The organism is Agreia bicolorata (assembly GCF_000938265.1).
GTDB lineage: Bacteria > Actinomycetota > Actinomycetes > Actinomycetales > Microbacteriaceae > Agreia > Agreia bicolorata.
Genome location: NZ_JYFC01000006.1, coordinates 55,351 through 111,594 on the forward strand (window position 1 = coordinate 55,351; position 56,244 = coordinate 111,594).

Annotated in this window: 57 protein-coding genes (1 of these 57 only partly in view); 29 read left to right on the forward strand and 28 right to left on the reverse strand. The window is 65.9% G+C overall.

Annotated features, from left to right (window positions below):
• The first annotated feature begins 21 nt into the window (after window positions 1–21).
• On the forward strand, window positions 22–684 hold the full coding sequence (locus TZ00_RS13420) for a hypothetical protein (protein ID WP_052521573.1): 663 nt from the start codon (window positions 22–24) through the stop codon (window positions 682–684).
• An 80-nt stretch (window positions 685–764) separates the two neighbouring features.
• On the opposite strand, the gene TZ00_RS13425 is transcribed toward TZ00_RS13420, so the two are convergent.
• The 5 genes from TZ00_RS13425 to TZ00_RS19985 form a co-directional block, all read right to left on the reverse strand.
• Window positions 765–3,425: an ExeM/NucH family extracellular endonuclease gene (locus TZ00_RS13425; protein ID WP_084606151.1), complete on the reverse strand. Its 2,661-nt coding sequence runs from the start codon at window positions 3,423–3,425 to the stop codon at window positions 765–767.
• A gap of 158 nt (window positions 3,426–3,583) precedes the next feature.
• The gene (locus TZ00_RS13430) at window positions 3,584–3,913 is read right to left on the reverse strand and encodes a DUF7882 family protein (RefSeq protein ID WP_044442452.1); all 330 of its coding nucleotides are present in this window, start codon (window positions 3,911–3,913) and stop codon (window positions 3,584–3,586) included.
• A 396-nt stretch (window positions 3,914–4,309) separates the two neighbouring features.
• On the reverse strand, window positions 4,310–4,996 hold the full coding sequence (locus TZ00_RS13440; protein WP_161793774.1) for a copper resistance CopC family protein: 687 nt from the start codon (window positions 4,994–4,996) through the stop codon (window positions 4,310–4,312).
• Between the two features lie 37 nt (window positions 4,997–5,033).
• Window positions 5,034–5,771, reverse strand: a complete 738-nt coding sequence (locus tag TZ00_RS19765) for a YcnI family copper-binding membrane protein (RefSeq protein ID WP_044442456.1) — start codon at window positions 5,769–5,771, stop codon at window positions 5,034–5,036.
• 142 nt (window positions 5,772–5,913) lie between these two features.
• Window positions 5,914–6,531 (reverse strand): hypothetical protein, encoded by a 618-nt coding sequence (locus TZ00_RS19985; protein ID WP_052521576.1) that lies wholly within the window; start codon window positions 6,529–6,531, stop codon window positions 5,914–5,916.
• A gap of 109 nt (window positions 6,532–6,640) precedes the next feature.
• Here TZ00_RS19985 and TZ00_RS19005 point away from each other — a divergent pair, with 109 nt between their 5' ends.
• Window positions 6,641–7,816: a proline-rich domain-containing protein gene (locus TZ00_RS19005; protein ID WP_152631204.1), complete on the forward strand. Its 1,176-nt coding sequence runs from the start codon at window positions 6,641–6,643 to the stop codon at window positions 7,814–7,816.
• A 257-nt stretch (window positions 7,817–8,073) separates the two neighbouring features.
• Here the strand turns inward: TZ00_RS19005 and TZ00_RS13460 are convergent, their stop codons facing one another.
• The 9 genes from TZ00_RS13460 to TZ00_RS13495 form a co-directional block, all read right to left on the reverse strand.
• Window positions 8,074–9,483, reverse strand: a complete 1,410-nt coding sequence (locus TZ00_RS13460; protein ID WP_044442457.1) for a cryptochrome/photolyase family protein — start codon at window positions 9,481–9,483, stop codon at window positions 8,074–8,076.
• Window positions 9,480–9,923 (reverse strand): MarR family winged helix-turn-helix transcriptional regulator, encoded by a 444-nt coding sequence (locus tag TZ00_RS13465; RefSeq protein WP_044442459.1) that lies wholly within the window; start codon window positions 9,921–9,923, stop codon window positions 9,480–9,482. The genes TZ00_RS13460 and TZ00_RS13465 overlap by 4 nt, the downstream gene beginning before the upstream one ends.
• A 440-nt stretch (window positions 9,924–10,363) precedes the next feature.
• On the reverse strand, window positions 10,364–11,200 hold the full coding sequence (locus TZ00_RS13470; protein WP_044442461.1) for a hypothetical protein: 837 nt from the start codon (window positions 11,198–11,200) through the stop codon (window positions 10,364–10,366).
• A gap of 657 nt (window positions 11,201–11,857) precedes the next feature.
• Window positions 11,858–12,154, reverse strand: a complete 297-nt coding sequence (locus TZ00_RS13475) for a hypothetical protein (RefSeq protein ID WP_044442462.1) — start codon at window positions 12,152–12,154, stop codon at window positions 11,858–11,860.
• A gap of 73 nt (window positions 12,155–12,227) precedes the next feature.
• Window positions 12,228–13,607 carry an NAD-dependent succinate-semialdehyde dehydrogenase gene (locus TZ00_RS13480; protein WP_044442463.1) on the reverse strand — a complete coding sequence of 460 codons (1,380 nt, stop codon included), beginning with the start codon at window positions 13,605–13,607 and terminating at the stop codon, window positions 12,228–12,230.
• Window positions 13,608–13,713: 106 nt separating this feature from the next.
• Window positions 13,714–14,196 (reverse strand): amidase family protein, encoded by a 483-nt coding sequence (locus TZ00_RS19770; RefSeq protein ID WP_052521578.1) that lies wholly within the window; start codon window positions 14,194–14,196, stop codon window positions 13,714–13,716.
• Window positions 14,156–14,845 (reverse strand): amidase, encoded by a 690-nt coding sequence (locus tag TZ00_RS19775; protein ID WP_052521579.1) that lies wholly within the window; start codon window positions 14,843–14,845, stop codon window positions 14,156–14,158. The genes TZ00_RS19770 and TZ00_RS19775 overlap by 41 nt, the downstream gene beginning before the upstream one ends.
• A 42-nt stretch (window positions 14,846–14,887) precedes the next feature.
• On the reverse strand, window positions 14,888–15,991 hold the full coding sequence (locus TZ00_RS13490) for a FecCD family ABC transporter permease (RefSeq protein ID WP_044442465.1): 1,104 nt from the start codon (window positions 15,989–15,991) through the stop codon (window positions 14,888–14,890).
• Entirely contained in the window at window positions 15,988–16,992 is a 1,005-nt protein-coding gene (locus tag TZ00_RS13495) for a FecCD family ABC transporter permease (RefSeq protein ID WP_052521580.1), read from the reverse strand. The genes TZ00_RS13490 and TZ00_RS13495 overlap by 4 nt, the downstream gene beginning before the upstream one ends.
• A 50-nt stretch (window positions 16,993–17,042) precedes the next feature.
• Between TZ00_RS13495 and TZ00_RS13500 the strand changes: the two genes are divergently transcribed.
• The 6 genes from TZ00_RS13500 (at window position 17,043) to TZ00_RS13525 (ending at window position 24,862) form a co-directional block, all read left to right on the forward strand.
• Window positions 17,043–18,059 (forward strand): ABC transporter substrate-binding protein, encoded by a 1,017-nt coding sequence (locus TZ00_RS13500; protein ID WP_238579691.1) that lies wholly within the window; start codon window positions 17,043–17,045, stop codon window positions 18,057–18,059.
• 180 nt (window positions 18,060–18,239) lie between these two features.
• Complete coding sequence (locus TZ00_RS13505; RefSeq protein WP_044442740.1) at window positions 18,240–19,661, forward strand: FAD-binding oxidoreductase; 1,422 nt, start codon at window positions 18,240–18,242, stop codon at window positions 19,659–19,661.
• Between the two features lie 41 nt (window positions 19,662–19,702).
• Window positions 19,703–21,349 (forward strand): ABC transporter substrate-binding protein, encoded by a 1,647-nt coding sequence (locus TZ00_RS13510; protein WP_044442469.1) that lies wholly within the window; start codon window positions 19,703–19,705, stop codon window positions 21,347–21,349.
• Window positions 21,346–22,332 (forward strand): ABC transporter permease, encoded by a 987-nt coding sequence (locus TZ00_RS13515; protein WP_044442470.1) that lies wholly within the window; start codon window positions 21,346–21,348, stop codon window positions 22,330–22,332. The genes TZ00_RS13510 and TZ00_RS13515 overlap by 4 nt, the downstream gene beginning before the upstream one ends.
• A complete protein-coding gene (locus TZ00_RS13520) occupies window positions 22,329–23,180 on the forward strand; it encodes an ABC transporter permease (protein ID WP_044442472.1) in 852 nt (283 codons plus the stop codon). The genes TZ00_RS13515 and TZ00_RS13520 overlap by 4 nt, the downstream gene beginning before the upstream one ends.
• Window positions 23,177–24,862, forward strand: a complete 1,686-nt coding sequence (locus TZ00_RS13525; protein WP_052521581.1) for a dipeptide ABC transporter ATP-binding protein — start codon at window positions 23,177–23,179, stop codon at window positions 24,860–24,862. Before TZ00_RS13520 ends, TZ00_RS13525 begins: the two co-directional genes overlap by 4 nt.
• On the opposite strand, the gene TZ00_RS13530 is transcribed toward TZ00_RS13525, so the two are convergent.
• The 4 genes from TZ00_RS13530 to upp all read right to left on the reverse strand — a co-directional run bounded on the left by TZ00_RS13530 (window position 24,853) and on the right by upp (window position 28,317).
• The gene (locus TZ00_RS13530) at window positions 24,853–25,413 is read right to left on the reverse strand and encodes an SRPBCC family protein (protein WP_052521582.1); all 561 of its coding nucleotides are present in this window, start codon (window positions 25,411–25,413) and stop codon (window positions 24,853–24,855) included. The two genes, TZ00_RS13525 and TZ00_RS13530, sit on opposite strands and share 10 nt — an antisense overlap.
• On the reverse strand, window positions 25,410–26,516 hold the full coding sequence (locus TZ00_RS13535) for a carboxylate-amine ligase (protein WP_044442474.1): 1,107 nt from the start codon (window positions 26,514–26,516) through the stop codon (window positions 25,410–25,412). The genes TZ00_RS13530 and TZ00_RS13535 overlap by 4 nt, the downstream gene beginning before the upstream one ends.
• A gap of 63 nt (window positions 26,517–26,579) precedes the next feature.
• On the reverse strand, window positions 26,580–27,284 hold the full coding sequence (locus tag TZ00_RS13540; protein ID WP_044442475.1) for a winged helix-turn-helix domain-containing protein: 705 nt from the start codon (window positions 27,282–27,284) through the stop codon (window positions 26,580–26,582).
• A gap of 400 nt (window positions 27,285–27,684) precedes the next feature.
• Window positions 27,685–28,317, reverse strand: coding sequence for a uracil phosphoribosyltransferase (gene upp / locus TZ00_RS13545; protein WP_044442477.1), 633 nt, complete (start codon window positions 28,315–28,317; stop codon window positions 27,685–27,687).
• Window positions 28,318–28,407: 90 nt separating this feature from the next.
• On the opposite strand from upp, the gene TZ00_RS13550 reads away from it, so the two are divergent.
• The gene (locus TZ00_RS13550; RefSeq protein ID WP_084606153.1) at window positions 28,408–28,839 is read left to right on the forward strand and encodes a nucleoside deaminase; all 432 of its coding nucleotides are present in this window, start codon (window positions 28,408–28,410) and stop codon (window positions 28,837–28,839) included.
• A 100-nt stretch (window positions 28,840–28,939) separates the two neighbouring features.
• Here the strand turns inward: TZ00_RS13550 and TZ00_RS13555 are convergent, their stop codons facing one another.
• Window positions 28,940–29,692, reverse strand: a complete 753-nt coding sequence (locus tag TZ00_RS13555; RefSeq protein WP_044442479.1) for a glutamine amidotransferase-related protein — start codon at window positions 29,690–29,692, stop codon at window positions 28,940–28,942.
• A complete protein-coding gene (locus TZ00_RS13560) occupies window positions 29,685–30,644 on the reverse strand; it encodes a cation diffusion facilitator family transporter (RefSeq protein ID WP_044442481.1) in 960 nt (319 codons plus the stop codon). Before TZ00_RS13560 ends, TZ00_RS13555 begins: the two co-directional genes overlap by 8 nt.
• 73 nt (window positions 30,645–30,717) lie before the next feature.
• On the opposite strand from TZ00_RS13560, the gene proC reads away from it, so the two are divergent.
• The 3 genes from proC (at window position 30,718) to TZ00_RS13575 (ending at window position 33,103) form a co-directional block, all read left to right on the forward strand.
• On the forward strand, window positions 30,718–31,566 hold the full coding sequence (gene proC, locus TZ00_RS13565; protein WP_084606110.1) for a pyrroline-5-carboxylate reductase: 849 nt from the start codon (window positions 30,718–30,720) through the stop codon (window positions 31,564–31,566).
• Between the two features lie 103 nt (window positions 31,567–31,669).
• On the forward strand, window positions 31,670–32,242 hold the full coding sequence (locus TZ00_RS13570) for a cysteine hydrolase family protein (protein ID WP_044442482.1): 573 nt from the start codon (window positions 31,670–31,672) through the stop codon (window positions 32,240–32,242).
• A gap of 129 nt (window positions 32,243–32,371) precedes the next feature.
• Window positions 32,372–33,103: an SGNH/GDSL hydrolase family protein gene (locus tag TZ00_RS13575; RefSeq protein ID WP_044442484.1), complete on the forward strand. Its 732-nt coding sequence runs from the start codon at window positions 32,372–32,374 to the stop codon at window positions 33,101–33,103.
• A 107-nt stretch (window positions 33,104–33,210) separates the two neighbouring features.
• On the opposite strand, the gene TZ00_RS13580 is transcribed toward TZ00_RS13575, so the two are convergent.
• Together TZ00_RS13580 and TZ00_RS13585 are read right to left on the reverse strand one after the other, a co-directional pair.
• Window positions 33,211–33,879 (reverse strand): potassium channel family protein, encoded by a 669-nt coding sequence (locus TZ00_RS13580; protein ID WP_044442486.1) that lies wholly within the window; start codon window positions 33,877–33,879, stop codon window positions 33,211–33,213.
• The gene (locus TZ00_RS13585; protein WP_044442746.1) at window positions 33,872–35,314 is read right to left on the reverse strand and encodes a TrkH family potassium uptake protein; all 1,443 of its coding nucleotides are present in this window, start codon (window positions 35,312–35,314) and stop codon (window positions 33,872–33,874) included. The genes TZ00_RS13580 and TZ00_RS13585 overlap by 8 nt, the downstream gene beginning before the upstream one ends.
• Window positions 35,315–35,456: 142 nt before the next feature.
• Between TZ00_RS13585 and TZ00_RS13590 the strand changes: the two genes are divergently transcribed.
• Complete coding sequence (locus tag TZ00_RS13590) at window positions 35,457–35,957, forward strand: ArsR/SmtB family transcription factor (protein ID WP_044442488.1); 501 nt, start codon at window positions 35,457–35,459, stop codon at window positions 35,955–35,957.
• Between the two features lie 128 nt (window positions 35,958–36,085).
• Window positions 36,086–36,283, forward strand: a complete 198-nt coding sequence (locus tag TZ00_RS13595; RefSeq protein WP_044442490.1) for a helix-turn-helix domain-containing protein — start codon at window positions 36,086–36,088, stop codon at window positions 36,281–36,283.
• Window positions 36,284–36,357: 74 nt separating this feature from the next.
• On the opposite strand, the gene TZ00_RS13600 is transcribed toward TZ00_RS13595, so the two are convergent.
• On the reverse strand, window positions 36,358–37,317 hold the full coding sequence (locus TZ00_RS13600; RefSeq protein ID WP_044442491.1) for a type IV toxin-antitoxin system AbiEi family antitoxin domain-containing protein: 960 nt from the start codon (window positions 37,315–37,317) through the stop codon (window positions 36,358–36,360).
• Between the two features lie 196 nt (window positions 37,318–37,513).
• Window positions 37,514–38,845, reverse strand: coding sequence for a 4-aminobutyrate--2-oxoglutarate transaminase (gabT, locus tag TZ00_RS13605; protein WP_044442492.1), 1,332 nt, complete (start codon window positions 38,843–38,845; stop codon window positions 37,514–37,516).
• Between the two features lie 157 nt (window positions 38,846–39,002).
• Between gabT and TZ00_RS19405 the strand changes: the two genes are divergently transcribed.
• Entirely contained in the window at window positions 39,003–39,101 is a 99-nt protein-coding gene (locus TZ00_RS19405) for a 30S ribosomal protein bS22 (protein ID WP_003792170.1), read from the forward strand.
• Window positions 39,102–39,267: 166 nt separating this feature from the next.
• Here TZ00_RS19405 and TZ00_RS13610 read toward each other — a convergent pair whose 3' ends face one another.
• On the reverse strand, window positions 39,268–40,041 hold the full coding sequence (locus TZ00_RS13610) for an HAD family hydrolase (protein WP_044442493.1): 774 nt from the start codon (window positions 40,039–40,041) through the stop codon (window positions 39,268–39,270).
• Window positions 40,042–40,099: 58 nt separating this feature from the next.
• Here TZ00_RS13610 and TZ00_RS13615 point away from each other — a divergent pair, with 58 nt between their 5' ends.
• Genes TZ00_RS13615 through TZ00_RS13625 form a run of 3 tightly spaced genes read left to right on the forward strand, consistent with a single transcriptional unit; the run spans window position 40,100 to window position 41,251 of the window.
• On the forward strand, window positions 40,100–40,381 hold the full coding sequence (locus TZ00_RS13615; protein ID WP_044442494.1) for a glutaredoxin family protein: 282 nt from the start codon (window positions 40,100–40,102) through the stop codon (window positions 40,379–40,381).
• Complete coding sequence (locus TZ00_RS13620; protein ID WP_044442496.1) at window positions 40,378–40,677, forward strand: Dabb family protein; 300 nt, start codon at window positions 40,378–40,380, stop codon at window positions 40,675–40,677. Before TZ00_RS13615 ends, TZ00_RS13620 begins: the two co-directional genes overlap by 4 nt.
• A 4-nt stretch (window positions 40,678–40,681) precedes the next feature.
• Window positions 40,682–41,251 (forward strand): GNAT family N-acetyltransferase, encoded by a 570-nt coding sequence (locus tag TZ00_RS13625; RefSeq protein WP_052521584.1) that lies wholly within the window; start codon window positions 40,682–40,684, stop codon window positions 41,249–41,251.
• A 58-nt stretch (window positions 41,252–41,309) separates the two neighbouring features.
• Here the strand turns inward: TZ00_RS13625 and TZ00_RS13630 are convergent, their stop codons facing one another.
• On the reverse strand, window positions 41,310–41,630 hold the full coding sequence (locus tag TZ00_RS13630) for a helix-turn-helix domain-containing protein (RefSeq protein ID WP_044442500.1): 321 nt from the start codon (window positions 41,628–41,630) through the stop codon (window positions 41,310–41,312).
• A gap of 97 nt (window positions 41,631–41,727) precedes the next feature.
• The gene (locus tag TZ00_RS20505; RefSeq protein WP_274519279.1) at window positions 41,728–41,856 is read right to left on the reverse strand and encodes a hypothetical protein; all 129 of its coding nucleotides are present in this window, start codon (window positions 41,854–41,856) and stop codon (window positions 41,728–41,730) included.
• A 165-nt stretch (window positions 41,857–42,021) separates the two neighbouring features.
• On the opposite strand from TZ00_RS20505, the gene TZ00_RS13635 reads away from it, so the two are divergent.
• From TZ00_RS13635 to TZ00_RS13655, 5 genes are all read left to right on the forward strand, one after another.
• Entirely contained in the window at window positions 42,022–42,666 is a 645-nt protein-coding gene (locus tag TZ00_RS13635) for a histidine phosphatase family protein (protein WP_044442502.1), read from the forward strand.
• Window positions 42,663–43,274 carry a TlpA family protein disulfide reductase gene (locus tag TZ00_RS13640; RefSeq protein ID WP_044442504.1) on the forward strand — a complete coding sequence of 204 codons (612 nt, stop codon included), beginning with the start codon at window positions 42,663–42,665 and terminating at the stop codon, window positions 43,272–43,274. Before TZ00_RS13635 ends, TZ00_RS13640 begins: the two co-directional genes overlap by 4 nt.
• A 5-nt stretch (window positions 43,275–43,279) precedes the next feature.
• The gene (locus TZ00_RS13645) at window positions 43,280–44,035 is read left to right on the forward strand and encodes a cytochrome c biogenesis CcdA family protein (protein ID WP_044442506.1); all 756 of its coding nucleotides are present in this window, start codon (window positions 43,280–43,282) and stop codon (window positions 44,033–44,035) included.
• Window positions 44,019–45,650 (forward strand): cytochrome c biogenesis protein ResB, encoded by a 1,632-nt coding sequence (resB, locus tag TZ00_RS13650; protein WP_044442508.1) that lies wholly within the window; start codon window positions 44,019–44,021, stop codon window positions 45,648–45,650. Before TZ00_RS13645 ends, resB begins: the two co-directional genes overlap by 17 nt.
• Window positions 45,651–45,721: 71 nt before the next feature.
• Window positions 45,722–47,974 carry a YncE family protein gene (locus TZ00_RS13655; protein WP_044442510.1) on the forward strand — a complete coding sequence of 751 codons (2,253 nt, stop codon included), beginning with the start codon at window positions 45,722–45,724 and terminating at the stop codon, window positions 47,972–47,974.
• Between the two features lie 6 nt (window positions 47,975–47,980).
• Here TZ00_RS13655 and TZ00_RS13660 read toward each other — a convergent pair whose 3' ends face one another.
• Window positions 47,981–48,574, reverse strand: coding sequence for a hypothetical protein (locus tag TZ00_RS13660; protein WP_044442511.1), 594 nt, complete (start codon window positions 48,572–48,574; stop codon window positions 47,981–47,983).
• Window positions 48,575–48,854: 280 nt separating this feature from the next.
• Here TZ00_RS13660 and TZ00_RS13665 point away from each other — a divergent pair, with 280 nt between their 5' ends.
• From TZ00_RS13665 to TZ00_RS13690, 6 genes are all read left to right on the forward strand, one after another.
• Complete coding sequence (locus tag TZ00_RS13665) at window positions 48,855–49,406, forward strand: RNA polymerase sigma factor (protein ID WP_052521614.1); 552 nt, start codon at window positions 48,855–48,857, stop codon at window positions 49,404–49,406.
• Window positions 49,403–49,882, forward strand: coding sequence for a hypothetical protein (locus tag TZ00_RS13670; protein ID WP_044442515.1), 480 nt, complete (start codon window positions 49,403–49,405; stop codon window positions 49,880–49,882). The genes TZ00_RS13665 and TZ00_RS13670 overlap by 4 nt, the downstream gene beginning before the upstream one ends.
• Before the next feature lie 273 nt (window positions 49,883–50,155).
• Complete coding sequence (locus TZ00_RS13675) at window positions 50,156–50,755, forward strand: hypothetical protein (RefSeq protein WP_044442517.1); 600 nt, start codon at window positions 50,156–50,158, stop codon at window positions 50,753–50,755.
• A 56-nt stretch (window positions 50,756–50,811) separates the two neighbouring features.
• Window positions 50,812–52,080 carry a hypothetical protein gene (locus TZ00_RS13680; protein ID WP_044442519.1) on the forward strand — a complete coding sequence of 423 codons (1,269 nt, stop codon included), beginning with the start codon at window positions 50,812–50,814 and terminating at the stop codon, window positions 52,078–52,080.
• Window positions 52,081–52,183: 103 nt separating this feature from the next.
• Entirely contained in the window at window positions 52,184–53,860 is a 1,677-nt protein-coding gene (locus tag TZ00_RS13685) for an Ig-like domain-containing protein (RefSeq protein ID WP_044442522.1), read from the forward strand.
• A gap of 277 nt (window positions 53,861–54,137) precedes the next feature.
• A protein-coding gene (locus TZ00_RS13690; protein WP_044442523.1) for a hypothetical protein crosses the window boundary here: on the forward strand, window positions 54,138–56,244 show its 5' portion. It continues 452 nt past the right edge of the window; only the first 2,107 of its 2,559 coding nucleotides appear in the window; the start codon lies at window positions 54,138–54,140; its stop codon lies beyond the right edge, outside the window.

The window sequence follows — 56,244 nt, forward strand, 5'->3', positions numbered from 1 at the left end:
GTGTGAATGAAGGGGGCCGTCATGGCTGATAAGAAGACGAAGAAGCCCGCATCGAAGGCGACGAAGAAGTCGAACGAGAAGCCCGCGTCGAAGGCTGCGAAGAACATCGAGAAGAAGCTCGAGAAGGCGGCGCGCGAGGCGATAGCCGCGGCGGAGACCGCAGTGAAGAAGGCACGCAAGGCGGCGAGCGAGCGCTCGAAGGAGTTGCGCAAGCAGGCCAGGAAGGTTGGCCGCGACCTCGAGAACGTCGTGAAGGATGTCGTGCCGGAGCCGAAGAAGCCCGTCGCCGCGAAAGAAGCGACAGCTGCCGTGAAGAAGCCGGTCACCAAGACGCCGGCGGCGAAGAAGCCTGCCACGAAGGCTGCTGCCGCGCCGCAGGCGAAGAGCCCGGCTGTAGCAGCGCCGGCCGCCAAGAAGCCGGTTGCCAAGAAGCCGGCCGCTAAGAAGCCGACAGCGAAGGCGGTTGCCACGCCGCCCATCACATCCGCGCCTCCGGCGACGAAGCGTGGACTCGATCTGCCGAAGGCATCCGCCACCAAGGCCGCGCCGAAAGCGGCGCCGAAGGCATCCGTCGCCACGAAGCCGCCGACCCTCGTCGAGCTTCGCGCGCAGGCGAAGGCCAAGGGCGTCGTGGGGTACTCGCGCATGAGCCGCGCGATCCTCGTGGAGCGCCTGAAGGACTAGTGCCCGCACGCAATTCAGGAAGAGCGCGTCACCGAGGCCACTATGGCGACGGTGACGCGCTTCTCCTGAATTAGTCGCGCCTAGGAGCGGCGACGCCGCAGCGCCAGGCCGCCGAACCCTGCTCCGAGAACGAGCAGTGCAAGGGCTCCGAACAGGATGGGTGCCGCATCGGTGCCTGTCGCGGCGAGGCTTCCCGAGCCCGAACTGCCGGCTGCCACGCCCGGAGTGCCTGTTTCCGGAAGTCCGGTGCCGGGGTCAACGGGCTCATCCTCACGCAACGACAGCCCCACGACCACGGGGTCGTGGTCGCTCGAGCGGTAGGGATCGGCGCTGTAAAGGTTCACCGCGTTGTAGTTGTACCGGCTGTACTCCAGGGCGATCGACTCGACAGAGTTGATGTTCCAGATGTCGGTGCCTGTCACATCCGCCGCCGCGGCCTTGGAGGCGAAGACGTGGTCGAGCGAGCCGACCGCGCCATCGAAGGCGTAGCTCTTCTTGCCCGTGGCCTCGCCGAGGTCGGTGTACCCGGCCGCGAGAATCACGTCGATCGGGTCCTCTTTCTCATACGAGTTGAAGTCGCCGCTCAGAAGCACGCGGTCGATGCCGGTGTCTGAGACGAGGCCGTCGGCGAACGTCACGAGGGCCGTCGCCTGGCGCACGCGCGAGGCGTTGGATGCGCCCTGCCCGTCGCCCTGGTCGGCGTCTTCACCGGTGCCTGACCCCTTTGACTTGAAGTGGTTCACGATGGTGATGAAGCGCGTGGACTCTCCTCCGTCGACCAGCTGGAACGCCTGGGCGAGCGGGTAACGGGCATTCGAGAAGGCCGTGTCGTCGTCGATCACCGAGTCGCCGACCGTCTCGACGACTGCCGTGCGGTAAATGAACGCCGTGCGAATGACATCCTCGCTCGCAGGAACCGCCGCAGGGGAGGGCACGAACGCCCACGTGCCCGCGCCGGCCGCCGCATTGAGCGCGTCGGTCAGCTCGGCGAGGGATGCGTCGCGGTCGAGCCCGAAGCGGCTCGAGTTCTCGATCTCCTCGAGCGAGACGACGTCGGCGTCGAGGGCGTTGATCGCCGAGACGATCTTGGCCTGCTGCCGGTCGAGGTCTTCCTGCTCGGCGGCTCCGCGGGCGTCGCAGCCGGAGTTGACGGTCACGGGGTCGCCGTCACGGTCGGTGTAGTAGGTGCATCCCGTGAGCTCGTCTCCCGTAGTCGAGAAGTAGTTGAGCACGTTGAACGAGGCCACGGTCGCGTCGCCACCGACTGCGGCGGGAGCGGGCGTGCGTGTGTTCTCGAAGGTCGCGGGCTGCACGGTCGCGGCGTTCGCGGGGGTGAGCTCCTGCGTCGGCTGCAGGTTCCAGGCACCGAAGCGGTAGTCGACGACGGCCGGCCTGGTGAAGGTCACGGCTGCGCCGATGCGAACCGGGTTCTCGACGGTCAGGTACGGCAGCGGCTTCGACTTGTTTGCGGCGCTGTTGAAGTTGGTGCTCGCCCCGTCGTCGAGGGTTACGGCCGCGGCCGCGTTGGCCGCGACGAGTGCCGTGTAGTCCGCACTTCCCGGCTCGGTCACCGAGGTGGGCGTCACGAGGGGCTCGGTGCCGGCGGTGAGCACGATCGACCCGTAGTAGTTCGTGTCGTAGTTGTCGGTCACCGTGTAGTCGCCGGCCGGGGAGAGCAGCATGCTCTCCAGCGACTCCCGCAGTGCGGGGTCGCTGGGCAGGGCGACGGCTGCGGGGGCGGGTGGGGTGACCGCGTCGGTCAGCGCGGTGAGTCCGCCGGATGCGACGGTCAGCTCGGTCAGGCCCTGATACTCCGACACGACGCCGGTGACCTCGACGTACGCGCCGATGGCCGCCTGCTGCACCGTGGCCGACGAGAAGACGAAAAGGCCGTCGGATGCCGTGTGCGTCGCCAGGTCGAGGTTTCCCCCGGTGCCGGGCGTCTGGATCACGTAGCCGTTGAAGCCGCCCGTGGGGTAGCTCGCGGTCACGACTCCGCGGGTGATCACGGTCTGGCCGGCCAGCGGGCTCGTGTCGCTCGTGCCCTGGATCTCGGCGATCGCTGCCTCGACCGCAGGACCGCCCGGCTCCTCCGGCGTAACCTCGCCGCCGCTGTTCTGCGGCGTCGGGGCGGCGAGCGCGAAGTCCGCGGAGTTCACGTCGGTGTCGACGGGCGTGGTGCGCGTCATCGAGGTGGTTATCGACGGCCGGGGAGCGGCGGAGCCCTCGAAGGTGTTGGACGTTCCGTAGCCGAGCAAGTCGACGATGGCCGGGTCGTTCACGAGCGAGCCCGTGGGGGGAGCGGCGAGCAGGCCGGTCTGATTCGACAGGAACAGCGTGCCTCCGGCCCCCGCGGCAAAGGAGTCGCTCATGATGGCGTCGGGCGTAGGCAGCGCTGCCCCGTTGCCCGCGTTGCTTCCACCCTGGATCAGGTAGTACCCGCCGGCTGCGATACTGCCGGTCAACGACAGCACGCCGCTGGGGTTGGCCGATCCGCCCGCGGAGCGGTACTGCAGAGACATCGAGCTGAGATCGACGGCCGTGTCGGTCGGGTTGTAGAGCTCGACGAACTTGTTGAGGTACGTGGCGCCGGCGGATCCGCCGTTGACGTAGGCCTCGCTGATGATGACTCCGGTACTGGCTGCGAAAGCGGGTACGGCGATCACCGGACTGGCCGCGAGGGCCGTGCCCGCCAGAACGGCGAGGCCGATCCTGAGGCTGCTGTGGTGCATTCGGGGCATGGGCATCCCTTGTTCAGATAGTGGGTGGGTACCCATCTATCCAAGGGATGTTCGGCGACGACTCGAAGTCGTGCGTGTAAACAGCAGGTTTAAGTTACCCCTGTTGAGGGGGTGTTGGGCGTGTCAACGCATGCTGTGATACGGCCCCGCCGACAGTTCTAGACGTGCCCTCGAGGTGGATTCGTCGCACCGTTCGGCTCTTCAGAGAAGATGAGGCCCTGCCCGCTGTTGGCGGACGAGGTCAGAATCTCGAGCCACTCGCGGTTCAGGGTGGGCATCTTTCCGCCGAAGAACTTGAAGTAGAGGGGGATCGACTTGTCGAGCCAGATGCTCGACCGACCATCGCCGATGGCCGGGTCGTCTTTCCACGAGAAGAAGAAGCTCTCGCCGCGGCGGAGCTTCGAGCCGATCACGATCTGAAGGTGTGTCAGTGCCCTGTCGTCGAACTCGATCTCGATGTCGGAGTCACCGTATAGCAACTTTCCCATGATGTCCCCTCGTGCCTTACTGCGTCGCTGTGCGCGATGATCCTCTCACACTAGGCGAGACACGGCCGGAATCATGATTTGATGCGAAGAGTGACAGCGCGTCATCCAGGCTGTGCACGGTGCGGGATGCGACGCCGCTCTTCAAAAGGGTCACTTCGAAAACGCCGCCTCGTGCCTCAATGAACCCGAGGAGTGACGCGGCGTCGTGAACTGATACGCGAGGGTCGGAGACTCGCCATTCCGTCGGCGACAGCCTCACAAGCGAGATCGTCTCTTGACTCGGCTCGGTGGTGCTGTGTGCAATCACGCGGTTCCTGCTCTTTCCTCGCTTCCTTCGCGAAGCGCGCGAATCGAAGCTCTCACCAGTCTCGGTGAGAGCTCCGATTCGCGTCAGGGCTAGATATCCCCCGAGGAGCGTGAATCACTTCCGGAGCCGGCTCCCAGCTTCGGCCGCCGCAGCGCGAACAAAGTCACGCCCACGGCGACCGCGACGGCGGCGAGAGCTCCACCGGCCCACGCCACCACTGAGAGGAACTCGTCATCCGACGTGGCGGCCACCGACTTCTGGTCCGAGCTGTTTGCGGACGACCCTGTGGAACCGCCATCCGAGTTGCTGTCGCCGGTCGTGTCGACCGCCGTCGCGCAGACGGGCGCGGCTTTGGAACCGGTCGAGGCGGGCTGCCCCGCATCCGGCTGCCAGGTGAACGAGAACTGATTCGACACCGGATGGCCGTCGGTCGAGACGACCCGCCAGATCACCGTGTAGTCACCTGCCGGGCCGAGCGCGGCCGCCGTCGATATGGAGGGTCCCGAGACGGTCACGCATCCGTCGCCGTAGAACAGGCCATCGGGGCCCTGCACTTCGAGCGCGCCGGCCGATCCGGTGTTCTCGCCGCCGAAGTCGAGCAGCACGTCGTTGGTCGTGATCACGAAGTCGCTCGGCAGCGTGGTGAGCACAGAGCCTGCCTCGGGCGTCGACGACACGAGATAGTTGTGCGCCGACGCAGCCGGAAGCTGACCGATCGCGCCGACGGTGAGCGCGCCCGTGCCGAGCAGAGCCAGGGCGCCAATCGCGATGGTCACGCCGGTCGACAGTCTCGGCAGAGGGATGCGCATGCGCTTAGGCCGCCCGCGAGCGTCGCGTGGCCACTACGGCGATGACGACGCCGACGGCTCCCACGACGAGACCGCCGATACCGAGCACGCGCGCCAGCACGTCGTCCGAGGAGCCGGAGGCCGCGCTCGGGGCCGAGCCCGTCGCATCCGACGCCATGCTGCCGGCCGGCATCGGATCGCCGTCGGCCTCTGTGGCCACGGCGTCCGTCACGGTGATGCTGGGCGCCGGATGCTCGACCGAGTCCTCGTCAGCCCCGGCGGCCGGGACCTCGTTCCAGTTTGTCGACCCGGTCTCGCAGGTCTGCAGTACCGGGAACTTGAGGGTCGTGCCTGCGGCATCGGTCGGCAACTGCAGCGAGAGCGCGAAGGTGTCGCGGTAGCCGTCTGCCAGCGGGGTCTTGGCCGTGTACACAACCTGACCGACGCGCTCCGCTGTTGCCACACCCTTAGCGTTCGTCGTCGGCGTTGCCAGCGGGGCCATGACTTTCGAGACGTCCCAGTTGGGGTTGATGGTGGGCGTCACCGACGGGATCGTCTCGGGAACGTCGATGGTGATCGACGTGGTGGCCGACCCATCGCATCCGTGCGGAACGGCGAACGTGAGCACTGTGTACGACCCGGCGGCGGTTGCGGCGGGGGTGACGCTCACGTGGGCGCTTGCCGAGAGCGGCACGGCGACCGCAAGCAGCACGCCGAGGCCGAGGCCGGTCGAGGCGAGGGTGAGCGAGGTGGATTTCTTCATGGCGAGTCCTTGAAAAGAGTGCGGAGGGGCGCGTCGAACGCGCGGTTGCTCCGGCGAGATGGATGCGCAGGGTGCGCGAAAAGATCTCGGTGCGCAGGCGAGTGCCGGCCCGAGTAGTGCCGCCCGATTAAGGGGGAAGGGGTCAGGCGAAGAGCGGCGGGCCGCGGTGCCAGAGGGATGCGCGCAGCACCTCGAGCATGGCCGGCGCGTCGATGCGGTGCACGCGACCGAGGCGGACGGCCCGGGGCGCGAAGACCGGCGTGGGAAGCAGGAGCGATGCAAGGCGGGTCGTGCGCAGCAGCGCAGCGGCCAGCAGCCCTCGAACGGCGCGCTCGCCCCAGATGATCGCGGCGAAGGTGGCGATCGCCGCGAGCACGTGGCCCGCGACCATGGCGACGTCGATCGTGATCGCCATTCCATTGGATGCCGCGGGCCCCGTGGGTGCGAACATCGCGGCCATGTCGTGGCCGCTGTGGGCGGCGGGGCGCGCGCCCACTGTGTGTGCCGCCGGAGTCGCGATGAGGCTGAAGAGCGTGTGGAAGAAGACCTGGCTCACGGCAACCGATGCGCCGATTCGCCAGTACGACAGCCCGCGCCCGGCGAGCGCCACGCAGATCATGGTCGAGAAGGCTATGGCCAGAGAGAGCGCCGCGACGCTGGGGGCGGTTCCGCCGGCGAGGGCGTGCGAGAAGGCGGCGACGAAAGTGGAGAATCCGGCGGCGAGGCTGCCGCGAGCGACGCGTGTCCAGCGTGTGCTCATCGTGCTCCTCGTCTTGCGATCCCGATCAATTCTATTCGGCTCTTCCTCTCGCAAAATCCGCGCCCCGCTATTCTGATGAGCAGGATTGTGACGAGTGTTAGGAACCTCCGTGAGTCTTCCCCCGTATCCGACCGGCCCCGAGCAGGGCGGCTCGCACGGTCGACCCCCGGTTCCGCCGATGCCGACGCAGGGGCCCATGCCGACGCAGCCCGCCTATCAGCAGCGGTTCGGTGGCCCACAGCCGCAGCCCACCTTTTCGCCGCCGCCCAAGCCCGTCCGCACACGAGGCATGACGTGGTGGCAGTACCTGATGGTCGGCGTCGCCGCGCTGCTCGCGATCGCGCTTCCCGCCTCGATCGTCATCTACTACACGGCCAACGCTCGACTCATCGCCGATCGCCAGTCGGTAGCCGATTACACCCCGAGCGACAACATCTCGTCGCTGGTCGAGCGTGCAGACCTGAACGACGTCGGCACATTCATCTTCTATACGAGTCATCCCGAGCTGAACACGGCCAACGAGTTCAACACGGCCTGCGGAATCCGCCCCGAGCAGTTCCTCCTCGGCTGCTACACGGGTGAGACCATCCATCTCTATGACGTCACCGAGGAGCGCCTCGATGGGCTGCGCGAGGTCACCGCGGCCCACGAGATGCTGCACGCCGCTTTCGACCGCCTCGACAAGAAGTCGCAGGACCATCTGGGCGAACTGCTCGAGAAGGCCTACGAGGAGCACGGAGACGATCCCGAGCTCGCAGACCGCATGGACGCCTATGCCGCGTCGCAACCGGGCACCCGCATCACCGAGCTGCACTCCATCGTCGGAACTGAATTCGCCGATCTCGACCCTGAACTCGAGGCGTACTACAAGCGCTACTTCAACGACCGCAGCATTGTTGTGGGCCTGCACGCTTCGTACATGAAGGTGTTCACCGACCTCGAGCAGCAGACGACAGACCTGTCGAACCAGATTCTCGCGCTCGCAGACGAGATCGAGTCGGATACCAACACGTTCAACGCCGACCAGAACCAACTCAACGCCGACATCGACGCCTTTATCGCCAAGAACCAGGCCTACGGCTACTCCGGCGATCCGGCCGGGTTCGATGCAGACAAGGCGGCTCTCATCGCCCGCGACTCCGAGCTCGACGCGCGCAGAACAGCGATCAACGACAAGACCACGCGACTCGGAGACCTGCAACAGCAGCTCCGAGACCTCGACGCCGACGCGCAGGCTCTGAACCGCAGCATCGACTCCACCATCGTTCCTGGCGAGGGAATCTAGCCGCACCCGCACCCGCACCCGCACCCGCACCCGTCCCCTGAGCCTGTCGAAGGGGCGCCCGCATCGACTCGGCCCACAAGCGCCGAAAACCCCGGCCTTGCGTGCATGTGCGCCGAGTCGATCAAGCGCAGCAAAGTCAGTCGGCGCAGATGCACCTTCCGCAGCCGACGAGGGTGCCTTTGCGCCTAATCGATGCTCGCGAAGTCTCGCGGCGAAGTGCCCCTTCGACAGGCTCAGGGAACGATCGGGCGCGAACCCTAGCCCGGCTCGCCCAACGCGCGATCCTTCGAGATCGAGGCGTAGGCATCCAGAGCGGCCTTGCGCGACTCTTTCAGGTCGACGAGGGGCGGGGGGTAGGTCTCTGCGTCGATGTCGGGCACGAATCGGCGAATGTACTCGCGGGCGGGATCGAACTTCGTGGCCTGAAGCTCGGGGTTGAACACGCGAAAGTACGGCGCCGCGTCGACTCCCGACCCCGCCACCCACTGCCAGTTCACCGCATTGGCGGCCGGATCGGCGTCGACGAGCGTGTCCCAGAACCATCGTTCGCCCTCGCGCCAGTCGATGCGCAGATTCTTCACGAGGAACGACGCCACGACCATGCGCACCCGGTTGTGCATGATTCCGGTCTGCCAGAGTTCGCGCATGCCGGCGTCGACGAGGGGGACTCCTGTGCGGCCCATTTGCCACGCCTCCATCACGACCGGAGAAGGCTCGGCCCACGGAAAATCGTCGAAGGCCGGTCGCATGTTGGCGTGCGTGATCTGCGGCCAGTGAAAAAGCAGGTGATACGAGAACTCGCGCCACACGAGCTGCCGCAGAAACGCGCTCGCCCCCTCCGCGGCCCGGGTTCCCTCCGAGGTGCGTCTGTCGAGCGACGCCACGTAAGAGCGGGTCTCGTGCCACACCTGAAACGGGCTGATCTCGCCCCAGCGCAGATACGGCGAGAGACCGGATGTCGCATCCTGCGCCGGCAGATCCTGCTCGGCCACATACGACGACAGCTCGTCAGACAGGAACGCTCGGAGTCGCTCGAGCGCCGTCGTCTCGCCCGGCGTCCAGGCCTCGCGCAGGCCTCCCGCCCAGTCAGGCGCTGTGGGCAGCAGAGACCAGTCATCCAGAGCGTCGCTGGTCACGCCGGCGAAGAGGGTTGCCTCGTCGACGACGGGCAGCGGATGCCGCGGCTCGGGTTCGGCGAGGCACGACCGGTAGAACGGCGTGAACACACGATAGGGGGCACCCTGGCCCGTGAGCACGGTCCAGGGCTCGAACAACAGTGACGCCTGAGTGCTTCGCGCCTCGACACCCGCAGCCCGCAGCGATGACTTGATGCCGGCATCCACGTTTCGTTCGGCCTCGCCGTATCTGCGGTTCCAGAAGACGGCCTTCGCGCCCGTCTCGGTCACGACGGAGTCGATCACGTCGGCGGCCGCGCCTCGTCGAAGAGTGAGCTCGAGGCCGATGTCGCGCAGCGACGAGGCGAGAGCCTCGAGACTGTGGTGCAGCCACCAGCGGGCCGCGCCGCCCAGTGGCCTGAGGCCTGAGCTGGCGTCATCCAGAATGTAGAGGCACACGATGGGCTCGCCACGCTGGGCGGCCTCGTGCAAGGCCGGGTTGTCTGCGACCCTCAGATCGTCGCGAAACCAGACGATGCTGGGTGCGCTCATCTGGCGGTGACGCTCGCGTAGAGCTTGCCGGTGAGGCGGGCGAGCTCAGTGAGCTCATCGGGTGAGAGGGCCGTGCTCATGCGGCTCGTGATGGAGCGACCGTGAATGCGAGCGGCGTCGCGGAACAGCGCAAATCCGGCGTCGGTGAGCGAGACCAGGGTTCCGCGGCCGTCGTTCGGATCGGTGAGCTTCGTGACAAGACCGCGGGCCGACAGCCGGTCGACCAGGCGAGAGATGCTCGGCTGGGTGAGCAGCACGTTCTCGTTCAATTCCCGGATGCGCAGGGTGCGGTTCTCGCTGCGGGTCAGGGTGAAGAGCACGTCGTATTCATTCAGCGAGATGACGCCGGAGGGGAACTCCGACGCGATCTGTCGCATCACGGCGACCTGCGCGCGGAAAAGGGATTCCCACGCGTCGACGGGGGAGGCTGGCTTGGTCATGGGGATCCTCTCGTGGCTCCACATTAGGGCGGCCGCCGAGGAATTCCCGAAAGAGGAGAGGCGGGTTGACATCCCCGCCGAAGTGAGGGGCCCCGCAGACAGACAGAAAGCCCGTCGTAGAGGCTAACGACGGGCTTTCTTCCCTTGCACCAAGAGTGTCCTGCAATCACATTCCGCGTTACTTGCCACAGCAAACAACTAACGCTCTAGAACCATATAACGGTTGAGTAACGGAGCGCTAGTTACCAAAACGTTATTTTGCTGGGAGTTGTCTGTGAGCCCCTGTTTGGGGGTGACTGTCCTTTGGTGTCCAGTACCTCATCGTTGGCAGGTCGGTCGGAGAGGATGCATGAGGCGGCGGCTTAGACGCGGCTCTCTCCGAGGCCCAGACGGCTTGATGAAGATACCCAAACTGCATAGCTCAGCCTGTTAGGCGATGGCTATTGTCTGACGGCCGACGCTCTGATCGACTCTTTCATTGCGGTGATGAAGGATGTACGGGCATGCTCGTCGAGCAGGTCGAGCGATAGGTACGGGTTGAGGTCTTCCAGCTCCACAAGGAGCAATTCCCCATCTCCTGTGCGGCAGGCATCGACGCGTTGGATGCCGTGTTCGATCGTGTTCCAATCGATGAACTGTTGAGCAAAGGTCCAGTCGTCGTCGCTCGCTTGATAGTGCTGCAGCTCCCACCGTTTTGTGGGGTCTGGAGCATTGAGTGCGTATTGCGGGGTGCGGTCCACGTAGTAGAACGAGACCTCGTATTGGAAATCGATGCGAGGTTGCACGAGCAGATTGTCGTAGTGGAGCGTGGGAAGCTGGTCGCGCTGCACGACAGTGAGGCCGATCGAGTCAGCTCCCAACTTCGGCTTCGCGATGTATTCGGCAGTGTGGGGAAGTTGCGCGAGGTCGGCGGCGTCGTCGATTGTGGGGATGACTGGGTATCCGGCTCGGAACAGATCGAGCAGGTACTGCTTACCTGTCTGATCGGCTCGTCCGGTCGGTTCAGTGAACACGCAGATTCCGCGATTTCGCGCGGCCTCCCGGAATGCTTCGTACTCAGGCAGGTAGTGAATGACAGGCCCGCTATTGCGCAACACGACGACGTCGAACGCGTCCATCAGCTGCTGTGCAGCGAGCGGGGGGCAGATCGCGACGTCGAAATCGTCGCCGAGCTGAGTGGAGAGGTAGATGTCCTCGTCGCAGTAGCGTCGGCCCTTCGCTTCGTAAGCGAGATCGCTGACATACAGGATGCGAAGACGCTGGCGAGCCGCACTCATGCTCGTGCTCCAGGCGATGCGGCTACCGGACCTGGCGCTCGATGGCCAATACGCAAGGGGCGGCTGAGGGTGAGCGGTCTGTAGATAGTTCGCATCGGGATCTCCAGGGCGGGACAGGCAGTCGCGCCGCCGGTCTTGAGGTGGTCAAGTGATCGAAGTTGCGCTGACGACGTGGTTTGACCGTGTCACGACGGAGCGTTCTGTTCGAGCTACTGCACAGTGGGCTGTGGTCTCCGGACGAGCAGCAGCTCACTCGGACGTTAGCAGCAGTGACGATGACCGCCACCTGATCTGCGTTTGTCCCGCCCTGAGAATTACCCCCAAAACTCCGGGACCACGCGAGCTTGACCGGTCGTGCACTTTCTACCGCCGCGACGTCCCCGTCCGACCGGACCTGTCGGCTGACTCCCGGGCGCGACTCTGTGTCCGGTCGAGCAAGACTTTGATCGGCCGCCGCCCACTTCCGACGGTATGAGGTGTCCCAGGAAGTGCGCACGCACTGCGCTTGGTATCGTTTCGCGTTTTTCCTTTTGGACAAGTTAGTTGCCACAACTCGAGCGGCGTCGTTTATTCGACCGATCATGAAATGCCAGGAATCTAGACAGTTCCACCGGACAAATTGAATGGCAATTGGTCAGGTTGAATGGCAAGGGACAGCTATGCGCTCGTCGACACGGTCAGCAGCCAGGCGAAACCACCGAACGACACCAGGCCCAGCACGGCGCCAACGATGGAGCCGATCAGGCTGAATGTAGGCCACTTGGCTCCGGGCAGGCGGCTCATCCTGAAGCCCTGTGCTGCGAAGAGCAGGGGAACGAAACAGGCGAGTACGGAGAATGTCCACGACCCGCCCTTTTGTGCCGTCGATGCGACGAGATAGATCGAAAACGCGGCGATGGCAATGCTCAGGATGGCGCAGGCGCGCGCCGATATTGGTTCGTTTTTCGCACTCACGGATCTAGATTACAGATCCGGGTTCGAACACCGCGTGACGATTAAGGGAACGGCTTGCACGCACGTGACCGCTCTACGCGATGCGGATGAGCTTCTTGTTCACGAACTCGTCCATGGCGAGGCGGCCCATCTCGCGGCCGGTGCCGGAGCGCTTCACGCCGCCGAACGGCAGCTCGGCGGCGTCGCCCAGCACGAGGTTGATCCACACCATGCCGGCATCGATGGCGTCTGCGACGCGTAGCGCCTGCTCCTGATCGGTCGTGTACACGTAGGAGCCGAGCCCGAACGGGGTGTCGTTCGCCAGCCTGACGGCCTCCTCTTCTGACGATGCGCGATACAGGGCTGCGACCGGTCCGAAGAACTCTTCGTGGAACGCGTCCATCTGCGGCGTCACATCTGCGAGCACGGCGGGCGGAAAGAAGTTGCCGTCGGGTTCACCCGACGCGAGGATCGTCGCACCCTGCGCTTGTGCCCGCTCCAACTGCTCGGTGAGCCGTTCGGTTGCGGCCTCGGATGACAGGGGGCCGAGCTGGGTGCTGTCGGCCATCGGGTCGGCGGGTTGGTTCGCGGTGAATGCAGACGTGAACTTCTCCGCGAAGGCGTCATACAACTCGTCGATGATGATGAACCGCTTGGCCGCGTTGCACGACTGGCCGTTGTTGTCGAGGCGCGCATTGACCGCGTCGTGAACGGCTGCGTCGAGGTCGTCGGTGGAGAGCAGGATGAACGGGTCGGAGCCACCGAGCTCGAGGACGACCTTCTTGAGGTGTTTGCCGGCCAGCTCTGCGACGGCCGAGCCGGCGCGCTCTGATCCGGTGACCGAGACGCCCTGCACGCGCGGGTCGGCAATGACGGTCGCGATCTGGTCGTTGGTCGCGAAGATGTTCACGTAGACCGAGTCGTGAGCGCCCAGCTCGGCTTCGGCGTCGTCGAAGATCTGCGCGATCGCCGCCGCCGACTCCGGGCATTGTGGTGCGTGCTTGAGCAGGATGGTATTGCCGTTGACCACGTTCGGGCCGGCGAAGCGGGCCACCTGGTAGTACGGGAAGTTCCACGGCATGATGCCGAGCAGCACGCCGAGCGACGCGCGGCGCACGAAGGCCGAACCGGTGCCGTCGGATAGCTCGATCGGCTCGTCGGCGGAGAAAGCCTCGCCGTTGTCGGCGTAGTACTGGTAGATCGCGGCTGCGAAATCGACCTCGCCGAGCGCCTGCTCCAGGGTCTTGCCCATCTCGCGCACAGCGATCTGGGCCAGTTGCTCACGACGCTCGGTGTGAAGCGCTGCGACGCGTGCCACCAGTGCAGCCCGCTCGTTGACCGGAACGCGACGAGACCATTCCTCGTGCGCTGCCGAAGCCGACGCGATCGCCTGCCGAAGCTCCTCGTCAGTGATCGTCGGATAGTCGCGGAGAGTCTCTCCGGTCGCGGGGTTGATGACGGCGTAGTCGCTCACTGGTGTGCTCCTAAGATCTGAGGTGCTTCTCGTGCGATGCGGTCTTCGAATTGTAAGAGGCGAAGCCAGCTCCGAGAAGTCCGGCCGAGGTCGTCTCGAAGGTGGGTCAGCCTGCCAGGGGGAGAGAATCGGCCCACGGTTGGCCGCGTTCGAGCTGGGCGCTCAGGGTGAGCACCGAGAGCTCACCATTCGGCGGCCCGATCACCTGCACGCTGAGGGGCATTCCGTCGGCGCTGAACCCGGCGGGCACGGCGGCGGCCGGATTGCCGAGAACGTTCCACACCGAGGTGTAAGAGCTCACAGGCGTGGCACGTCTTACAGCTGTAAGTGCCCCGGCATCCTGCAGCTGGCCGATCGGCAAGGCGGCGGTGGGCGTGGTGGGAGTCAGCAGAAGGTCTACCCTGCCGAACAACTCATCAAGAAACGGCTCGCCCAGCCGAGAGGCGGTTCGCTCTGCCCAGCCTCCGAGCCGACGCAGCGGGCGACCAACGCGTAACAGGTTCCTGGTCCGAGACTCCAGACGTCGGGGCTCGTCGGCGCGGGCCGCCTCATCTGCGATGCCACCGCTCAGCTGAAGCTGGAACGGCACGCTCAGCTTGGGGTAAGCGGGGTCTGCCTCGATGATCTCGTGGCCGAGCCTCGCCAGAAGAGCCGCGTTGCGCCTTGAGTCCGAACAGCCCGCACCAGCTGGCGGGCAGCCGAATTGAGCCGCCGCCATCGCCGCCGATGCCGGCGGCCACTATGCCGGATGCCACGGCCGCCGCCGTGCCACCGCTCGATCCGGCTGGCGACCTGTCGAGATTCCACGGATTACGAGTCATCCCGAAGGCTTCGCTTTCGGTGAAAGGCCAGATTCCGAACTCGGGCATGCGGGTCGTGCCGATGAGGACCGCGCCGGCCGCGCGGAGCCTGCGAACCACTTCGCTGTCTGCGAGGGCGGGCGTCGAGTACGCCGCGCTGCCGTACCGCGTGGGGATTCCGGCGATGTCGTTCTCTTCTTTGACGACCATGGGCACGCCGTGCAGCGGACCGAGATCGGAGGAGCTGCGGCGCTGGGCATCGAGTGCGTCGGCGCGCAGGCGGGCCTCGTCGGCCATGATCGTGGCGACGGCGTTGAGCGACGAATTGCGGGAGTCGATGACTTCGAGCGAGTGCTCGACGAGCTCCCGTGCGCTGACCTCGCCCGACGCCGCCCACTCCGCTTGCTGCACAACCGAGCTGTGAGTGAGTTCGCGCATCTGGCACCCGCCTTCGTCTTGTTGCCTACGCTATAGCTCGCCTCATTTCGCGCGGATTTCGGGGCGGCCCGCTCGCGAAGGCCGTGACCCGACAGCGGGAGCCAGCGTCAGCATCCACACCAGATAGGCCCCGCCGATGGCTGCGGTGACCAGCCCGACGGGAATCTGGAACGGCGACAGCAGTCGCTGCGCCAGCAGATCGGCGCTCACGAGGAGTGCGGCACCCATTGCCGCTGAAGCGAGCACGGTGACTCCCGGCGACCGTGCGATGCGACGGGCGAGCTGAGGTGCGGCGAGCGCGAGAAACCCGATCGGGCCTGCCGTGGCCACGGCGATAGCCGCGAGGCAGACGCCCAGAGCCAGGGCGACGGTGCGGGCGCGCACCACCTGTACGCCCACGGCGGCGGCCGTATCGTCGCCGAGCTCGAGGATGCGCAGAGAGCGCGAGGCGAGAAGCGCCGCCGGCAGCGCGAGCATCAGCACGACCGCGAGTGGCAGCAGCGGCGGCCACGAGATCGCGTTGAGGCTGCCATACTGCCAGGCCTTCGCCACCTCGGCGTTCTCAATGTCGGCGCGGCTCACGAGGTAGTCGTTCGTAGCAGCCAGCATGGCGGCCACGGCGATGCCCGAGAGCACGAGGCGGTCTCCAGTCGCGCTCCGACGCAGTGCTAGCGCGATGACAACGGCAGCGGTCGCGAAGCCGCCCACGAGGGTGCCCACCAGAATCGTGGTGGCGGTCGACGCCCCCACGAGCAGGATCACGGTGAGTCCGCCCGTGGCCGCGCCCGTGGTGAACCCGATGATGTCGGGGCTGCCCAGCGGGTTGCGCGACACGCTCTGAAAGATGGCACCGGATGCGCCGAGCGCGGCACCCACAAGAAGTGCTGCGGCCGCGCGTGGCAACCGCTGGTCGACCACGATGAAGCGATCGAGATCGGATCCGCCGCCGACGAGGGCGTTCAGAGCACCGGCCGGGGTGATGGTGTAGTCACCCGTCGCGATCTCGACGGCGGCCACTGCCAGAGCCACGAGAAGCAGTGCCGCGGCGATGATGGCGGAGCGGCGGTGCACCAGCAGTGCGGTGCCGCCCGGCATCCGGAGCCGAGAATATCCGCGCGGCAGGGATCGCCCACCGAAGCCGGTCATGCGGGTCTCCGTCGAAGCAGCAGAGCGATGAGAACGGGGGCGCCGATGAAGGCCGTGACGACGCCCACCTCGAGTTCGGATGGCTGGGCGATGAGCCGCCCGATCACATCCGCCGCCAGCACGAGCGACGGGCCGACCAGAGCGGAGAGCACGAGAATGATGCGCTGGTCGACGCCCGCAATCAGTCGCAGTACGTGCGGAACCACGAGCCCCACGAAAGCGATCGGGCCGGCAGCCGCGGTGGCCGCGCCGCAGAGCAGGGTGATCGTGGCGATCACAACGACGCGCACAGCCGTCACCGGCACACCGAGCGAGACCGCCTGCTCGTCGCCGAGAGCCAGGGCATTGAGCGATGGGCCGCAGAGAAACGCGAGCACGAGGCCCGCCGCTATGAACGGCAGAACGGAGAAGACCGTGTCGAAACCGCGATTGGCGACGGAGCCGATCACCCAGAAGCGGTACGAGTCGAAGGCGGTCGCGTCGAACAGGGTGATGATGCGGGTGCATGCTCCAAGGCTGGCGGTGAGTGCGACCCCCGCGAGAACCAGCCGGGCATGGTCGCTGGCCTGGGTGCGACGAATGCTGATGAGGTAGACGAAGACGGCGGCGGCACCGGCTCCGAGAAAGGCGAACCACAGATACTCGTCGCTGCGAGTGACGCCGAACACCGAAATCGCGATGACCACAGAGAACGCTGCCCCGGCGTTGACACCGAGCAGTCCCGGCTCGGCGAGAGGGTTGCGTGTCAGGGCCTGCATAAGCACGCCCGAGACGGCGAGGGCCGCGCCCGCCACGATCGCAAGGAGGGTTCGTGGCATGCGCAGCTGCCAGACGATGATCGACTCACGAGAGCCATCGGCGGCGAGCAGGCCGTTCCAGACCTCCCCTATGTTCAGATTCTTCGAACCGATCGCCAGGCTGAGAAGGGTGAAGATAATGATCACGGCTACGCCGACGATGACGGCGGCAGCCAGCCGGATGCGGCGCGATCGCTTTGTCATGTAAACGCCCACTTAGGTAAGCCTATGCTTGGTTGGTGTTTACTGCCGAATTGAAGAAGCGAACCTCGCTCGTCGCCATGTCCCTTGCCGCCCTCCTTCTCGCCGGATGCTCCGCCACGTCGCCGGCCGCAACGGCGCCACCCACGTCCGACGCGCATCCGGCCAACTATGTAACTCCGCGCACCATGCCCGAGGGTAAGGGCAGCGGGGCAGCCGATGGGGTCTTTCCGCGCACTGTTGTGCACTTTGCCGGGTCGACGACTCTCGACGCCGCGCCGAAGAAGGTGGTCGTGATCTCGACCGGCCAGGCCGACGCGCTGCTCACACTCGGAGTGGTTCCCACAGGCTCGACCTCGGGCGATGGGGCCGACATGATTCCGTCATACCTCTACACGGCATTTCCCGATGACAAGGCCGCGCTCGACGCAGTCACCTACGTGGGCAGCCGCTTCGAGCCGAACGTCGAGACGATCGCGAACCTGGCCCCCGACCTGATCGTGATGAGCAGTGCCGGCAAGGATGCGACGGCGCTGTACTCGAGTTTGAGCGCCATCGCGCCGACCGTCGTAACCCAGGGAACGGGTCTGTATTGGAAGCAGGACTTCCTTCTGCTCGCCGACGCTATCGGCAAGACCCAACAGGCCGCGCAGTGGCTCGACGACTACCAGGGCGACGCCCAGGCCTTCGGCGCGACAGTCAAGGGAGCGCCCACCGTCTCGTTCCTGCGGAAGAGCGCTGACCGTACGCGGGTCTTCGGTGTCGCCTCGTTCAGTGGCTCTGTCGCAGAAGACGCGGGGCTCGCCCGCCCCGAGAGTCAGCAGTTCACTGACGACACGTCCGTTGACATCAGTTCGGAGCAGCTCGACCAGGCCGACGCCGACTTCATCTTCTATGGAGTGCAGGGTGGCGACGACACCCAACTGACGTCACTGCCGCTGTGGCCCACCCTGGCCGCGGTCGACAACGAGCACGCTGTCTCGGTCGACGACGACGTGTTCTACCTGAACGTGGGGCCTACGGCTGCGCGGGGCGTGCTGTCTCAGCTTGAGAAGACGCTGGGCGGGTAACCCGCAGGAGCATGGCCGCCCGGCCCCGCTGAACCGGCGAAGAACTTTACACAGCCGGCGGGCAAGTCGAAATTAGCTGACGTTGTGTTACGTCGGCGTCTAAAAGTTACGCGCTGGGCCGCCGCCGCGGTCGTCGTTCCATCAGTATCGGTCTCCTGACGAGGAATGGACCGATCCACGATGAGAACAACCGAGACGACCGCGACGATCAGCCCTGCCGGCGCCCTGACGAGCGCCGTGCAGAACCGACACCCGCAGATCGAGGTGCGTCCGGCATCCACCGACACTGCGGCCTATCGGTATGACTATGCGACCGCGCCGCGGCCGGATGCTGTGCCTGACGGCCGCCCGGGTCCAGCGGTGGCGTTCCCGACTTCCGCCGACGAGGTGCAGACTCTTGTGCGGCTCGCAGCCGAATTCGGCGTCACCGTCGTCGCTCGGGGTGCAGGAACCGGACTGGCTGGCGGAGCGAGCGCGGCCGACGACCAGCTCGTCATCTCGACCGAGCGGCTGAACCGCATCGTGGAGGTCTCGCCGCTCGACGAGGTGGCAGTCGTCGAACCGGGCGTCATCAATGGAGACCTCAATGCGCATCTGCGCGAGTTCGGGCTGTTCTATGCTCCCGATCCGGCCAGCTTCGAGATCTCGTCGATCGGCGGAAACATCGCCACGAACGCCGGGGGCCTGCGCTGCGCCAAGTACGGGGTGACCCGCGAGTCGGTGCTGGCCCTCGACGTTGTGCTGGCCGACGGCAGCCTCATCAGCGTCGGCCATCGCTCCATCAAGGGGGTGACCGGGCTCGACCTGACATCGCTCTTCGTAGGGTCGGAGGGCGTGCTGGGCATCGTGGTGCGCGCCACCCTCCGGCTGCGTCCTCTTCCCGTCGCCCGCCGCACCCTCACCGCGTTCTTCGACAGCACGGCATCCGGTGCCGAGGGTCTGGGCGCGATCACCCTCTCGCCCGTGCGGCCGGCCATCATCGAGTTCTTCGACCGGGTCAGCCTCGAAGGTATCGATGGGCACTCGGGCACCCGGCTCCGAGAACGGGGCGAATCGCTCATCCTGATAGAGCTCGACGGCTACGGCATCGACGAGCAGGCCGCAGACCTCGAGGATGCTCTCACGAGAGTCGGTGCGCGCGTCGCCGTCGAGTCGGACGAAGACAGCGCGGCGCTCTGGGAGCTGCGCCGGTACGGTCGGGGTCTGCCCGCCTCGCGCCGGTTCATCGGCGAGGACATCGCGGTTCCCAAGTCGGCGCTTCCGGCGGTCTATCGTTCCTTCGCCGCCCTCGAGGCCCGGTTCGGGGTCGAGATCTCGGCCGTCTCTCACGCGGGAGACGGAAATCTGCACCCGTTGATCACACAGGAGATCAAGCCGGGCGACGACCCCGCAGTCGTTCCGGAGTCGCTTGCAGAGGCGGCCACTGAGCTCGTTCGCGTTGCACTGGCACTCGGTGGCACCGTATCGGGCGAGCACGGAATCGGCACGCTCAAGCGTGAGTGGGCCGCTCTAGAACTCTCACAGCGCTCGATCGAAGCGCAGCGCGCCATCAAGGCCGCCGTCGATCCCCAACATCTGTTCAATCCCGGCAAGGCCATCTGAGTCGCCCCCTCGTGCACCTATTCAGCAGAAAGAGAAACACCATGACGATCTCGACGACAGTGCGGCGGGCGGCTAGTGCCGTCATCGCCGTTGCCGCGACGACGGCACTTCTCGTGGCGTGCGCCGCGGGCACAACCCCCGGTCAGGCATCCTCCGACTCGACTCCGGTCGAGGGCGGCAACCTGACGTTCCTGATTCAGGGCTATGACGCGGGTTGGGTGTCGAGCAAGACATCGATCTCGAGCTACGAGGGCAACCTGTGGGGCGAGATCACCGACAAGCTGATCTATGTCGACGAACAGGGAACCCTGAGTCCGTGGATCGCCACCAGCTGGGAGGAGCTGAACGGAGCCACCGAGTTCGTCCTGCACCTCAAAGAGGGAGTCACCTTCTCCGACGGAAGCCCGCTCGATGCGGCCGCCGTCGTCGACAACATCAACATCTGGGCCAAGGGCGATCCCGACCGTGGCATCAGCAAAGTGGGTCTCTTCCCCTCCGGCAACTTCGACCACGCGGAGGCGACGGACAGCTCCACCGTGCACGTCTTCTTCACCTCGCCGGCGCTGAGTTTCATCCCGACGCTGGCCTATCACGGCACGATCCTGCTCTCACCCGCGACCCTGGCCCTGCCCATCGACGACCAGGCCGATCTCGCGAAGCAGATCGGCAGCGGGCCTTTCACCGTGAAGTCGTTCACGCAGGGCGACAGCTATGTTCTCGAGAAGCGGCCCGACTACGACTGGGGACCGGGGGCGACCGGCCACAGCGGCGCCGCGTATCTCGACACCATCACCTACAAGGTGATCAAGGACACGTCGGTGCGCACGTCGACCGTGGCGTCCGGTCAGGCCGATGTTGCCTACAACATCGAACCGCAGGAGATCGAGTCGCTCACAGACCAGGGGTTCGTCGTCGATACCCCTCGCTACCTGGGCTTCACCGACGGGTTCCAGGTCAACACCAGCGTCGCTCCCACGAACGAGCTCGCCGTCCGGCAGGCCATCCAGCACGGCATCGATCGCCAGGACATCGTCGACACCGTGTACACCGACAAGTGGGACGTGGCCACGTCGTTCCTCCAGAGCAACGTCCCCGAGGCCGGTGACTACAGCGAGCTGCTCTCGTACGACCCCGACAAGGCGGAGAAGCTGCTCGACGAGGCCGGGTGGGTACTCGGCTCCGACGGATACCGGTCGAAAGACGGCACCACGCTCGAGTTCACCGTGACCCCCAACCCCTACGTTCCGTCGACTCAGGCGGAGGACGAGCTCATCGCCCAGCAGCTGAAGCGCATCGGCATCAAGGTGAACCTGAACGTCGTCGACGTGTCGGGCTACGCGGCGATCATTGCAGCCAAGCCTCCGCTGTTCCAGACGTCGCGGAGCTTCGTCGATGTCGGCACTGTCGCGGGAGTTCTGACCAGCCAGAACAAGGGTGAGGACTGGTTCAGCACCGGAACGAGCGACGAGAAGCTGAACGAGCTGGCGAACGGAATCGCCACGGCCACGGATCGCGACTCGCGACAGGCGCTCGTCGACGACCTGCAGCAATACGTGCTCGATCAGGGGTACTCCATTCCGACCGTTCAGCTGGTGCAGCGCCTCTACCTGCTGTCGCCGAAGGTCAAGGGCGTGACCTTCAACGGTCTTGCCTACGCCAACTTCGCGACCGCCTGGATAGCACCGTGAGCAGGTCGTACGGGCGATACGCGCTGCTGCGAGCAGCGCAAGCCGTGGTCGTCATCCTGCTGGCCTACATTGGAACCTTCCTGGTCATCAGCGTGCTGCCCGGTGATCCGATCACCAACATGCTGCGCGATCCGCAGAACGGCCTCACCGACGACGAGATCCAGCAGATCGTCGCGCACTATGGACTCGACAAGCCCGTCGTCATCCAGCTGATCCTGTCGCTCGGTCGATTCGTCACCGGCGACCTGGGGTTCTCGCTGCAATCGAACCTGCCGGTGTCACAACTGCTGGGCGACGCGCTTCCTTCGACGCTGACGCTGGCGGGCACCGCGCTGCTGCTGTCGGTGGCGATCGCCGTGGTGATCGCATACGGCGTGCAGTACCTGCCGAGTCGGTGGGCGCGAGGAGTGCTGCGATCGGTGCCCTCGCTCTTCCTGTCGGTTCCCAACTTCGTCGTCGGCCTCATCCTGATCGAGATCTTCGCCTTCCGGCTCCATGCCTTCACCACGATCGACCCCGACAGCGCCGCGGCGACCCTGTTCGCCGCCCTGACCCTCGCCATCCCTGTATCGGCGCCGCTGGCGGAGGTGCTCATCGCCAATCTCGACCACGAGTCCCGGCAGGAGTACGCCCTCGTGGCGCGCTCCCGCGGGTTGAGTCAGGCGCGGCTCTTCGCTCGGCACCTGGTCAAGCCCTCGATGCTTCCCGCCGTGGCGATGATCGCCCTCATCGTGGGCGAACTGCTCGGAGGGGCCGTGATCACCGAGACGATCTTCGGTCGTGACGGTCTCGGCACGGTCGTGCAGAAAGCGGTCACGAGCCAGGACGTGCCGGTGCTGCAGGCCGTGGTGTCGCTGGCCGCTGTCGTCTTCGTCACGGTGAACCTGCTCGCCGACCTCGCGTCGCCGCTGCTGGATCCGAGGCTCGACGCGAAGTCCGAACGAGACGCGAAGTCCGAACGAAAGGTCGTGGTGCCCGTATGACCAGCCTGACAGGACTCGTGGCGCCGACGGAGCGGATCCGTGCCGCGGGCCGTTCGGCCGTTCGTGTGCCGCCGACGGTGGCGATCGCTGCGGTCGTCATCATCATTGTGCTGCTGTGGTCGCTGGTGCCCTGGCTGTTCACCTCGTACGACCCGTCGGTCGGTGATACGGCGGAGAAGCTGATGGCGCCGAGCGGTGCTCACTGGTTCGGCACCGATCACCTCGGGCGTGATGTGTTCGCCCGGGTTGTGCACGGAACGGCATCGTCGGTGACCAGCGCACTCGTGGCCGTGTCGATCGGGCTCGTCGTCGGCAGCATCATCGGCCTGGCGAGCGGATTTCTTCGCGGGGCGGTCGACGTGGTGCTCGGACGAGTCGTCGACGTGCTGCTCGCCATCCCGAGCTTCCTCCTGGCCGTCGTCATCGTCAGTTCTCTCGGCTTCCAGACGATCAACGCGGCGATCGCGACCGGAGTCTCGGCCATCGCCATCTTCGCCCGGCTGATGCGTGCCGAGGTTCTGCGGGCGCGCGGATCGGTGTTCGTCGAGGCCTCCTACCTGCAGGGCGGCAACAGGCTCCACGCGCTGCTCGGGCACATCCTTCCCAACACCTACAAGTCGGTGATCGCGCTGGCCGTGCTCCAGTTCGGAACCTCGATCCTGGTGATCGCGTCGCTCGCGTTCCTCGGCTACGGAGACCCACCACCGGCATCCGATTGGGGACTGCTCGTGGCCTCGGGCAAGTCGTACGCGACCGCACCGTGGCTCATCTACGCTCCCGCGCTGGTGATCGTGATCACCGTGCTGTCCGTGAACCGCATCAGTACCTGGTTGAGGAGAACGCAATGACCGTATCGATCGAGACCACGCGCGAGGCTCTGATCGCCGACCGTCCCCTCCCGTCCACGAGGCCCGAGGGGCACCCCCTGCTCAGTGTCGAGGGCCTGTCGGTCTCCTACGGAGACGCGTCCGTCGTGCACGACGTGGGATTCACCCTCGAACGCGGGCAGAGCCTGGCGCTGATCGGCGAATCGGGCTCGGGCAAGTCGACGGTGGCGAAGAGCATCCTGCGCCTGCTTCCGACGGGCGAGAGCACGGTAAGCGGAAGCGTGAACCTCGACGGCCGCGAGCTGTTCGGCCTGCCCGAGCGGCAATTCAGGCCCCTGCGCGGTCGCCTTCTGGGCTACATTCCGCAGGATCCCTCATCGGCTTTGAACCCGGTGCGCACCATCGGCTCGCAGGCCCACGAGGCCGCCGCGCTCGCGGGCGAATCGGATGCGCGGGTCCGGCGCCGAGACATCCTGTCGGTTTTCGAGAGGGTCGGCCTTCCCGACCCCGAGAGGGTCTACGCCTCGTATCCCCATCAGCTCTCCGGCGGCATGTTGCAGCGCGTTCTCATCGGACTGACCGTGCTGCCGAGGCCGGCGCTCATCGTCGCGGACGAGCCCACCTCGGCGCTCGACGTGACGATCCAGAAGCTGATCCTCGACCTGCTCTCCGAGCTGCGCCGAGACCTGGGCATCAGTCTGCTGCTCATCACGCACGACCTCGCGGTCGCCGCCGAGCGAGCGGAATCGATCGTGGTGCTGAAGAACGGGATCGTCGAGGAGAGCGGATCGTCGAGCCAGGTCTTCTCGACCCCGACGTCGGCGTACGCGCGGCAGTTACACGCCGACGTGCCCGCCCTCAACCCCGACCGATACCGGAGCCAGCGCGGCGCGGCATCCGGCACCACCCCGCCCGCCGCCCTGCCCGCGGTCGAGGTTCACGCCGCCACCAAACGTTTCCGCGCGGGCGACGTCGACGTGACCGCGCTCGACGGCGTCTCGTTCACGGTCGCGAGAGGAACGACCCATGCACTCGTCGGCGAATCGGGGTCGGGCAAGACCACGGCCGTGCGCCTTCTGCTGGGCCTCGAACAGCCGGATGCCGGACGGATCGAGGTGGCGGGCACGCAGGTGCACGGGCAGACGTCGGCAGGACTGCGCGGTCTGCGGCGCCACCTGCAGCTCGTCTACCAGAACCCGTTCACGTCGCTCGATCCCACCTGGCGGGTGGGCCGGATCGTGCGGGAACCGCTCGACCGCTTCAAGGTCGGGGAACGGGCCGGACGCGCCCGTCTCGTGGAGCAGACGATCGAGGAGGTCGGCCTGCCGGCATCCGTGCTGTCACGCCGACCGGGCCAGCTCTCGGGCGGTCAACGGCAGCGCGTCGCCATCGCCCGGGCACTCATCGTGCGGCCGGATGTTCTGGTGCTCGACGAACCGACGTCGGCCCTCGACGTGAGCGTGCAGGCCGGCATCCTCGAGCTGTTGTCGCGTCTGCAGCGAGAGCAGGGCCTCTCCTACCTGCTCGTCTCGCACGACCTGGCGCTGGTCAGACAGCTCGCCGACACGGTGACGGTGCTGCAGCGGGGAAAGCTCGTCGAGAGCGGCACGGTCGATCAGATCTTCGCGCGCCCTGCGCATCCGTACACGCGCGCACTGCTCGAGGCGATCCCACGCACGAGCCCCGGCCTGGCTCAGTCGTGAGGCCTGCTTCCCCGTGCCTCGGCAGCCGCCGCGATCACACTGAGTACACGCTTCATGTAGGGCGCCCAGAACAGTCCCACGATGGCGCGCACGACGAACGCCCGGCCCGGCAGCGGAAAGAACCGATACTGCCAACGGATGTTCGTGGTCGCCGATTCGGCGTGCGGGCTCGAGCCACCGGGTCCACCCGACGCATCGGAGCCGGCGGGGCCGGCCGGGGTGAACGTCCATTCCGCGCGTCCCCCGCTCACGAGCCGACCGAGGATGCCCGTGAACCGGCTCAGATCGTAGGCGAAGAACGCGCCTGGCTCGCTCTGCGTGATTGTCTCGACGACGGTGCCGCCGTCCGAGAGCCGAAGGGTGCGCGTGTAGCCCACGACGTCCCAGGTTTTGGGCTGCCCCACCACCCCGATGACGGCGGGCAGCGGGCCGAAGCGCGGGTAGAACTCGGTGGGCGGAGTCTGCAGCGCGACAGTCCAGCTTCGGAGTGCCACGGCGCCAACGACGAGCTCGGTGGTGTAGCCGATAGCGCGGCGCGGGTTCGTGGTCACGGGCGTGCTCCGATCGATTGGGTCTCAGCGACAACGAGCCTCACGACGTCATCGAGTTCCTGCGTGCGCGCGAACGCCGCGCGCTGCCTGTCTGACGAGTTGCCTCGAGCGAGAGCGTCCTCCGCCAGAGCCTGCACCTCGGCGTAGTCGCCGAATTCGTCGAGCGCGGGTCGGAGGCTTTCGATCAGGCCGCGAACCGCGTCGCCTGCGTCGATGGGATGCGGTCGTGCACCGGCGCTGAGCAGCTCTGCCGAGAGTCCTGTGCGTGCAGCCTGCCAGAGCGCTGCCCGCTGCACCGGCGCTCGCCGAGGCCGCAGCGGAACGCCGTTCTCGATGTCGATCTCGGCGGTGCGCACGGCCGCTCTGAACAGCCCGGCGATGAGCACCGCGTCGTCGACGAGCGGGAGCGCGTCGCATACGCGCAACTCGAGTGTGGGTGCGTGGGCCGACGGCCGGATGTCGAAGTAGGCCATGCCGTCGTCGGCGATAACACCGGTGCTGATCAGGTCGGCAATGAGTTCGTCGTACTCGGCGGCAGATTCGAGCGGGCCGGTAGCCCCGGCGCTCGGCCAGCGTTGCCACACGAGGCTCCGCACGCTCGCATAGCCGGTGTCGTGTCCGTTCCAGAACGGTGAACTGGCCGACAGGGCCAGCAGAACGGGCAGATGCTCGGCCACACGCTGCGCGAGCTGAATGGCGAGATCTCGGTCGGAGACTCCCACGTGCACCTGGAAACCGCAGATCAGCTGCTCGTCGACAAGCAGCCGGTACTTCTCTTGCATGGCGCCGAAGCGCTGCGACGAGGTGAGCTCGAAGTCGGAGATCTCGGAGCGCGGGGCCGTGCCGACTGCCGCGATCCCCACCCCAAGCGCGCCCGCGGCATCCATCACGCCCTGTCGCAGCCGCACCAGTTCGTTTCGCAACTCGCCCAGCGTGTGCACAACGCGGCTGTTGGTCTCGACGGTGGTGCGCTGCAGTTCGGCGGCGTAGCTTTCGCTCGGCAGCGTCTCCAGTAACCGCGGCGCCGAGGCCGAGAGGCGCCACGAATCGAGGTCGATGAGGTGAAGCTCTTCTTCTGCGCCTAGCGTCAGTTCCGCGCTCATGAGCACAACCTAGCCGCAGGTGGGCGCTTCGTGACAGCCCTAGCTTTCTCGGCTGCTCTCGGCTTAGAACAGGTCGGGCGACGGAGTCGAGGTGTGCTGCACCGAGACGTCTGCGTGGCGATCGAAGCGGTAGCCTGCGCCGCGCACCGTGCGCACGATGTCTTCGTAGTCGCCGAGCTTGGCGCGTAGACGGCGCACGTGAACGTCTATGGTGCGCTCGTTCGGAATGTCGCTGTCGTCGGCCGACCAGAGCGACGCGATGAGCTCTGCACGGTCGATGGTCTTTCCCTCGCGCAGCACGAGGTACTGGAGCAGCTCGAACTCCTTGTAGGTGAGGTTCGCCGCGTTGTTGTCGAGCAGTACACGCTTGCGCGACAGGTCGATCACGACGCCGTCGCGAGCGCGGTCTTCGTCGTCGGGAGTGTGGCGGTGCTTGGCGAGTGCCGCCGGATCCTGCAGAGCGAGGCGCACCACGTCGACATCGCGTCCGCCAGCGCCGCGGGGAGCGAGCGCCACGGCCGCGTAGGTCTCGGACGAGGGGGAGAGCTTGGCCGCGAGGGCACGGAGCTGGGCCACGATCTCCGAAAGATCGGTGCCGTCTGCCGCCGCCTTGTCTTCATCGATTCCGACATACAGAACGAATCCGCGGGCTTCGGTTCCGGTGGGTACCGCACGCAGGTGGGCCGATGTCGACTCGGCGGCGGGCTGCTCCGAGCGGGTGATCGGGGTGACGGTGGCGGGGCGGGTGTCGAGGTGTGCAAGAGACATGGGAGAAATCCTTTGACGATGTGCCCTTGAGGCTCCGGCCGGATACGGCGACGAAGCGGATGCCCCAGGGCGGGCTGTGCGAATGGTGCGGCGGGAGAGCCGGAGACCGCGAATGGTTCTGAGGGTCAGAACCAGGCGGGGGGAGCGGAGGTCTCTGCGTGACAGAGAGACGCAGACCTCAGAACCCAGCGAACCTGATTTGTCAGGCTCAGTGTCTGGTTAGGCACACATTCGGCAACACATGACAGCGCTGCTGGGCATCATCATGCCAGCAGTCCCCAGTGCCTCAAAGGAGGTAAGGGCGAGCGCGTTGTCAGTCATGAATGAAAGCTAAGCGGAATATGACTCCGCGTGTCAAGAACTTTTTTCGTTGCGAGGTCTATCGTGACCTCGCAACGGCTCAGACGAGGCCGTAGAGGCGGTCGCCGGCGTCTCCGAGACCGGGAACGATATAGCCCTTCTCGTTGAGTCGCTCGTCGAGCGCACCGAGAACGAGGTGCACCTCGCGTCCTTCCGTGGCCTTCTCGAGCGCGGCGACGCCCTCGGGGGCCCCGAGCAGGCAGATTGCGGTCACGTCGACGGCGCCGCGGGCGAAGAGGAACTCGATGGCCGCTCCGAGCGACCCTCCGGTGGCCAGCATGGGGTCGAGAACGAAGCACTGCCGATCGCTCAGATCGTCGGGCAGGCGCTCGGCGTACGTCGTGGGTTCGAGCGTCTCCTCGTTGCGCACCATGCCGAGGAAGCCTACCTCAGCACTGGGAATGAGCTTGACCATGCCCTCGAGCATGCCGAGCCCCGCGCGAAGAATGGGAACGATCAGCGGTCGCGGCTCCGAAATGGCGAGGCCCTTGGTCTCGGCGACCGGCGTCTGAATGGTGACGACCTCGGTGCGCACCTCGCGGGTGGCCTCGTAGGCCAGCAGGGTCACGAGCTCTTCGGTCAGCGCCCGGAACGTCGGAGCCGGCGTCGACTTGTCTCGCAGCACGGTGAGCTTGTGCGTGATGAGCGGGTGGTCGGCAACGTGAACTCGCATAGGCTCAATCTACTGGAGCGGAAGGGAACCGTCGGCATGACCGAACGACCGCGCCCCGCGCATCCATGGCCTGCCGCCTACGGCGAGCGCATGCGCGAGCTGCTCGCAGACGCCCGGCTCGCCGAGGCATCGGGCGACGTTCCCGTGTCGGCTATGGTTCTGGATGCGTCGGGCCGGGTCATCGGGCGCGGCCGCAACGAGCGCGAGCTGCTGCACGATCCCACGGCCCACGCCGAGATGTTGGCGCTGCGCGAAGCATCAGCGGTGACGGGGGACTGGCGCCTCGAGGGCTGCACTCTGATCGTCACCCTCGAACCGTGTGTGATGTGCGCCGGAGCGATCTTGGGCGCTCGCGTGCCGACGGTGGTGTTCGGAGCGTGGGACGAAAAGGCGGGCGCTGTCGGCTCGGTCTACGACGTTCTGCGCGACCGACGCCTCAACCACACGGTCGAGGTGTGGGCCGGCGTCGAGGCCGACGCCTGCGCTGCAGCCCTGACGACGTTCTTCCGCGGGCCCCGCTAGCCAGTGGCCGCGTTCAACAGGACGAATTGAAGACACGCCGGTGGGCGCGCGACGACTCGCCGTGCCAGGAGCAATACGCCCTGTAATACGGATAGACCGGCTACGAGGCTGGAAGCCCGCGCAGCCACTCGGTGAGGAATGACTCCGATGCTCGGCGCATATCCGGGCCGAGGCGGCCGAAGTCGTCTCGCAGCAGGGCCTGGTCGTAGCCCGCTCCCCGCACGTATTCCTCGTCGGACTCGAGCCACTCCTCGTGCATGTCGGCTGTGATCTCGGGATGGAACTGCACGGCCATCGCCCAGCTCCCGATGCCGAAGGCCTCGTTCGCGTAGTCGCCGGAACCGGCAAGTCGAGTGGCGCCCTCGGGCAGCGTGAACGTATCGCCGTGCCACTGCAGTACCGGGACCCCGGAGAAATGACGCACCGCCGACGATGCCCCGGCATCCGTCGGTTCAACCGCTCGGAAGCCGACCTGCACGGTATCGCCGGGCGCGACCACGGCGCCGAGCGACGCGGCCATGACCTGCGAGCCGAAGCAGACACCCAGAGTCGGACGTTTCGCGTCGAGCCTGCTGCGGACGAACGCCAGCTCGGCGGCGATGAACGGATAGCGCTCGCCCTCGTAGACACCGGCGCTGGCGCCGAGCACGATCAGGAGATCGGCGGACGACGCGTTCGGCGGTAGCTCGTCACCCTCCGCGACATCGACGTACTGCACGTCGAACCCCTCGGCCACGAGGACGGGCTCGAGGTTGCCCAGGTGCGCGATGCGCTCGTGCCTCAGCACCACGGCGACGCGCGCGAGAGGCGGCGGGGAGACGGTCTCGGTGCGGGATGGACCGGTGTCAGACATCGGTGGCGGGAACCGGCGCGTCGGCGACAGCCTCGCTCACGCTCGGCACGTACACGTCGGGCTCGAGGTAGATCACCCGCGCGATCGGCACAGCCTCGCGAATACGCGCCTCGACGGCGTTGATGGCCAACGCGACATCGGTGAGCGTGGTCACCGCGGGCAGCGTGATCTTCGCGCCGACGAGCATCTCTTCGGGTCCGAGGTACATGGTCTTCAGGTGCACGAGGTGCTCGACCTCGGGGCTCGACGTGATGGCGTTCTCGATCTTGCGCAGGTCTTCGTCGGTCGCACCCTCGCCGACCAGCAGACTCTTCGTCTCGATGCCAAGGATCACGGCGACGAGCACCAGCAGTGCGCCGATGAAGACCGTTCCGATGCCGTCCCAGACGCCGTTTCCCGTGAGCACGGTCAAACCGACTCCGGCGAACGCGAAGACGAGTCCCAGCAGGGCCGCGGTGTCTTCGAGCAGCACAACCGGCAGCTCCGGCGCCTTCGCCCGGCGGATGAACTGCAACCAGCTCAGCTTTCCGCGAGTGTGGTTCGATTCGGCGATCGCCGTGCGCAGCGAGAAGCCTTCGAGCCCGATGGCGATGACGAGTACCAGCATCGGAAGCCACCACACCTCGAGCGGGTGCGGATTGTTGATCTTCTCGATGCCTTCGTAGAGAGCGAAGACGCCACCCACCGAGAACAGAATGATCGACACCACGAAGGCGTAGACGTAGCGCTCGCGGCCATAACCGAACGGATGAGCCCGGTCGGCCTGCTTGCGCGACTTGCGGCCACCGAGCAGCAACAGCAGCTGGTTGCCCGAATCGGCGGCGGAGTGCACGCTCTCGGCGAGCATCGACGACGAGCCCGAGAAGAGGAAGGCGATGAACTTGGTGAGGGCGATGCCGAGATTGGCCGCCAGCGCGGCGAGAATCGCCTTGCTGCCTCCGGATGTGCTCATGTGTGTGACCTCTGCGCGCTCTGTGCGAATCTCTGGCGGCTTGCCCGTCGAACCCCAATCCTAGGATGGACGGGTGACCAACACCTCTCCCGTCTCCCTGCCCGCCATCGCCATCCTCGGCGCCGGATCGATGGGACGCGCCATCCTCTCCGGCCTGCTTGCGCCCACGGTCGACGTGTCCGGTGGAATCCGCGTGACCAACCGCTCGGCCGCGCGCGCCGCGGAGTTCGACGACGTCGACGCGGTCACGGCCTGGGCGACCGACGACGAACCCGAGGCGAATCGCCTGGCCGTGGCCGGGGCATCCATTGTTCTGGTGGCGGTGAAGCCGCCCATGGTGCCCGCGCTGCTCGACGAGATCGCGGATGCGCTCGAGCCCGGCGCGATCGTCGTGAGCGTGGCGGCCGGTGTGACCGTCGCCACCTTCGAGCAGCGCCTGCCCGAGAGCGTGGCCGTGCTGCGGTCGATGCCGAACACACCCGCGATCGTCGGCAACGCCGTGACCGGACTGTCGGCCGGTACCCGGTCGACGCCCGAGCAGCTCGCCCTGGTCACGCGGGTGTTCGAGACGGTCGGCGAAGTTGTGGTCGTTCCCGAAGAGAAGCTGGATGCGTTATCGACGATCTCGGGATCGGGTCCGGCATACGTGTTCTTTCTCATCGAGCAGCTCACGGCAGTTGCCGTCGAGAAGGGCTTCACCCCTGAGGAGGCGGCCGTTCTTGTGAACGGAACGTTCCTGGGCGCGTCACGGCTGCTGGCGGCGTCGGAGTCGTCGCCCGCGGAACTGCGCCGGCAGGTGACGAGCCCGAACGGTACGACCGAGCGGGCCATCGCCGTGCTGCAGGACGGGGGAGTCGACGACCTCTTCGCCCGGGCGACGGATGCGGCCCTCGCCCGCGCCTGGGAGCTCGCCGCCGGGTGAGGTGCGCCGAACGCGGGAGTTCGCGCCCATCGCGTGGCCCGTGCCACCGCTCGGCGCGTGAACACCCGCGCTCGCACGTGGGAGGGCGCGCTATCGTGCTGGAATGGCTCTCCAGATGATGTCGACGGATCGGCCCGCGCTTGTCGTGATCGACGTGCAGCGAGGGTTCGACGATGCCGAGGTGTGGGGTGAGCGGGGCAACCCCGCCTGCGAAGCCCACATCGCGTCGCTCCTAGCGCTGTGGCGCAGCAGATCGTGGCCCGTGGTGTTCGTGCAGCATGACTCCGACGACTCGGCATCCCCGCTTGCGCCATCGTCACCGGGGCACGAGTTCAAGGATGTCATCACGGGCACTCCGGATCTCCTCGTGCGAAAACGGGTCAACTCGAGTTTTTACGGCACGCCCGATCTCCACTCCTGGTTGCGCCAGGAGAGCATCACCGAGCTCGTCATCTGCGGAATCACCACCAACCATTGCTGCGAGACCACCGCCCGGATGGCAGGAAATCTCGGCTACGAGACATACTTCGCCATCGATGCCACGCACACGTTCGACCGGGTGGGGCCGACCGGAGAGACCGTTCCTGCGGCAATCCTGTCGATGATCACGGCGACGAACCTGCACGGAGAGTTCGCCACGGTCGTCACGACCGGGGATCTGCTCGCCGACGCCTGAGCGGCGTCGAACGCGGGAGTTCGCGTCCCACGCGCCGGCCGCGCCACCGCTCAGTGCGTGAACGCCCGCGCTCGAGGCCGATGCGGCAACCCCCTGCGCGGTGTCAGGGAACGGGCGTAGCGTTTCAGCGTGAATCTTCTCTCCCTCTGGCCGATCAGCCTGATCGTGCGCCACCGCGAGGCGGAGGCTGCCCGCATCAACCTGACGATTCCGGTCAACTCGGCATTCTGGCGAGCGCGTCAGAAGAAGAGTGGCGAGCTGCTCTACGTCGTGATCGGAGATTCTGCAGCGCAGGGCATCGGCGCGTCGAAGCCCCATCGCGGCTATGTGCAGATCGTCGCCGACCGGTTCGCAGCTGAGACCGGGCGCTCGGTTCGCATCGTGAATCTCAGCGTTGCGGGTGCCCGACTTCGCGAGGCGCTCGCCATCCAGATGCCGAAGCTGGCCACGCTGCTGCGCGACGCCGAGCCTGATCTGATGACCGTCTCGATCGGGGCCAACGACATCAATTCGTTCGAGAAAGATCGCTTCGCCCGCGAACTCGAGGAGCTGTACTCGCAACTCCCCTCGACGGCGATCGTGGCCGACCTGCCGTGCTTCCACATTCCGCAGCGCGAGCGCCTCGTCGCTGTCGCCAATCGCATCGTGCGGGCGACCGCTGATCGTCACGGGCTCACGGTTGCGCCGCTCTACGCGGTGACAAAGCGCCAGGGAATCGTGCGCGCCGTCTACCAGGCGGCCGGCGACCTCTTCCACCCGAACGACCGGGGTTACGCGGTGTGGGCCTCGGCGTTCCTGCCGGCGGTCTCGGGCCGGGCGCAGCGCATCCGCGCGCGAGCCGAGCCGCACCCCATGCCGTAAGCGGTCGACGTCTGCCGCCCGTCGCGACGAACGTTGCCGGGCGACCGGCAACATCCGACGCCTCCGGCAACATTCGTGCCGCTATGTGGAGCGGCTACATGGGGCCGCTACTCGAGGGCCGAGAACTTCTCTATGTCGCTCGAGGTTCCGGAGACGATGATGATGTCGTGATCGGTGACGACGGTCTTCTCCGTGGCGTAGGTGAACGGCTTTCCGGGTGACTTCACCCCGACGACAGTGATGTTGTGCCGGGTTCGCACGCCCGACTCTGTGAGGTTCTTGCCACGGATCGGCTTGGGCGGATGCATCTTGACCAGAGCGAAGTCATCGTCGAACTCGATGAAGTCGAGCATGCGGCCGGATACGAGGTGCGCGACGCGCTCGCCAGCCTCCGCTTCGGGGTAGATCACGTGGTTCGCGCCGATGCGCTCGAGGATCTTTCCGTGCGACTTCGAGATGGCCTTGGCCCAGATCTGTGGAACCTTGAGGTCGACGAGGTTGGCCGTGATGAGCACGCTGGCCTCGATCGACGAACCCACGGCGACGACCGCGATCGAGAACTCGCCCGCCCCGATCTGTCGTAGCGCGTCGATGTTGCGCGCATCCGCCTGCACCGTGTGGGTGATGCGCTCCGACCACTTCTGCACGAGACCGTCGTTGTCATCGATGGCCAGAACCTCGCGGCCGAGGCGGTCGAGCTGGCCTGCCGTGGCGGCGCCGAAGCGGCCTAGGCCGATCACGAGTACGGGGGCGTCGTGCTTGATGCGATCAACCAACGATGGGCCTCTCTTCGGGTCGTCTGAACAGCTGCCGGCGCTGGCTCGCTGCCAGCGCGGCGGCGAGAGTCACTGTACCAACGCGGCCCATGAACATCGTCGCGGCCAACACGTAGATACCCGAGTCAGGCAGGGATGCCGTGAGTCCGGTCGTGAGCCCGGATGTCGCGAACGCAGAGATCACGTCGAAGAGCACGAAGTCGAGCGGCGCCTTGGTGATCTGCAGGATGACGATGGTCGCGACAGCCACGGTCGTCGCGCCCCACAGCACCACGCTCACGCCGAGTCGCAGCACGTCGCCGGGGATGCGTCGCCCGAATGCCTCCATCGATTCGTTTCCACGTGCCTCGGCGAAGGCGGCGAGAAACAGTACGGCGAGCGTCGTGACCTTGATTCCGCCGGCTGTGGATGCGGATCCGCCGCCGATGAACATAAGCATGTCGGTGACAAGCAGGCTCGAGCCGTTGAGGTCATGGATGGGAATCGTGGAGAAGCCGCCAGACCGGGTCATGACCGACAGGAACAGCGACTGGAAGATCGTGTCGCCGGCGTTGAGGTCTCCGTAGGTCTTCGGGTTGTCGAACTCGAGCACGATGTAGAGCACGGCTCCGGCGACGATGAGGATGAGCGAGGTGAGGATGGTGAGCTTCACGTGCAACGACCATCGCAGAGGCTTCTTGATGTTGCGCGACAGCACGTAGATCACGGGAAATCCGATGCTGCCCATAAAGACGCCCAGCATAAGGATGCTGAGAAACCAGTAGTCGTTCTCGAAGGGGGCGAGCCCCTCTGCGTTCGGCGAAAAGCCGGTGTTCGTGAAGGCCATGGCCGAGTAATAGAAGCTGTCGGTGATGGCCGGGGCGAGAGCGACGCCGTCGATGAGCATGCGGGGAATGAGAAGCAGCGCAATCACGATCTGAATGACGAGTGAGCTCACTGCGACGGTGGCCAGAAGTCCACCGATCTCGCCGAGCCGCACGGCCTGGCCCTCCGACACGGCGCCGTGGCGCATCCGCATGGGGTTAGTGTCGCCGGCGGCCATGAGCCGACTCTTGAGACCGAGCTTGCGCGACACAGCGAGGCCGAGAATCGAGGCCAGGGTGAGTACGCCCAGGGCGCCGATCTGCACGCCGATGAAGATGAAGATGTGGCCCACGACCGACCAGTGCGTCGCCATGTCGACGGTCGAGAGACCCGTGACGCAAACCACCGATACGGCTGTGAAGAGCGCATCGGCGAGCGGCGTGACCGAGCCTTTCGCCTGCGAGATCGGCAGCGAGAAGAGCACCGTGAAGATGAGGATCATCGCCGTGAAGATGAGGATCGCGAAGCGCGAGGGCGACTGCTCTGAGAACTCGTCGATCATGTCGCGGATGCGGCCGATCGGCGTGCGACTCGCGTAGACGGAGCGTCGCGTGGGTGCGGGTATGCGCATCGAGCGTCCTTCGTCGACAAGGCCGACAGCTGCTCGGTCGGCCGAATGAATTCCAGTCATGGTACTCCGGAGCGGCACCCGGGCGGCGCGCCAAGCCCGCTGGCTGAAGAGCAATCGGGCCTCGACTGACTACCCTTGTGCCATGGCCGACATCTTCTCTGTGATCGCTGACCCCACGAGACGCCACCTGCTCGAGCTTCTGCTCGAGCGCTACACGGCGGCGGGTTCTGCCGAGGCCACGCCTCACGCGGGGGAGTCGAGCGTTTCGGAGCTTGTTCACGCGCTCGACCTGAGCCAGCCCACCGTGTCGAAGCACCTCAAGGTTCTGCGCGATGCCGGTCTCGTCGCTGTTCGAGAAGAGGGGCAGCACCGGTACTACAAGCTCGACGCGTCGCCGCTCGAAGAGGTCGAAGACTGGGCCATTCCGTTTCTCTCGGCCGACTTCGACGGATCTCTCAAAGACGATGATGACGAGTGGGCAGACACGGGCGCGGGTGGTCAGACCCCGGATGTCGCGGGCTCGGCCTCGGAATTCGCCCGCAATGTCGGGCGCACGGTCGCGACGTCGAGCCATCAGGCGCGGGCCGTGGTCGAGGATCTTCAGGCCAACGCCAGCAAGCTGGTGTCGCGGCTGCGCAAGTAGCGCCCGCCACCCGGTTGCCCCGCATCCGGTGAACGCCCTAGAGTTGCGAATCATCACGGAGTCTCATTCGTCACTCCTGTGACTCGTTGCAGTGATCGTATAGACGCTCGAATAAGAGGAGAGACGCCATGGCCGGCTCAGACCTGCCCGACGTGCGCTTTCTCACGGTGGCCGAGGTCGCCGACATGATGCGCGTGTCTAAGATGACCGTCTACCGCATGGTGCACTCGGGCGAGATGCCGGCGATCCGCTTCGGTCGCAGCTTTCGCGTGCCCGAGACCGCGGTGGCCGAGGCCCTGACGCAGCACGCGGCAGACACGGCGTAGCGTCGTATCCGCGCCTGTTCGGCGCATCCGCTGCTGGTCGTCTGGGCGCCGATGCCCCGAGCAGGCGCGGATGCTCAACGGTGCCAGCTGCGACGCGGATCTACGATGGGCAGTCCATCGCGCAGGAGGCGGGCCCGCATCTTCGGGATGCTGATGCAGACCGCCCAGTCCCAGCGCGTGACTTTTTTGGGGAGGGCCTTGAACCGGTCCTCCCGAATCTTCTCTTCGTAAATCACTTCGCCCGGGTCGCGGCCGCGGAGGTATTCGGGCTTGAAGTATTTGAACTTTCCGTCGACTTCGCCGAGGTGGTCGAAGCCTTCGAAGTCGTAATCCGGCTCGCCGATGAAGCCATCGGCGTCGAAGAACGGGGTTTGCAGTCGAGGCTCGGGGAAACCCGCGAGGTACATGTTCGCTCGGCCTGCCGACTCGGCGGGTGAGTCTGCGAGGTGGGTGGCGAACTCGAGGATGCGCAGTGACCGGGCGTGGGCCTTCAGCGGCTTGGCCGCCTCCCACTCGGCCAGCAGCTGATCTTTGCTGAGGTGGCCGGGCCGCTTTCGGTGAAGCGAATAGTCGGCGCTGGCGACGCCTGACATCGCCGAACTCACCGTGGCCAGATCGATGATCGTTCGAACGAACGACGTCACGAGCAGTCCGTCGATCTCGACGACGTCGACCGAGGCCATCTCGGTGACATGAGCGACGACTCCATTCTTTGACCGCCCGCCGGATGTGCGATCGATCACCCGGTGCACGTCCCTCGGCCACCGACCGATGATCGGGATGCCCCACACCGCGGCTGCGGACCAGTGTGACAGCACCGGTCGCTCGCGACGAGTCTCCGCGACAGCGCGTATGCGCAGGAGGTAGCGGTCGAGATCCTCGAGGTCCGTCCACTCGGCGGCAGACGTGTAGACACCTCTGCGAAGTCTGATCGCACGCCCGGAGGTGTGCGCACGAGCAAGGGCGTGGCGATCGCCTCCGAGTCGCTCGAACTCGCGGGCCAGCACCGGGCGTGGTCTTTTGTCGGTAGCCATGCACGCCAGCGTGCGACACCGTTGTCTCCCGAACGTACCTATGGCCGCAAGGTGTGCACATCTCTCGTGTGGCGCTCGCGGGGGAGGAGTGCTCGGCGGAGAGAGTCCGCGCCTGTTCGGGGCATCCGCTACTGGTCGTCCGGGCGCCGATGTCCCGAACAGGCGCGGAGGCCCGGCGCGTGCTCGCGCGGAGCAGTTAGAGCAGCGCGAGCGCCTCTTCTAGGACTGTGGCCGCGTCGTCGATGAGCTCGTCGCTGATCACGACGCTCGGCATGATGCGCAGCACCGAGTCCCAGCTGCCCGCATCCAGCACGATCACGCCGTGCGTCGTCGCGTACTTCAGGATGGCGGTGAGCGCCTCGGGGTTGGGCTCCCGGGTGCCCGGTTTCACCAGCTCGACGCCGAACATGGCGCCCTTGCCGCGCACCTCGCCGACCACGTCGAACTTCTCTGCCCAGTCGCCGATTCGCGCCCAGAGGGAGGCTTCGACCCGCTGCGCCTCGGCCAGCAGGCCCTCGCGCTCGATGATGTCGAACACTTCGAGGGCGGCCGCGGTCGAGACCGGGTTGCCGCCGAACGTGCCGCCGATTCCGCCGGGCTGCACGGCATCCATGATCTCGGCGCGACCCGTGACCGCGGCGAGAGGGAATCCGCCCGCGATGCCTTTGGCCGTGGTGATGAGGTCGGGGATCACGCCGTCGTGGTGCTCGATCGAGTACCAGGTTCCTGTGCGGGCGATGCCGGCCTGGATCTCGTCGGCGACGAAGACGATGCCGTTTTCGCGGCAGAACTCGGCGATGCGGGCAAAGTACCCGGGTGCCGGAATGACCACGCCGCCGTCGCCCTGGATCGGCTCGACGAAGAAGGCCGCGATCTCGGAGGCGCCGATGTGGGTCGTGATGTAGTCGATGGTCTTCTCGGCCGCCTCGGGGCCGGAGAGTCCGTCGCGGAAGGGGTAGCTCGTGGGAACGCTGTAGACCTCGCCCGGGAACGGGCCCATGCCGGCGCGCTCCGGCCAGGGGCGGTAGGTCATGGCCATGGTGAGGTTGGTGCGGCCGTGGAAGGCGTGGTCGAGACTCACGATCGCGCGTCGGCCGGTGAACTTGCGGGCGATCTTGACCGCGTTCTCCACGGCCTCCGCGCCCGAGTTCACCAGGATCGAGTGCTTCTCGAAGTCGCCGGGAGTGATCTCGGCGAGCTTCTCGGCCACGCGCACGTAGTTCTCGTAGGGGGTGACGGTGAAGAGGGTGTGGGTGAGCTTGCCGGCCTGCGCTGCTGCGGCTGCGGCGACATCCGGATGCGCGTGGCCGATCGTGGTGACACCGATTCCGCACCCGAGATCGATCAGTCGGTTGCCGTCGACGTCGACCAGGATCGCACCGGAGCCGCTCTCCATGTAGATGTTCGCGAGGGTACCGGCGCCGCGCGAGACGGAGCGCTCGCGGCGCTGTTGCAACTCCACCGATTTCGGCCCGGGGAGTTCTGTGACGAGCGAGCGCTGCTGGGGGATGTCGAAGTCGCGAACCATGTTGCCAGCCTATGCGCCTGTTCCCTTCGACAGGCTCAGGGAACGGGAGGGGTTCGACGCGCATTAGTCGTTCAGCCATTGGCCTTGTAGACTGCTCCGAGGCAAAATTCTCTTCCGCTGCGATCTGCGCAGCGAAGCTCAAAATCGTGAGGTCCCTGTGGGTTCAGTAATCAAGAAGCGTCGCAAGCGTATGGCGAAGAAGAAGCACCGCAAGCTGCTTCGCAAGACACGTCACCAGCGCCGCAACAAGAAGTAGCATCTCGTGCAGCGTTAAAGCGCTGCCGAAGTAGCACCAGCGCCAGGCCTCAGGTCTGGCGCTTTTGCTGTGCCCGGATGCGCTCGAACGGTCGCATCCGCGCCCGCTGGGCGTATCCGCTACTGGACGACCAGGCGCCGATGCGCCGAACCGGCGCGCACGCGGCTCAGCGAGCCCGGCGGGCCTCTCGGCGCACGCGTTTGCGAGCCTCTTTGATGCTCGACGGGTTCAGTCGCATGACGGGCCAGTCGTGGTTCGTGGCGTGCGCGTGCAGAGCGTGATCGGGGTTCACCACGACCGGATGCCCGACGAATGTCAGCAGCGGAATGTCGTTGCTCGAGTCGGAGTATGCCCAGCACTCAGTGGGATCGACGCCGAGCCCGTTGGCGAGTGCGATCGACGCGTCTGCCTTGTCTTGAGCGTGCATCACCGGGCCCTCGAGTACACCCGTGTAGACGCCGTCTTTCGACTCGAAGCGGGTTCCCAGTGCACCTGTCAGGCCGAGTCGACGTGCGAAGACGTCGGCGACCTCGCTGGCGGTGGCAGACACTATCCAGACCTGGTGGCCCATGGCGAGGTGCTCTTTGGTGAGCGCCACCGTCTCAGGCCAGAGGCGCTGGCTGATGCGCCGATCGAAGATGTCCTCACTCAGCGAGCGGATCTCCGCCTGCGTCTTGCCCTCGATGAGGCGGAGTGCCTTGTCTTTGATGTCGCTGAGGTGGCCCATGTTCTCGCCGACCTTGATGAAGTGGCGCTGCTGCCAGAAGAAACGCCAGATGTCGCGTGGCGAGAGCATGCCCCGACGCCACGCACCGATCGCCACGTGCCATACGCTCGCTCCCCGCAGAAGCGTGTTGTCGACATCGAAGAAGGCGATGACTGGTCGGTCTCCGGCGGGCGACTCGTGCTCGCTGACGGGCGGGATTTCGGTATTCGGCATGGGTTCCCAATCGTACCCACCCGGGCGGCGCGACAGCACCGGGGTTTAGGGTGAATGAGTGCCCGCCATCCAGCTCACCCTGCTCTCGAAGCCGGGGTGCCATCTCTGCGATGACGCCCGACAGGTGGTGACCGACGTTCTTGCGACGTTCCCGCCTCGCGACGGCTCTCCGTTGGTGGCTTTCGACGAGAAGTCGATTCTCGACGACCCCGAACTCTTCGATGAATATGTCGAAGAGATTCCGGTGGTGCTGATCAACGGGCGCGTGCACACGATCTGGCGCGTCGACCCGGCGCGCCTCACGAACGCTCTCACCACCGAACTCGAGGAGTCCGCATGATCCGTCACGTCGTCGCATGGAAGCTTGCCGCCGAAGACGAAGAGGGGCGCGTGGCCGCTGCCGCCGCTATTCAGGCCGCTCTCGCGCCGTTGCCCGCGATCATCCCTGAGATCAAGACCTTCTCGATCGGACCCAACGTGGCCTACGCCGACAAGAACTGGGACATCTGCCTCGTCGCCGACTACGACGATCTCGATGGTCTCGAGACCTACCAGGTGCACCCTGAGCACCTGAAAGCCGTCGACATCGTCAAGCCGCTCGTCTCGGCGCGGGCGAGTGTCGACTTCGAACTCTGAAACCGTGACGGCGCAGCTCGAGACACAAAGACTGATTCTTCGCCGCTGGCGCCCCTCTGATCGCGCGCCTTTTGCTGCGATGAACGCCGATCCCGAGGTGATGCGCTACTTTCCCGCGGTGCTCGACAGGGCGCGGAGCGATCTTTCCGCTGACCGGATCGACACGGGGTTCGACCTTCACGGGCACGGGCGCTGGGCCCTGGAGCGCCGTGACACAGGGGAGTTCATCGGGTTCACCGGCATCGGGCCAATGCCGGCGGATGTACCCGGTTCCGATGGGATGGAGATCGGCTGGCGAATCGCCCGAGCGCACTGGCGGCAGGGTTTCGCTCTCGAGGCTGCCACCGGAGCGTTGGACGCCGCGTTCGCGCCGGATGCTGCTTGCCCGCTCCTCGAGGTCAACTCCATCACCGCCGTTATCAACGAGCCGTCGCGCGGCGTGATGCGCCGCCTCGGTATGCGCCACGTCGACGACTTCGCGCATCCGGACGTGCCCGAGGCCTCGCCCATCAGTCCGTGTGTGCGCTACGTGCTCATCCGCGACGAATGGATGCGGTCGCGCCCGACCCCGTGAGCGCGTTCGTTGCCGCAGATCCTGCCGCACGGCATCCGGATGCGCAGGGTGCGCCGGATCAGGACGCTTCGGAGCGGCGCGATGCCTCGCGCTCTCGCTCGCGAATGAAGTCCGCAGCCGTCAGGCCGTGCACGCGCTTCTCGTACATCGACGCGGTCAGTCCTTCGACGAAGACGCCCGGGTCGGCATTGAGCGCGGTCGCGAGACGCACGAGCGTCTCGACGTTCGGATGGACCTGGCCGCGTTCGATCTTGCCGACGCTGGTCCAGTGCATCTCCGACAGCGAAGCCAGATCTTCAAGAGTGAGACCCAGCTTGAGTCGTTGTTCACGCACGCGCTCGCCGAGAATGATGGCGGCATCCGAGTGCGTTTTGGTCACGCGTCATGATGTCGCGCATAAGAGAAGAGAGACCAGAGCGTCAAAGCTCAATGCGTTTGTGCCCTATGGCGACAAACGCACCCGCAAGGGTGCCCGATCAGCGAGCGGCGTACTCGCGCGTGGGCTGGCGGCGGTAGCCGTCGGTGGCGACGGCGCGCACGGTTGCGGCGATGCCGACGACCGAAAGGAGGGCGAAAATGGACGATACGACGATGGCGATAAGCATGAGTTGTGAACCTTTCTTGTAACAAGTCTCAACTTCTCAACGCAGAAGCACAACTAACTATTTCTTCCGCCGACCGGTAGTTTCGCTACTGTCTTTGGTTCCCCCGGATGCCCTTCATTCGGCTATCAGCCTTTTCCCCGACCTGCGCTCCGTAAACTGGACTCCGTGGTAGCCAGCCAGATCCATCTCGTGCGTCACGGCGAGGTCTTCAATCCCCAACGTGTGCTCTATGGGCGACTCCCGGGATTCGGCCTTTCCGATCTCGGTCATGAAATGGCGCGCTCCGCCGCGGCTGAACTCGTCGAGAGGCGGCGCGGCATCAGTGCCCTCTACGCTTCTCCGCTTCAGCGCACCCAAGAGTCGGCGCAACCTGTCTCCCAGGCCTTCGAACTGCCGATCATCACCGATCCACGCATCATCGAGCCGACGAACCGTTTCGAGGGCCTGAACATGCGCGGTCGCAGTTCTGCGCTCAAGAGCCCCCGCACCTGGCCGTGGCTTCGCAATCCCACGATTCCCAGCTGGGGCGAGCCATATGCATCCATCAAGACCCGCATGTTGGCGGCGATGAGTGACGCCTACAACTCGGTTGAGTCCGGCGACGTCGTGCTCGTGAGTCACCAGCTGCCCATCTGGACGACGCATCTCGCAATCGCGGGCAAACCGCTGTTCCACGATCCGCGCCGCCGTCGATGCGAACTCTCGAGCATCACGAGCTTCGAGCGCATCGGAAACCGCTGGGTCGAGGTGGGCTATGTCGACCCAGCCGCCGATCTCGCCGAGAACGCGACCGACGTGGGTGCCGTATGACGGGCATCCGGATGCGCCGCGCGGCACGGGCGGGCCTGGCCGGCCTCGTCGTGGTCGGCGCCCTGCTGCTCGCGGGATGCTCGAACGACCCCCTGGCAGAGCAGTACCTCTCGGGCGACAGCAAGAACTACATCGCCGGAGACGGTACGGTCACCGAGATCGAACCCGACTCGCGGCAGAAGCCAGTCGATTTCGCCGGAACCACCGCAGAGGGCGCCAGCGTGAGCCAGACCGACTACACCGGGCAGGTGGTCGTTCTCAACTTCTGGTACGCAAGCTGCGCGCCGTGCCGGGTGGAGGCTCCCCAGCTCGCGAAGCTCAGCGAGAAGTACGACGGACAGGGTGCGAGCTTCCTTGGAGTGAACGTGCGCGATCAGGCGCCCCAGGCCATCAGCTTCGAAGAGAACTACGGAATCAAGTACCCCTCGGTGATCGACACCGACGGCGCGCTGCAGCTTGCCTTCAGCGGTGAGGTGTCTCCGAACGCCGTGCCGACCACCCTCGTCATCGACAAAGAGGGCCGGGTCGCCGCACGCATCCTCGGACAGGTGAGCGAGCCCTCGATTCTCGACACGCTCATCCGCGACACCATCGCCGAGCCGAGCTAGCACCGGTGAACAATCCTTTCGCCGAGGCTGTGCTCTCCGGGCAGCTGCTTCTCGCCCTGCCGATCGCCCTGCTCGCCGGCCTTGTCTCGTTCGCTTCGCCCTGCGTGCTGCCGCTCGTGCCGGGGTACCTCGGCTATATCGGCGGCTTCGCCTCCGCTCCGGATGCCACGGGTCGCGCCCGCGGGCGGGGTCGCCTTCTGCTCGGCGTGGCCCTGTTCGTGCTCGGCTTCTCGCTGGTCTTCGTCGCATATGGCGCCGCTTTCGGTGCTGTGGGCGCCTGGCTGACGACGTGGCAGGACCTGATCACGCGCATCCTCGGTGTGGTGGTGATCGTGCTCGGCCTCGTGTTCGTCGGCCAGTTCACCTTCTTGCAGCGCACGTTCAAGCCCTCCTGGACCCCCGCCACAGGGCTGGCCGGTGCACCGCTCCTGGGTCTCGTCTTCGGCCTGGGCTGGACGCCCTGCATCGGTCCGACACTCTCTGCCATATTCGCCCTCAGCCTCAATGGCGCCTCGCCGTGGCGCGGTGCGTTGCTCGGCCTGGTGTACTGCATCGGCCTTGGCGTTCCGTTCTTGCTGGTCGCTCTCGGCTTCAACTGGGTCACCGGATCTGTTGCATTCCTCAAGCGGCATATTCGCGCGGTCAACATCATCGGTGGTGCGCTGCTCATCGCCGTCGGACTTCTTATGGTCTCGGGAATCTGGACCATCGTTATGAACAACCTCCAGGGGGTGATGTTCTCTTTTGTCTCGCCCGTCTGATCATTACGATTCCCCGAGCCCGGCGCCCGAGTCCGCACGCGATCGCGATTCGGCATCCATAACCCAGCCGAAGCTGGGCGTAGTCGGCTGGCTGCGCTGGTTCTGGCGGCAGCTGTCGAGCATGCGCACCGCGCTCTTTCTGCTGCTGCTGCTCGCGCTGGCAGCGGTTCCCGGCTCGCTCGTTCCTCAGCGTTCGAGCGACCCCAACGGCGTCACGCAGTACTTCGTCGACAATCCGACGCTCGCCCCGATTCTCGACAGCGTGCAGATGTTCTCGGTCTACAGCTCGGTGTGGTTCTCGAGCGTGTATCTGCTGCTGTTCATCTCGCTGGTCGGCTGCGTGATTCCGCGCACGAAGCACCACTTCGACGCACTGCGTTCGGCTCCTCCCAAGACTCCCGCCAGGCTGAACAGGCTTGGTGGCTTCACGACTCGTCAGGCCGAGGGCGACAGCGCGGAGATTCTCGAGTCGGCCCGGTCGATCCTCAAGAAGTCCGGTTACCGGGTCCGCTTGTTCCAGGATGCGCGCTCCACGTCGGTCTCGGCCGAGCGGGGCTATGCGCGTGAGACCGGCAACCTGGTCTTCCACACGGCGCTTGTCGGCATCCTCGTCACTGTCGGAATCGGCGGCGGCTTCGGTTACGCCGGCCAGCGCGTGGTGGTCGAGGGGCAGACGTTCGTGAACACGCTGCTGGCGTTCGACTCGTTCAACCCGGGTCGGTTCTTCTCCGACGACACGCTGACCCCGTTCACGCTGCGGCTCGACAAGTTCGACGCCACCTACGAGACCCAGAACCTCAATGCGTTCGGGCAGCCCATCGACTACTCAGCGCATGTCACGACGACGGAGGACGGCCACGAGGCAGAGGGCGAGGTCAAGGTCAACAGCCCGCTGAAGATCGGCGGCTCGGACGTCTACCTGCTCGGCAACGGCTATGCGCCGACCCTCACCGTCAAGAATGCCCAGGGCGATGTGGTCTTCACGGACTCCGTACCCTTCCTGCCGCAAGACGCCAATCTCACTTCTCTCGGAGTCGTGAAGATCACCGACGGCCTGCCTGAGCAGGTGGGCATGATCGGCTTCTTCTATCCGACCCAGGATGTGGGTTCCAACGGCGCCTACTTCTCGTCGTTCCCCGAGGCCGAATATCCGGTTGTCACCCTCAATGTCTACGAGGGTGACCTCGGCCTCGACAAGGGCGTGCCGACATCCGTCTATTCGCTGGCCACAGACAAGATGACCCAGCTCACGGGGGGCAAGACCGGCGTCGACTCTATCGAGCTCAAGCCGGGTGAGACGGCTGCTCTGCCCAACGGCATGGGCACGGTCACGCTCGACGGAATCAAACGCTTCGCGTCGTTCGACATTCACCGCGACCCCACTCAGCTGTGGGTGCTCGTTTTCGCGATTCTCGTGCTGGGCGGTCTGCTGACGTCGCTGTTCATTCCGCGTCGCCGAGTGTGGGTGAAACTCATCGAGAACCCCGACGGCAAGGGGGTCACGCTGGAGTACGCCGGTCTGGCCCGCGGAGACGATCCTCGACTCGACGATGCCGTTGCCGAATTCGCCGACAAACACATCAAGAGCCTTCCGGCGGCCAACCCTCCCGATTAACTCACGAGGCCTATGATGATCGCGGATTGCGCCCCACCGCGCGATCGTCAGACTCGGGGAGGGGGCGAGACGTGCGGCCAGCGTCCCCCGGTGTCTCCTCGATCAGCAGGTCGCGGTCACGAGTCGGCACTGTCGCCATCGGGACGTTCACGCTCGCTCTGGTGGTCGTGGGGCTAGTGGCTTCGCCGAGCCCGTCGACGGTGGTGCAGGCCGGCGTGGGAGATTCGGGCGTGTGGGTGACGAGCGTCGCTGCCTCCGCTGTCGGACGTGTGAACACGGAGGTCGCCGAACTCAACGTGGCAGTGCCGATGCTCAATCCGCGCGCAGAGGTGGTGCAGAGCGGGTCACGGGTGATCATCGTCGACCGCGACGCCGGAACAGCGACGCTGCTCAACCCGGCTACCGCGAGGCCGGGCGGCTCCGTGGCGCTGCCGGCTCCTTCGGTCGGCCTGGTGATCACGGGCTCTGACGCCCTGATCACGTCGCAGACGGATGGTCGAGTGTGGTCAGTTCCGCTCGATGCGTTCGGGCGCAGTGCTGTCGCGCCCGACCCCGTGTTCGACCTGGGCCCGGGGGCGGTCGTTGCGACTACCCCGGTCGGCGGGGTCATCGCCGTTTCCCCGACGACGCACGAACTGCTTCGCGCAGAGCCGGGCACGTCGATTGCGCAAGCGGACCGCGCGGCAGTGGAGCTTCCGGCAGACTCCGGGCCGCTCCAAATCGTTGCCACGACGACCGCGTGGGCTGTGCTGGAGGCGTCGGCTTCGATGCTGGCCACGCCCGCGGGGCAGGTGGATCTGTCGGACTTCACCGACGGCGACGTCGCCGACGTGGTTCTTCAGGCTGCTGTCGACGTCGAACCAGAGCTGTCGTCCGCTTCGCCGGTCAACTCGGTGCTCGTGTCCACGCGGTCTTCATTGCTCGAAATCGAGCTCGGAACGGGCACCGTCTCGGTGTTGGATTCGGGGCACGACGGGGCTCCCGTCCGTCCGGTCGTCACAGGTGGATGCACCTTCGCGGCCTGGGGAGACGGAACGTCGTGGCAGCGGTGTGCGGGCGACCCGACGGCCGGTGTGGCCGGGGTCTTGTCGGGCCTGGAAGCATCCGATCGCCCGGTCTTTCATACGAACAGCGGCCGCGCGGTACTCAACGATTCGGTGTCCGGTCGAGTCTGGGTTCCCCAGAGTGGCAACCGGGAGATCGACAGCTGGGCGAAGCTGTTGGCGAGGAGCAATGATGCGGCGGGCACGTCTTCGAGCACGGTCACGGTTCCTATCGCCGTGGGGCCCGTCGGGCAGCTGGAGCGCATCGGGGTAGACCACGATTCTCCCTCGAGCGGTGGCTCGCCCTCGCCGCCGACCGAAGTTGTAGCCACACTGCCGCCCGCAGCTGTAGCCACACTGCCGGAGCCGCCGTCCGTGCCTGACGCGGGCCCCGCGCATGAGTCGCCCGCGCGGCCGCCGGTTTCTGCGCCGGTCACGGCAATTCTTCAGCCCGAGACGGGCACAGTGTCGCTGTCGTGGGCGCCTTTCGATGGACGGGGCGACCCTGTTCGCGGCTACTTCACGCAGAGTCTTGGGCCGGGCGCAACCACGGTCGAATCGCCGTGTGTGCTGCTGCCTTCGGGAGGCGTGCAGGCCCCTCGCGGCGGCACCGTCGTCGACGTCGGCGCCTGGACGAGCGGTTCGTTCGACGGGATCGACCGGCCGGGAGCGAGCTATGGCTTCATCGTTTGGGGATACAACGGCGCGGGGTGCGCGGCCAGCGACGTGGTGACGGTCACGCCGCGTGCTGCGCCCGCCGCGGTCACGGCGCTCGACGGAGAGATGATCGACGTCGGCACCGACTACGACTACGAGATCACCTCGATCGCGCCTGAGGCGTCGCGTTACGAAGTGCAGAGACTGGATGCCGCGGGCAGCCCCGCGGGCGATGTCGCGGAGATATCCTTGGCCGGCTCGGTCGCCGTGCCGCGTGCACTGACCGGCGGGCCGTTCGGCGAGGTGTACTCGTTCCGCATCAGGGCCTGCAACGCGCAAGACGAGGGCGCAGCCTGCGGCCCGTGGAGCGACCGGGCTGCGCCCGAGGAGTCGTTGACCTTCGAGCCTGCCGACCTGAACTACTCAGCGGAGACCGGCACGTGGTCGTGGTCTAGCCTTCCCCTGAACGGTTCGCTGCCGGTGAGGGCGAAGTGTGGGAGCTGGTCTCATCAGGAAATCCCAGCCTTCAACTCCGCCGCCAAATGTTGGACCGACCCCGCCATCCCTCAGGACGACGCATGGCTTCTTGTGTTCGTAGGTTCCAAGTCGCGCATGCTCCCGTGACTTCTATCAGCCGACGTCGAGAGATGACGCCTTGTTCTTGAACGTGCCCAGATCGTTGCTCGTGGAGATGAGGCCGGTGAAGGCGCCGCCGAAATTGATGTCGGCATAGAGCGTCGTCAAGCAGCCGTTGTACGACTGAATCGACTCGAACCGATCACTCCAGGTCAGCAGGTTCTGAAAACTGAAATTCACCCCGGCTCCGCAGCCGGTCGTATTCGACGTGAGGTAGCTCTTGCTGTCGCCTGTCTGGTTGATGCCGTCCCAGCCGGTGACGAGCAGATAGTCGGCCGTGGCGGTGCTCGTGCTCGCGGTCGTGGCGTTCGTGGAGGCGGCGGTTCGGGACGCGTTTGCGGAGCCCGTCTCGACCGCTACAAGCGGCCGGCCGGTGGCGAGTTCGATCTGCTCCCGCTCATCGAGGGCAGAGTCGAAGCAGCCTGTCGCGCCGGTGTCGACGTTCTCCCAGCACGACTGCGAGGCGGCGTTTGTGGCGGCGAGAGCGGGGCTGGCCACAAGGAGCGACGCAGCGACGGACGCGCCGCCGACGATGAGGCCGAGCGTGCGGCGCGAGAGACGTGTGCGGGGTGCGAGGCGAGTGATCATGGGGTCAGTCAATCGTTGCTGAATATCTCTCGGCAACGGCCCGAGGCGACGGTCGCGTGAACTCGTGGTCCAGCCCGTTCGTCTGTTGGTCATCTGAAACGCCGAGCATGACGATTCGAGAAACGACGGATGCTGTGGGTAACGCCCCGCAGATCGGCGACATCTATTTAAAGGTACGGAATTGCGAACTCTGACGAGTTCGCCCCGTCTTGAAGGACATTGGATGCGCCGGCTTCTGCTTGACGCGGGTCATCGGTCACGGTGCGGTACAGTCCCTGTGATGAATCGGGCAGCAGATGTGCGTCTGGTCGCCGACGCTGCGCGCGGTGACGAGCGTGCCTTCGCTGCACTCTATGACCGTCACGTCGAACCCATCTACCTTCAGGCTCTCTCAGAACTGGGAGATGAAGATGATGCGCAGGAGGTGACTCAGGAGGTATTCGCGATCACCTGGCGCAAGCTGTCGAGTGTGCGGCTCGTCGATGGCTCTGCGCTGCCCTGGATGCTGGTGACGTGTACGAACGTGACGGCGAACCGGCTGCGCTCCCAACATCGCCGACCCGTCGCCGGTAGCGTCTCCGAAGAACACCCGATGGAGAACGACACAGACAGGATTGATGAGAGATTCGACTCTCATCGGCTGATGGGACGATTGGAGGACGAAGTGATGGGCATGGCTGAACTCGATCAAGCCGTCTATCGCGCCGTCATCCACGAGGAGCGCTCGTACGAGGCGACAGCCGTTCAGCTCGGCATCTCCGTCGCCTCGGTACGAAAGCGTCTCAACCGGGTTCGCACCCGTCTCCGGCAGAAGTTCGGGGGCGAGCTATGAGCACCACGCCCAGCCTCAGCCCCGAGCGCCGCGCAGCGATGCGCGGATGGGTCCTCGACTATGTCGAGAAGCGCCGGCGGCGGCGCCGACGTCTCACGCTTGTCGTCGGAGGCGCCGTCGCGATCTCGGCATTGAGCGCGGCGGCTTGGATCGGGATTGCATCGCAGCACGTGCAGGAACGCGAGGTGTTCTGCTACGAGCAAGCCGACGTGGATTCGAGAATCGCCGAAGCAGAGCGCTACTCAGGCGATGAGCTCGGTGATCCTTCTGAGCACGCCGTGGCCATGTGCGATGCGCTCTGGAGCGCCGGTGTCCTCCGCGGGGACTCCGCGGCAGAGCCCACTTCTGATGTCGGCGGACATCCGGTGCCCGATCTCACCCTCTGCGTGCGGCCCGATCAGTCGCTCGCCGTGTTTCCGAACACGAGCGACGAGTTCTGTCTCGCTCACGGAATGACCCCCAGAACGGCTCACTGACCACCTTTTCATGGCCCGTCCGGCGACTCTGACGGTTACTTCTTTTCCGGGTAACGACCACCGTTACCCCCACAAAGTCGGCTTCGCCGAATGTTCATCGATGCGCCCCCGAACTGCGGTGGACAGTTCCCGATCTCGTATGCCGCCAGCATGAATAAGAGCCTGTTCGGGGGAGCATACTCATCCCTGGCAGGTGAAATCGCATCCCGGGGGATGGCATTTCACGCCGTTCGTATCGAGTGAAATTCGTGCATCGGGGGAGGTGAAATCGTCGTGACCGGGTCATACACACCGCTCGTCACCTTTCTCGAATTCACCGATTCGCGACAGCTGATGCTGCGTCGATTCGCTGGACAACTCGCTAGGCTCTCGGTCGCAGAGACCGACCCGGCCGTGCGAGCGAGCGCCGATTCGATCTTCTGGCCTCTCGACAATCAGGGCCTGATCGTCGGGCGCCTCCTCGGTCTCAACCGTCGAGAGGTGGCGCGCACGGCGCGAATCTTCTCCACACTCGAGAAGGCTCGACGCACCACCTCCGCCTTGATCGCCGCCGGAGACCGGCTCACCATGCACCTGGCGCGAAGCGGCACCGGATTCACCTGGTTCCTCTCGCTCTACGGCGCGCCGGCGTTGGTCGGTGTTCAGAGGTTCGAGACCGAGGAGGAGGCGCGGGATTCGGCCGCGCTCGCTCGTCGACAGGTCGCCGCGGCTCTCGTCTCGGCATCGAGCAGGAAGCTGCACGTGGCGGGAACCGGTCCGCTCAGCATCGACGCGCGCGGCGCCCACAGATTTTCGTTCTCGCACTCGGGCGATCCGCGCCTGGAGAACGAAGTGCCCGCATCCAACCAACTGGATACGGGCACCCGCGGATAAACCGTCTCTTGCGCCCCTGTACAGAGCGTAAGAACCCTAATGGTAAGGAAATTGCAATGAGAAAAGCAAACTCCGTCGCGAAGGTCGCCATCACGGCTGGCCTCGCCTTTGGCCTGATCGCGGCTGGTGCTTCCACCGCCCAGGCTGACCCCAGCGCATCTGGTCGCACGTACCAGATGGCCGGATCCGACACGATCCAGGGCGTCGGCAACGGCCTCACGAATGGATACACCGTTGGTTCCACCACGGTGTCAGCCTTCGCACCGAACATCGGCTCGTGGGATGCCTTCGGTTCTGCGACGATCACCCCCAAGACAGGCTCGATGTTCACACGTCCCGCCGGATCTGGTGACGGCGTCAAGGCGCTGAGCGCGTCGTGGAACACGGCCGCGGGCAAGGACACCTGGACTGATGCCAACGGTGTGGTCTCTCCTTCCCTGCAGCCGAGCGGCACCCACGCCCTCGACTTCGCCCGCTCGTCGTCTAAGCCGAGCACGCCGGTCAACCCCGGCTTGTCGACTGACAAGCTGACCTGGGTTCCCCTGGCACGCGACGCGGTCTCGGTCGCGTTCCAGAGCGCAGGAGTGTCGGGCATCTCGATCAGCAATCTCGACACCGCCGATCTCACCTTCCTCTACAGCGGAACCGGAAGCCGCACGTCGACCGCTCTCGGTGGAACCATCACCCGCTCCACTGTCAACGCTTCTGACCCGACCGACCCGGCGAACGACCCGGTCATCACGGTCGGCAGCACCTCGGTGAGCGTGCACCCGGTTCTGCCGACGCAGAGCTCGGGAACGCGCACCTTCTTCATCGGAGCCATCGGCGTGACCACGGCCACCACAGGATCGTGGGTGCGCCAGGGCGTGCAGGAGAACACCGCCACCGAGATCAACGCCTCGGGTGAGATCGCTCCGTTCTCGGCAGCCCAGTGGATCCAGCAGAAGAACGGTGTCAGCGGAACGACCAACACCTTCACCGGAAGCAACGCCTCGAGCCTCAACCTGCTCAGCCTGAACACGCTGGCCCCCACGGCCGGATCGGGTTCGTCGCTGACGCCGGGCGCCTTGTTCGGCGACGCAACAGTGGTGCCGGGTACCACCACTGACCAGACCCTCTCGCCAGTCTTCGCTCGCGACGTGTTCACCGTTGTTCCGACGGCGAACTACAACAACGACGTGGCAGTCAAGAACCGGGTGGATTCCCTGCGCAGCGCGACTCGTAGCTCCACCTCCAGCGTCAAGATCGTGGCGGACTACGGCTTCAAGCCGCTGGCTTACACGGCCGCAGGTGCCGGCGTCTTCCACGCCAACTTCACCAACTAACGCTCCATCCCGACGGCGCCGGGCGGGATGTTCCCGCCCGGCGTTGTCGCGGGGCCGCCGGCCCCGCGACATTCAGCACCTTATAGAGAAAGACATCGATCACATGAGTTCACCCACGTCGGCACGACGCACTTCGCGCTCACGCCGGACCCCGTTTTTTCTTCGCGTCGCCGGTGCCGCCCTGGGCGGACTGCTCGCGCTCGGCGGCGGGTTGGCTTTCGCCGCCCCGGCGCAGGCCGCCGCGCAAGACGCCACCTTTGCGCTCTCGCCCGTGACGGGTCCGACCACGAACTTTCCGAACGGCAAGGTCGTTGTTTCGACCGACTTCGCGTGTGCCGCGGATGGCACATCCGCTCGAGCCTTCGTCACGACCCCGGGCGCAGAAATCGTGCCGGTTCCCGACGCGACCACGCCCTACTTTGGTACCTACGATTTGGTCAATTACCAGGATGTCGGTCGTGGTGAGAGTGGCGAGGTGTTGAGCCCCAGTTCCGTCTTCTCATTGTCTTTTAGCAGTAAGGACTTCATCTCCGCAGGCCTCGACACGTGGCTCAAGCCAGACATGAGTTACAGCATCGGCTTCGTCTGCGTGACCGAGTCGGATGATCTCTACCTCGCGGCCGACGCCGACGGCAACAGCATCGCGACGTGGGGCACGCTGTCGATCGACTCGAACAAGAACTACACCTTCAAGGCGGCGACGAAGGCGAGCACTCTCGATGCGTCGGCGCAGGCGGCAGGCGCGTACGCGGCCACCGTCAGTGCGTCGGTGAAGAGCGGCGGCCAGACCGCGACAGACGCCACCGGAAGTGTGGAGTTCTTCGAGGCAGGCACGAGCGTTGGCACGGCTCCGGTTACGGGAGGCGTTGCGATGCTTCCTCTCTCGGGTCTCAGTGTCGGGGTGCACAGCTACACCGCCAGCTACACCCCTGCTGGCGATTCGCCGTATTCGGCCTCGCAGACGACCGCTGCCGCCAGCGTCACGGTCGACCTTGTCAAGCTCGACACCACGGTCGGACTCACCGGCGAGTTGCAGGGCGAGAATGCAGCCGCCTTCACTGCCACCGTGACCTCGGCCGGCGGCACGGCCAGCTCGGCGACCGGCGCGGTCGAGTTCTTCGATGGAGCCACCAAACTCGGTAGCGCTGACCTGGCTGCCGGAGTCGCGAGCTACACCGCCACAGCGTTGGCCGCGGGCGCAACCCACCAGATCACCGCGAAGTACCTCGGCGACTCGGCCTACAACGCCTCGCCGGCCTCCGCCAGCGTCGCAATCGTGGTTCCGGCTGCTCCCGTGGTTCTCGTCGCGGGAGCAACGGTCACCCCGGGGACGCGTTACAGCTACACCGCCCCGGCAGGCTCCTTCACCGCCGACGAAACCGTGACGGGCGAGATCCATTCCGCACCGATCAAGCTGGCCGAGACCGCCACGGCCGCCGCAGACGGCTCGGCGATCTACGTGTTCACGGTGCCCAGCGCGCTGGCTGCCGGCGACCACTCGCTGATCCTCACGGGTGGTCGGTCGGATGCCACGGTCAGCGTTGCCTTCGTTGTGGCGGCAGCCGCAGCGAACGACCCGGGAACTACTTCTCCCGGATCTACGACGCCGGGCGCCTCCGGAAGCAACGCGGCCGCCCTCTTCCACACGGACTGGGTCGGCGAGGCGGCGGGCAGCAACCCGGTGGGCTTCATCGCGGCGATCGCGGCGCTGCTGGCCCTCGCGGCCGGTGCTGCCGCGGCGGGTCTGAAACTGCGTCGGTCCAAGCGGACTCGCGCGTAGCATCCGCAACAGTCGCCGCCTCGAGGCGGCGATATCTGATCGGTGCTGGCTGTGCCGCCCTGCCGGGCTGCGCAGCCAGCACCGCCTCTCAGCCAGCACCGATCACCGCTTCGCCACTTGAGGAAACCGCTCCCTGATGCACGCTTCTTCCCTTGCCCGCCTTTCTTCCGTTGCCCTCGCAGCGGCTCTCGTTGTCCTTGCTGCTCCGCCGTCGCAGGCCGCGCCAGCTGAACCTCTTGCCTGGGGGCCACAGGGGACCGTCGGCTCCGATTCGTCCGTGACCGTGCACTGGAATGCGGACGGAAATCCAGGCACGAGTATCGTGCCGCGGGACGCGAGCCAGGTGCTCCCGTTCACGGGAGGCAAGACCTATGACGATGTGCGCCCTCAGGTCAACGAGGCCTACGCTCAGACCTTTAACCCCGAGAGCCCGCTCGGCGGTCTCTCTATGACGGTTTCTCAAACCACCAACTTGGTGAACCAGGCGGTGACCCTGGACGTGACCGGCCTGCCCGGCTTCGATGGGGTGAATGCCGCAGGGGTCTACCTGCAAGTCTTCCAATGCTGGGGGGCGCCACTAGATGGAAAACCCGACCCTGCGGCCACGAACCCCGACCCTCGCACGTGTCAGACAGGCGTAGGCACTGACAGACCGATCGACAGCCCGGACTACCGCACGATCAATAGGGATCCCCTTGTGAAGACGGGTGAACTTGCCGACCAGCAGGTTATGCCGTTCCTCACCGCGGCCGGTGTCGAAGCGGGTGCCGAAGAGATCGACGCCCACCTCAATCGAGCGACCACGAACGAGATTCCGAGGCTCGTCTCGTCGAACGCAGATGGAACAGCATCGCGCACGTTCGAGGTGCAGACGGGCATCGAAGCACCCGACCTCGCATGCGGCCTGCAGCCGGACGCGCCGAGTTCGCAGAATTGCTGGCTCGTCGCCGTTCCGATCATCTCGTCCGTCGCCAACCGTTTCGGGGCGAGCAACGGCTGGCCCTCGGGGCTCACCCCCTCCCTTTGGGCGCAGCGCATGCAGGTGCGGCTCGGATTTCAAGACGTGGCTTCGGGCTGCGAGGGTGGCAATAGCCGCATTCTGGCGGCCGGATCAGAGCTGGCGACCTACGCGATGTCGAGCTGGGTTCCTGGCCTCTGCGGCCAGGCGAAGATCGCCACAGGCTACACCCAGCTGAGTGACGACCAGGCGCGACGCCAACTTGAATCCGGCGCGAACGATTTCATCTTCACCTCTCAGGCCGCTTCGGCGAGCACGGCGGCGATCTATACCCCTTCGGCCGTGGCGGGAACCGTGATCGGACTGACCATCGACTACCGGCCATGCGGCTTCTACGACGGTGAAACGGTCGAGCACTGCGGCTACCCGGATCGCGCAACGGCAGAAGCCGAGTGGGCGAAGGCAGGGCAGCCGATCACTGATCTGCGACTCAACGCGCGGTTGGTGGCCAAGCTGCTCACTCAGACCTACCAGGTCGACTCTCCCCCCGGAACCGACATCGGCCAGAAGGCGCCGTGGGCGATCAACGGCATGAAACTCGAGCTCGATCCTGAGTTCTTGGCCCTGAACCCACAGCTGAAATACCACGTTCCTTACACTCGGGCCAGCGCGCTCACCCGCCTCGAAACTGAGGGCCTCAAGTCTGACGCAGCCGCGAGGCTCTGGGCCTGGATTCTGGGGGACGCCGACGGCAAGAGCTTTCTGAACGGCTGCCCGGACGCCGACGGCATAACCGTCAATCCGTGGTACTCGACACGCAGCTACGACGGCTGCCAGGCAGACGCGGCCAGGCTAGAGGTCGCCGCCGCGGCGAAACGCGACGCGACCGTCACGCCGACCGGATTCGCGCGAGATAAGGCCGCAAGTTACCCGCCCTCAGCGTCGGCGTACCCGCAGTCTCTCTTCGCGGAGTCGACCCCCGTGGGGTCACCCGACTCGCCCGAGAGCTACGTGGGCCCCGCCACTATGGTCGACCTGTACCCGAGCTACGCCGACCAGGCGGCTACAGCCCGCGTTGGCTTTCGCTCGCAGCCGTCGCGAGGCAGCTGGTGCACGAACCTCGACGGTGGCTGCTTCCCATCGCGATGGAAGCCCACGGTAGACCTGACCGCCACCCAGGGCACCCGCACCACCATCGTTGTGACCGACTCGGCGAACGCGGCACGCTACCAATTGCCCACCGCGACGCTCTGCGACGACGCGGGCACCCACTGTGTTGGCGCGACGAGCCAATCGCTTCAGAAGGCGGTCGACGCCTTCGGGCAGGCCGCGCCCGGCGCCGTACGCACCGCCCCCGCTGTGCCCGACTACGCCGGCGGAGCGTACCCTCTGACCAACGTTGTTTACGCGGCTGCGGGTACGGCGA

Coding starts and splice junctions, on each gene's coding strand:
- TZ00_RS13420 (WP_052521573.1), top strand. CDS start 22: ATGGCTGATAAGAAGACGAAGAAGCCCGCATCGAAGGCGACGAAGAAG.
- TZ00_RS13425 (WP_084606151.1), bottom strand. CDS start 3,425: ATGCCCCGAATGCACCACAGCAGCCTCAGGATCGGCCTCGCCGTTCTG.
- TZ00_RS13430 (WP_044442452.1), bottom strand. CDS start 3,913: ATGGGAAAGTTGCTATACGGTGACTCCGACATCGAGATCGAGTTCGAC.
- TZ00_RS19765 (WP_044442456.1), bottom strand. CDS start 5,771: ATGAAGAAATCCACCTCGCTCACCCTCGCCTCGACCGGCCTCGGCCTC.
- TZ00_RS19985 (WP_052521576.1), bottom strand. CDS start 6,531: ATGAGCACACGCTGGACACGCGTCGCTCGCGGCAGCCTCGCCGCCGGA.
- TZ00_RS13460 (WP_044442457.1), bottom strand. CDS start 9,483: ATGAGCGCACCCAGCATCGTCTGGTTTCGCGACGATCTGAGGGTCGCA.
- TZ00_RS13465 (WP_044442459.1), bottom strand. CDS start 9,923: ATGACCAAGCCAGCCTCCCCCGTCGACGCGTGGGAATCCCTTTTCCGC.
- TZ00_RS13470 (WP_044442461.1), bottom strand. CDS start 11,200: ATGAGTGCGGCTCGCCAGCGTCTTCGCATCCTGTATGTCAGCGATCTC.
- TZ00_RS19775 (WP_052521579.1), bottom strand. CDS start 14,845: ATGCGCGAACTCACTCACAGCTCGGTTGTGCAGCAAGCGGAGTGGGCG.
- TZ00_RS13490 (WP_044442465.1), bottom strand. CDS start 15,991: ATGACCGGCTTCGGTGGGCGATCCCTGCCGCGCGGATATTCTCGGCTC.
- TZ00_RS13495 (WP_052521580.1), bottom strand. CDS start 16,992: ATGACAAAGCGATCGCGCCGCATCCGGCTGGCTGCCGCCGTCATCGTC.
- TZ00_RS13505 (WP_044442740.1), top strand. CDS start 18,240: ATGAGAACAACCGAGACGACCGCGACGATCAGCCCTGCCGGCGCCCTG.
- TZ00_RS13510 (WP_044442469.1), top strand. CDS start 19,703: ATGACGATCTCGACGACAGTGCGGCGGGCGGCTAGTGCCGTCATCGCC.
- TZ00_RS13520 (WP_044442472.1), top strand. CDS start 22,329: ATGACCAGCCTGACAGGACTCGTGGCGCCGACGGAGCGGATCCGTGCC.
- TZ00_RS13525 (WP_052521581.1), top strand. CDS start 23,177: ATGACCGTATCGATCGAGACCACGCGCGAGGCTCTGATCGCCGACCGT.
- TZ00_RS13535 (WP_044442474.1), bottom strand. CDS start 26,516: ATGAGCGCGGAACTGACGCTAGGCGCAGAAGAAGAGCTTCACCTCATC.
- TZ00_RS13540 (WP_044442475.1), bottom strand. CDS start 27,284: ATGTCTCTTGCACACCTCGACACCCGCCCCGCCACCGTCACCCCGATC.
- upp (WP_044442477.1), bottom strand. CDS start 28,317: ATGCGAGTTCACGTTGCCGACCACCCGCTCATCACGCACAAGCTCACC.
- TZ00_RS13550 (WP_084606153.1), top strand. CDS start 28,408: ATGCGCGAGCTGCTCGCAGACGCCCGGCTCGCCGAGGCATCGGGCGAC.
- TZ00_RS13555 (WP_044442479.1), bottom strand. CDS start 29,692: ATGTCTGACACCGGTCCATCCCGCACCGAGACCGTCTCCCCGCCGCCT.
- TZ00_RS13560 (WP_044442481.1), bottom strand. CDS start 30,644: ATGAGCACATCCGGAGGCAGCAAGGCGATTCTCGCCGCGCTGGCGGCC.
- TZ00_RS13570 (WP_044442482.1), top strand. CDS start 31,670: ATGGCTCTCCAGATGATGTCGACGGATCGGCCCGCGCTTGTCGTGATC.
- TZ00_RS13585 (WP_044442746.1), bottom strand. CDS start 35,314: ATGCGCATACCCGCACCCACGCGACGCTCCGTCTACGCGAGTCGCACG.
- TZ00_RS13590 (WP_044442488.1), top strand. CDS start 35,457: ATGGCCGACATCTTCTCTGTGATCGCTGACCCCACGAGACGCCACCTG.
- TZ00_RS13595 (WP_044442490.1), top strand. CDS start 36,086: ATGGCCGGCTCAGACCTGCCCGACGTGCGCTTTCTCACGGTGGCCGAG.
- TZ00_RS13600 (WP_044442491.1), bottom strand. CDS start 37,317: ATGGCTACCGACAAAAGACCACGCCCGGTGCTGGCCCGCGAGTTCGAG.
- gabT (WP_044442492.1), bottom strand. CDS start 38,845: ATGGTTCGCGACTTCGACATCCCCCAGCAGCGCTCGCTCGTCACAGAA.
- TZ00_RS13610 (WP_044442493.1), bottom strand. CDS start 40,041: ATGCCGAATACCGAAATCCCGCCCGTCAGCGAGCACGAGTCGCCCGCC.
- TZ00_RS13620 (WP_044442496.1), top strand. CDS start 40,378: ATGATCCGTCACGTCGTCGCATGGAAGCTTGCCGCCGAAGACGAAGAG.
- TZ00_RS20505 (WP_274519279.1), bottom strand. CDS start 41,856: ATGCTTATCGCCATCGTCGTATCGTCCATTTTCGCCCTCCTTTCGGTC.
- TZ00_RS13640 (WP_044442504.1), top strand. CDS start 42,663: ATGACGGGCATCCGGATGCGCCGCGCGGCACGGGCGGGCCTGGCCGGC.
- TZ00_RS13660 (WP_044442511.1), bottom strand. CDS start 48,574: ATGATCACTCGCCTCGCACCCCGCACACGTCTCTCGCGCCGCACGCTC.
- TZ00_RS13665 (WP_052521614.1), top strand. CDS start 48,855: ATGAATCGGGCAGCAGATGTGCGTCTGGTCGCCGACGCTGCGCGCGGT.
- TZ00_RS13670 (WP_044442515.1), top strand. CDS start 49,403: ATGAGCACCACGCCCAGCCTCAGCCCCGAGCGCCGCGCAGCGATGCGC.
- TZ00_RS13680 (WP_044442519.1), top strand. CDS start 50,812: ATGAGAAAAGCAAACTCCGTCGCGAAGGTCGCCATCACGGCTGGCCTC.
- TZ00_RS13685 (WP_044442522.1), top strand. CDS start 52,184: ATGAGTTCACCCACGTCGGCACGACGCACTTCGCGCTCACGCCGGACC.